Annotated in this window: 58 protein-coding genes (2 of these 58 only partly in view); 40 read left to right on the top strand and 18 right to left on the bottom strand. The window is 70.8% G+C overall.

What is annotated here, in order from left to right:
* On the bottom strand, positions 1–1823 hold the 5' portion of the coding sequence (locus G569_RS49185) for an alpha/beta hydrolase (RefSeq protein WP_053226496.1). The gene continues 559 nt to the left of window position 1, outside the view; the window shows 1823 of its 2382 coding nt (coding positions 1–1823); it begins with the start codon at positions 1821–1823; its stop codon lies off the left edge, out of view.
* A gap of 281 nt (positions 1824–2104) precedes the next feature.
* Here G569_RS49185 and G569_RS49190 point away from each other — a divergent pair, with 281 nt between their 5' ends.
* The 3 genes from G569_RS49190 (at position 2105) to G569_RS0116965 (ending at position 6096) form a co-directional block, all read left to right on the top strand.
* The gene (locus tag G569_RS49190; RefSeq protein WP_028064282.1) at positions 2105–3865 is read left to right on the top strand and encodes an Ig-like domain-containing protein; all 1761 of its coding nucleotides are present in this window, start codon (positions 2105–2107) and stop codon (positions 3863–3865) included.
* 407 nt (positions 3866–4272) lie between these two features.
* Entirely contained in the window at positions 4273–4632 is a 360-nt protein-coding gene (locus tag G569_RS0116960; protein ID WP_157592104.1) for a hypothetical protein, read from the top strand.
* A 528-nt stretch (positions 4633–5160) separates the two neighbouring features.
* Positions 5161–6096, top strand: coding sequence for a DUF389 domain-containing protein (locus G569_RS0116965; protein WP_028064284.1), 936 nt, complete (start codon positions 5161–5163; stop codon positions 6094–6096).
* Here G569_RS0116965 and G569_RS0116970 read toward each other — a convergent pair.
* The gene (locus G569_RS0116970; protein WP_037497340.1) at positions 6093–6458 is read right to left on the bottom strand and encodes a VOC family protein; all 366 of its coding nucleotides are present in this window, start codon (positions 6456–6458) and stop codon (positions 6093–6095) included. The genes G569_RS0116965 and G569_RS0116970 overlap by 4 nt on opposite strands.
* 76 nt (positions 6459–6534) lie before the next feature.
* Between G569_RS0116970 and G569_RS49195 the strand changes: the two genes are divergently transcribed.
* Positions 6535–7614: a sigma-70 family RNA polymerase sigma factor gene (locus tag G569_RS49195; RefSeq protein WP_084285118.1), complete on the top strand. Its 1080-nt coding sequence runs from the start codon at positions 6535–6537 to the stop codon at positions 7612–7614.
* On the opposite strand, the gene G569_RS0116980 is transcribed toward G569_RS49195, so the two are convergent.
* Genes G569_RS0116980 through G569_RS0116990 form a run of 3 tightly spaced genes read right to left on the bottom strand, consistent with a single transcriptional unit; the run spans position 7611 to position 9795 of the window.
* Positions 7611–8066 (bottom strand): T3SS (YopN, CesT) and YbjN peptide-binding chaperone 1, encoded by a 456-nt coding sequence (locus G569_RS0116980; RefSeq protein WP_037497233.1) that lies wholly within the window; start codon positions 8064–8066, stop codon positions 7611–7613. The genes G569_RS49195 and G569_RS0116980 overlap by 4 nt on opposite strands.
* A 26-nt stretch (positions 8067–8092) precedes the next feature.
* Positions 8093–9193, bottom strand: a complete 1101-nt coding sequence (locus G569_RS0116985; RefSeq protein WP_028064287.1) for an isocitrate/isopropylmalate family dehydrogenase — start codon at positions 9191–9193, stop codon at positions 8093–8095.
* 20 nt (positions 9194–9213) lie between these two features.
* Positions 9214–9795 (bottom strand): HDIG domain-containing metalloprotein, encoded by a 582-nt coding sequence (locus G569_RS0116990; RefSeq protein WP_028064288.1) that lies wholly within the window; start codon positions 9793–9795, stop codon positions 9214–9216.
* 27 nt (positions 9796–9822) lie between these two features.
* Here G569_RS0116990 and murA point away from each other — a divergent pair, with 27 nt between their 5' ends.
* From murA to hisF, 8 genes are read left to right on the top strand one after another with little or no spacing between them, the layout of a single operon-like run.
* Complete coding sequence (murA, locus tag G569_RS0116995; RefSeq protein ID WP_028064289.1) at positions 9823–11112, top strand: UDP-N-acetylglucosamine 1-carboxyvinyltransferase; 1290 nt, start codon at positions 9823–9825, stop codon at positions 11110–11112.
* Complete coding sequence (locus G569_RS49200) at positions 11109–12038, top strand: ATP phosphoribosyltransferase regulatory subunit (protein ID WP_053226497.1); 930 nt, start codon at positions 11109–11111, stop codon at positions 12036–12038. The genes murA and G569_RS49200 overlap by 4 nt, the downstream gene beginning before the upstream one ends.
* Positions 12035–12652: an ATP phosphoribosyltransferase gene (gene hisG, locus G569_RS0117005; protein WP_028064290.1), complete on the top strand. Its 618-nt coding sequence runs from the start codon at positions 12035–12037 to the stop codon at positions 12650–12652. The genes G569_RS49200 and hisG overlap by 4 nt, the downstream gene beginning before the upstream one ends.
* Positions 12642–13829: a histidinol dehydrogenase gene (locus G569_RS0117010; protein WP_028064291.1), complete on the top strand. Its 1188-nt coding sequence runs from the start codon at positions 12642–12644 to the stop codon at positions 13827–13829. The genes hisG and G569_RS0117010 overlap by 11 nt, the downstream gene beginning before the upstream one ends.
* A complete protein-coding gene (gene hisB, locus G569_RS0117015; protein ID WP_028064292.1) occupies positions 13826–14428 on the top strand; it encodes an imidazoleglycerol-phosphate dehydratase HisB in 603 nt (200 codons plus the stop codon). Before G569_RS0117010 ends, hisB begins: the two co-directional genes overlap by 4 nt.
* Positions 14425–15030 (top strand): imidazole glycerol phosphate synthase subunit HisH, encoded by a 606-nt coding sequence (gene hisH / locus G569_RS0117020; protein WP_028064293.1) that lies wholly within the window; start codon positions 14425–14427, stop codon positions 15028–15030. The genes hisB and hisH overlap by 4 nt, the downstream gene beginning before the upstream one ends.
* Complete coding sequence (gene hisA, locus G569_RS0117025) at positions 15027–15755, top strand: 1-(5-phosphoribosyl)-5-[(5-phosphoribosylamino)methylideneamino]imidazole-4-carboxamide isomerase (RefSeq protein WP_028064294.1); 729 nt, start codon at positions 15027–15029, stop codon at positions 15753–15755. The genes hisH and hisA overlap by 4 nt, the downstream gene beginning before the upstream one ends.
* Before the next feature lie 10 nt (positions 15756–15765).
* Positions 15766–16521, top strand: coding sequence for an imidazole glycerol phosphate synthase subunit HisF (hisF, locus tag G569_RS0117030; protein WP_028064295.1), 756 nt, complete (start codon positions 15766–15768; stop codon positions 16519–16521).
* Here hisF and G569_RS0117035 read toward each other — a convergent pair.
* Entirely contained in the window at positions 16490–17803 is a 1314-nt protein-coding gene (locus G569_RS0117035) for an outer membrane protein assembly factor BamB family protein (RefSeq protein WP_028064296.1), read from the bottom strand. The genes hisF and G569_RS0117035 overlap by 32 nt on opposite strands.
* Positions 17804–17848: 45 nt before the next feature.
* On the opposite strand from G569_RS0117035, the gene G569_RS0117040 reads away from it, so the two are divergent.
* The 14 genes from G569_RS0117040 (at position 17849) to G569_RS49215 (ending at position 27733) form a co-directional block, all read left to right on the top strand.
* On the top strand, positions 17849–18976 hold the full coding sequence (locus G569_RS0117040) for a CCA tRNA nucleotidyltransferase (protein ID WP_028064297.1): 1128 nt from the start codon (positions 17849–17851) through the stop codon (positions 18974–18976).
* A 3-nt stretch (positions 18977–18979) separates the two neighbouring features.
* Positions 18980–19699 (top strand): purine nucleoside phosphorylase YfiH/LACC1 family protein, encoded by a 720-nt coding sequence (locus tag G569_RS0117045; RefSeq protein WP_053226498.1) that lies wholly within the window; start codon positions 18980–18982, stop codon positions 19697–19699.
* The gene (locus tag G569_RS0117050) at positions 19687–20334 is read left to right on the top strand and encodes a YggS family pyridoxal phosphate enzyme (RefSeq protein WP_028064299.1); all 648 of its coding nucleotides are present in this window, start codon (positions 19687–19689) and stop codon (positions 20332–20334) included. The genes G569_RS0117045 and G569_RS0117050 overlap by 13 nt, the downstream gene beginning before the upstream one ends.
* Positions 20335–20414: 80 nt before the next feature.
* On the top strand, positions 20415–20924 hold the full coding sequence (locus G569_RS0117055) for a cell division protein SepF (protein WP_245602502.1): 510 nt from the start codon (positions 20415–20417) through the stop codon (positions 20922–20924).
* A gap of 14 nt (positions 20925–20938) precedes the next feature.
* Entirely contained in the window at positions 20939–21229 is a 291-nt protein-coding gene (locus G569_RS0117060; RefSeq protein ID WP_028064301.1) for a YggT family protein, read from the top strand.
* A complete protein-coding gene (gene lspA, locus G569_RS0117065; RefSeq protein ID WP_028064302.1) occupies positions 21226–21672 on the top strand; it encodes a signal peptidase II in 447 nt (148 codons plus the stop codon). The genes G569_RS0117060 and lspA overlap by 4 nt, the downstream gene beginning before the upstream one ends.
* A complete protein-coding gene (locus G569_RS0117070) occupies positions 21669–22565 on the top strand; it encodes an RluA family pseudouridine synthase (RefSeq protein ID WP_028064303.1) in 897 nt (298 codons plus the stop codon). The genes lspA and G569_RS0117070 overlap by 4 nt, the downstream gene beginning before the upstream one ends.
* Positions 22566–22761: 196 nt before the next feature.
* Complete coding sequence (rpsB, locus tag G569_RS66390; protein ID WP_037497241.1) at positions 22762–23898, top strand: 30S ribosomal protein S2; 1137 nt, start codon at positions 22762–22764, stop codon at positions 23896–23898.
* A gap of 6 nt (positions 23899–23904) precedes the next feature.
* A complete protein-coding gene (gene tsf, locus G569_RS0117080; RefSeq protein WP_028064304.1) occupies positions 23905–24513 on the top strand; it encodes an elongation factor Ts in 609 nt (202 codons plus the stop codon).
* Positions 24514–24542: 29 nt separating this feature from the next.
* Complete coding sequence (gene pyrH, locus G569_RS0117085; protein WP_245602503.1) at positions 24543–25235, top strand: UMP kinase; 693 nt, start codon at positions 24543–24545, stop codon at positions 25233–25235.
* Positions 25232–25789, top strand: coding sequence for a ribosome recycling factor (gene frr / locus G569_RS0117090; protein WP_028064306.1), 558 nt, complete (start codon positions 25232–25234; stop codon positions 25787–25789). The genes pyrH and frr overlap by 4 nt, the downstream gene beginning before the upstream one ends.
* Complete coding sequence (uppS, locus tag G569_RS0117095) at positions 25786–26448, top strand: polyprenyl diphosphate synthase (RefSeq protein WP_028064307.1); 663 nt, start codon at positions 25786–25788, stop codon at positions 26446–26448. Before frr ends, uppS begins: the two co-directional genes overlap by 4 nt.
* A gap of 62 nt (positions 26449–26510) precedes the next feature.
* Positions 26511–27287: a phosphatidate cytidylyltransferase gene (locus tag G569_RS49210; protein WP_169542163.1), complete on the top strand. Its 777-nt coding sequence runs from the start codon at positions 26511–26513 to the stop codon at positions 27285–27287.
* Complete coding sequence (locus G569_RS49215) at positions 27284–27733, top strand: DUF6328 family protein (RefSeq protein WP_037497246.1); 450 nt, start codon at positions 27284–27286, stop codon at positions 27731–27733. The genes G569_RS49210 and G569_RS49215 overlap by 4 nt, the downstream gene beginning before the upstream one ends.
* Here the strand turns inward: G569_RS49215 and G569_RS49220 are convergent.
* Positions 27719–28318: a TetR family transcriptional regulator C-terminal domain-containing protein gene (locus tag G569_RS49220; protein ID WP_053226500.1), complete on the bottom strand. Its 600-nt coding sequence runs from the start codon at positions 28316–28318 to the stop codon at positions 27719–27721. The genes G569_RS49215 and G569_RS49220 overlap by 15 nt on opposite strands.
* A 66-nt stretch (positions 28319–28384) precedes the next feature.
* On the bottom strand, positions 28385–29317 hold the full coding sequence (locus G569_RS0117115; protein WP_037497249.1) for a GlxA family transcriptional regulator: 933 nt from the start codon (positions 29315–29317) through the stop codon (positions 28385–28387).
* Positions 29318–29389: 72 nt separating this feature from the next.
* Here G569_RS0117115 and G569_RS0117120 point away from each other — a divergent pair, with 72 nt between their 5' ends.
* Together G569_RS0117120 and G569_RS58205 are read left to right on the top strand one after the other, a co-directional pair.
* Positions 29390–29959 carry a DJ-1/PfpI family protein gene (locus G569_RS0117120; RefSeq protein WP_028064309.1) on the top strand — a complete coding sequence of 190 codons (570 nt, stop codon included), beginning with the start codon at positions 29390–29392 and terminating at the stop codon, positions 29957–29959.
* A gap of 31 nt (positions 29960–29990) precedes the next feature.
* Complete coding sequence (locus tag G569_RS58205; protein WP_053226501.1) at positions 29991–30401, top strand: ester cyclase; 411 nt, start codon at positions 29991–29993, stop codon at positions 30399–30401.
* Here G569_RS58205 and G569_RS0117130 read toward each other — a convergent pair.
* Entirely contained in the window at positions 30398–31174 is a 777-nt protein-coding gene (locus tag G569_RS0117130; protein WP_037497250.1) for an alpha/beta fold hydrolase, read from the bottom strand. The two genes, G569_RS58205 and G569_RS0117130, sit on opposite strands and share 4 nt — an antisense overlap.
* Positions 31175–31223: 49 nt before the next feature.
* Here G569_RS0117130 and dxr point away from each other — a divergent pair, with 49 nt between their 5' ends.
* From dxr to G569_RS58210, 4 genes are read left to right on the top strand one after another with little or no spacing between them, the layout of a single operon-like run.
* Entirely contained in the window at positions 31224–32375 is a 1152-nt protein-coding gene (gene dxr / locus G569_RS0117135; protein WP_028064311.1) for a 1-deoxy-D-xylulose-5-phosphate reductoisomerase, read from the top strand.
* Positions 32372–33436 (top strand): M50 family metallopeptidase, encoded by a 1065-nt coding sequence (locus G569_RS0117140; protein ID WP_028064312.1) that lies wholly within the window; start codon positions 32372–32374, stop codon positions 33434–33436. Before dxr ends, G569_RS0117140 begins: the two co-directional genes overlap by 4 nt.
* 9 nt (positions 33437–33445) lie before the next feature.
* Positions 33446–35179: an AMP-dependent synthetase/ligase gene (locus tag G569_RS0117145; RefSeq protein WP_028064313.1), complete on the top strand. Its 1734-nt coding sequence runs from the start codon at positions 33446–33448 to the stop codon at positions 35177–35179.
* 60 nt (positions 35180–35239) lie between these two features.
* On the top strand, positions 35240–37429 hold the full coding sequence (locus G569_RS58210; protein ID WP_084285080.1) for a methyl-accepting chemotaxis protein: 2190 nt from the start codon (positions 35240–35242) through the stop codon (positions 37427–37429).
* An 87-nt stretch (positions 37430–37516) separates the two neighbouring features.
* On the opposite strand, the gene G569_RS58215 is transcribed toward G569_RS58210, so the two are convergent.
* Both G569_RS58215 and G569_RS49240 read right to left on the bottom strand, forming a co-directional pair.
* Positions 37517–37969 (bottom strand): MarR family winged helix-turn-helix transcriptional regulator, encoded by a 453-nt coding sequence (locus tag G569_RS58215; RefSeq protein WP_053226502.1) that lies wholly within the window; start codon positions 37967–37969, stop codon positions 37517–37519.
* Positions 37966–39402: a DHA2 family efflux MFS transporter permease subunit gene (locus G569_RS49240; RefSeq protein WP_053226503.1), complete on the bottom strand. Its 1437-nt coding sequence runs from the start codon at positions 39400–39402 to the stop codon at positions 37966–37968. Before G569_RS49240 ends, G569_RS58215 begins: the two co-directional genes overlap by 4 nt.
* A 105-nt stretch (positions 39403–39507) precedes the next feature.
* Here G569_RS49240 and ispG point away from each other — a divergent pair, with 105 nt between their 5' ends.
* Positions 39508–40749 carry a flavodoxin-dependent (E)-4-hydroxy-3-methylbut-2-enyl-diphosphate synthase gene (ispG, locus tag G569_RS49245; protein WP_037497253.1) on the top strand — a complete coding sequence of 414 codons (1242 nt, stop codon included), beginning with the start codon at positions 39508–39510 and terminating at the stop codon, positions 40747–40749.
* Here the strand turns inward: ispG and G569_RS0117170 are convergent.
* From G569_RS0117170 to G569_RS0117195, 6 genes are all read right to left on the bottom strand, one after another.
* Complete coding sequence (locus tag G569_RS0117170; RefSeq protein ID WP_028064315.1) at positions 40736–41488, bottom strand: class I SAM-dependent methyltransferase; 753 nt, start codon at positions 41486–41488, stop codon at positions 40736–40738. The genes ispG and G569_RS0117170 overlap by 14 nt on opposite strands.
* Positions 41488–42999, bottom strand: a complete 1512-nt coding sequence (locus G569_RS0117175) for a cellulase family glycosylhydrolase (protein ID WP_157592105.1) — start codon at positions 42997–42999, stop codon at positions 41488–41490. The genes G569_RS0117170 and G569_RS0117175 overlap by 1 nt, the downstream gene beginning before the upstream one ends.
* On the bottom strand, positions 42996–44507 hold the full coding sequence (locus G569_RS0117180; protein ID WP_157592106.1) for a hypothetical protein: 1512 nt from the start codon (positions 44505–44507) through the stop codon (positions 42996–42998). Before G569_RS0117180 ends, G569_RS0117175 begins: the two co-directional genes overlap by 4 nt.
* A 48-nt stretch (positions 44508–44555) precedes the next feature.
* A complete protein-coding gene (locus G569_RS0117185) occupies positions 44556–45161 on the bottom strand; it encodes a superoxide dismutase (RefSeq protein ID WP_028064318.1) in 606 nt (201 codons plus the stop codon).
* 99 nt (positions 45162–45260) lie between these two features.
* Complete coding sequence (locus tag G569_RS0117190; protein ID WP_037497257.1) at positions 45261–45671, bottom strand: chemotaxis protein CheW; 411 nt, start codon at positions 45669–45671, stop codon at positions 45261–45263.
* Positions 45671–47524 (bottom strand): methyl-accepting chemotaxis protein, encoded by a 1854-nt coding sequence (locus tag G569_RS0117195; protein WP_028064320.1) that lies wholly within the window; start codon positions 47522–47524, stop codon positions 45671–45673. The genes G569_RS0117190 and G569_RS0117195 overlap by 1 nt, the downstream gene beginning before the upstream one ends.
* A 133-nt stretch (positions 47525–47657) precedes the next feature.
* Between G569_RS0117195 and G569_RS0117200 the strand changes: the two genes are divergently transcribed.
* From G569_RS0117200 to G569_RS0117230, 7 genes are all read left to right on the top strand, one after another.
* Complete coding sequence (locus tag G569_RS0117200; RefSeq protein WP_028064321.1) at positions 47658–49337, top strand: proline--tRNA ligase; 1680 nt, start codon at positions 47658–47660, stop codon at positions 49335–49337.
* Positions 49319–49954 (top strand): CDP-alcohol phosphatidyltransferase family protein, encoded by a 636-nt coding sequence (locus tag G569_RS58220; protein ID WP_053226504.1) that lies wholly within the window; start codon positions 49319–49321, stop codon positions 49952–49954. The genes G569_RS0117200 and G569_RS58220 overlap by 19 nt, the downstream gene beginning before the upstream one ends.
* 63 nt (positions 49955–50017) lie before the next feature.
* A complete protein-coding gene (locus G569_RS0117210; RefSeq protein ID WP_028064322.1) occupies positions 50018–50275 on the top strand; it encodes an RsiG family protein in 258 nt (85 codons plus the stop codon).
* Between the two features lie 20 nt (positions 50276–50295).
* On the top strand, positions 50296–50769 hold the full coding sequence (locus G569_RS0117215; protein WP_028064323.1) for a double zinc ribbon and FHA domain-containing protein: 474 nt from the start codon (positions 50296–50298) through the stop codon (positions 50767–50769).
* Positions 50770–50776: 7 nt separating this feature from the next.
* Positions 50777–51589: a transcriptional regulator FtsR gene (ftsR, locus tag G569_RS49255; RefSeq protein WP_053226533.1), complete on the top strand. Its 813-nt coding sequence runs from the start codon at positions 50777–50779 to the stop codon at positions 51587–51589.
* On the top strand, positions 51586–52107 hold the full coding sequence (locus G569_RS0117225; RefSeq protein WP_028064324.1) for an adenine phosphoribosyltransferase: 522 nt from the start codon (positions 51586–51588) through the stop codon (positions 52105–52107). The genes ftsR and G569_RS0117225 overlap by 4 nt, the downstream gene beginning before the upstream one ends.
* Positions 52104–53627: an FAD-binding oxidoreductase gene (locus G569_RS0117230; protein WP_028064325.1), complete on the top strand. Its 1524-nt coding sequence runs from the start codon at positions 52104–52106 to the stop codon at positions 53625–53627. The genes G569_RS0117225 and G569_RS0117230 overlap by 4 nt, the downstream gene beginning before the upstream one ends.
* Here the strand turns inward: G569_RS0117230 and G569_RS0117235 are convergent.
* Positions 53602–54763: the 3' portion of an FGGY family carbohydrate kinase gene (locus G569_RS0117235; protein ID WP_028064326.1), read on the bottom strand. It continues 53 nt past the right edge of the window; only the last 1162 of its 1215 coding nucleotides appear in the window; its start codon lies beyond the right edge, outside the window; the stop codon is at positions 53602–53604. The genes G569_RS0117230 and G569_RS0117235 overlap by 26 nt on opposite strands.

Consider the following 54763-nt stretch of genomic DNA (forward strand, 5'->3'; position numbering starts at 1 on the left):
AGGACCTCGTGCACGCGGGTCGTGGTGGACCCGGTGGTCTGGTGCAGCGCGGTGCCGTAGCGCGGTGACGCGGCGGCGACGGATCCGATCTTGCCGTTCTTGTCGGTCAGCTCGATCGAGAAGTTCTGGGTCGTCAGGCCCGGGTTCCAGATCGCGTCGGTGCCGCGGGACGGGTTGCGCGGGTCGAAGAAGTTCACCGCGGCCCCCAATGAGAGGGCCTTGAAGCCGGTCACGTTGCCCGAGGCAGCCGGGATGCGGGTGCCGATCGACGCCGGCTGGTCCCACGCGAGCGCGAGCTGGAGGCCGTAGGAATGGTTGACTGGCGCGTTCTCACGCGTCCCGCTCTGGCCGCCCAGCGCCGAGGCGGCGGGGAGCGGGCAGCCCTTCGTCGCGGTCGGCAGCCCGGCGAGACCGATCTGCGACGGCGCGAAGTGGGTCGGCTCCGGGTTGCACCAGTCGAAGCCGCCGGCCGTCGTCGCCGGGACCGGGGTGATGCCGCCCGTCGCCAGGTAGGGGTTCGAGAAGCCCGAGCCCGTGATGGCGGTCCCGACGGCGCTCACTTCGAGCGGGTTGTCGGTCTCGGGGCGCAGGATGTCGCGGCGCTCGGCCGGGGCCGGGAAGTAGGACGTCAGCACGCGATCGAAGCATGGGATGCGGGTGCCGCTGACGGAGGTCGGGCAGGCCGAGGCGGGCACCTGCGGCGTCGTGCCGTCGGCGCTGATCTCGCCGGTCATGTACGGGTCGAAGGCGACGTCACCACCCACGTAGCGGCGGAAGAACGCGGACATCATCGCGAGGCCGATCTTCTCCTGGTCGCCCATCAGCGCCGGGTCGCCGGAGCCGCGGGTGGTGAGGTCATAGGCCCCACCGGAGAGACGGATGTTGTTCGGCTGGCTGGTGCCGCACGCGACGTCGGTGCCGGTCGCGTCATCGCCGTCGGCGAACCAGACCGTGTTGAACCAGTTGTGATTCGCGCCGAGCACCGACATCTGGATGCGCGGGAACGGGTCGCTGGGCTGGATGTACTGGCTGCGCTCGAACAGGCGGGCGCCCTGGAGGTTCGTGACGTCGCCCTCGCAGTAGCCGAACATCGTCATGTAGGGCACGCCATACGGGGCGCGACGCTCGTAGTCGACCGGAGCGAGCGCGATCACGCCGCGCAGGTTGTACTTGCGCCCGGGTGCGGGCCGCGTGCGGTTGTAGTCGATGAAGCTCGAGACCGCGTCACCGCCGCGCGAGTGGCCCATCAGGCCGACACGCGAGAAGTCCAGCTTGCCGACGAGCGCGGCGCCGAGGTTGTTGTCGGCGTTGGCCGGCATCGGCGCCTGGTTGGCGGCGTAGAGCGCGTCGAGCGCCGCCGCCATCAGGATGCGCCGCTGGTGCATGCCCTTGCCCTGCGCGTTGTCCTGGTAGTAGATGAGCTGGTCCTGGTCGAGCGACATGACCGTGTAGCCCCAGGTCGCGAGGTTCTCGCCCAGATAGGCGTAGCCGCGGTCGTTGCGCTTGAACGCGGTGCAGTTCGGTGCCGAGCCGGAGTCGCAGCTGCCGTGGTTGCCATGCACGAGCAGGATCACCGGGGAACCGGTGGCCCGGTTGGCGGGGTAGTAGATCGACCCGCGCACCTGGACCGTGGCGGCAGCCGCCGGCCCGGTGGTCGCGCCGCCCGCGGCGTTGGGCTCCTGCAGGCCGGTCGTGCCCATCAGGACCGGATCGACGGTCGTGGCCGTGTACGGCCCGCGGGCGAGCGGGTCCGGTGGGGCGGCGAGCGCCGTGGCGGGCGCGATCACGACGAGCGCGAGCGCCAGGGCGAAGACCTTCTTCAAGCAGGCAGGGGTCACCAGTTCTCCGTGCGATCGGTTCAGATGTGCGTCCGTGCTCGCACGGCGACGACCGTGCGCGGCGAGGCGGCGAGATCGTATGTCCCGCCGGTCCTCCATTTGTTGGACCGGCGGTAGAAAGGTGATGGGTCAACGACCGACCGATTTCACATAACGGACCGCCCCTTCCGCCACATAGATTGCGGCCCGCTCCGCCACGCGGGGGCGGCCACTGACGGCCAACGCTGCGCGGCTCTTCCTCACGTCACAAAGGTCGACTCGTTCACATGAACCCACTCCGCGCCGTGGTGGCCGCCGCAGTGCTCGCGGCGATCGCCCCGTCCACCGCCTTCGCGTCGACCTGGACGGTCGATGACGACAAGGCGGACTGCCCGAACGCCCGCTTCACCTCGATCCAGGCGGCGGTCGACCAGGCGGCGCCGTGGGACACGGTCGTCATCTGCGCGGGCACCTACATCGAGTCCTCGACGCCGACCAGCGGCAACAACTCGCCCAGCCAGGCGGGCTCGAAGAACGGCCTCACCATCACCAAGCCGCTCACGCTGAAGGGCGCGGGCGCGAACAAGGTGACGATCAAGCCGGCGAGCGCGCTTGCGGGAACCGCTCCCTACCTGCGCGACGGCGGCGGCAACGTCGTCACGATCTCGCGCCAGTCGCTCGGCTCGACCGACGACAACGAGAACTTCGTCGACATCTCCGGCGTGACGATCGACTCCGGCGGCGTGCCCGCCGAGGCGCTGGTGGCCTTCTTCAACACGTCCGGCCGGATCGCCAACAGCGTCCTCGGCACGGTCACGCCCGCCGGCCCGTACGGCTACGGCCTGATCATGACCAACTCGCTGCAGGGGGCGTCGGAGGCCGGGGTCCGCCGTCAGGTCACGCTCGAGAAGAGCGTCCTCAGCGCCGGCGGGATCTTCTTCGACGACGCCCGCGGCGCCGACGGCACGGCCACCACGACGGCCCGTTCCGGCATCACCGCCTACGGGAACATCGTCGGCTCGCGCGTCGCCGGCCCGGTCACGTACACGTACGGGCAGCGGGGCCTCATCTCGGGCTCCGAGCTCGCGGGCGCGCTCACGCTGACCGACGCCGAACTCGGCCCTGACCCGTCGAACCCCGCCGTGCGGGCGTTCTCCGTCACCGGCTCGTCGCTGGCCTCGCTCGCCAACTCCGGCACCGGCACCGCGCTGGCGACCGGCAACTGGTGGGGCGCAGCCGGCCCCACGACGACCGGGCTCGTGGACGCCGGCTCGCCGCTGGCCGCCGCGCCCGCGTCGTTGAGCGTGCCGGCGCCGACGCTCGACGCCCTCCCGACCGGCACGATCGTCGACCCCGTCGGCCCGACCGTCGTCCCCTACGGCGAGACGATCTACCCCGTGGTGGTCGCGGGAGACGACTTCGGCGTGAAGTCGGTCTCGCTGACCGCGAACGGCGCGCCGGTCGCGAGCATCGGCCACACGCCGTACGAGTTCACCTGGACGCCGGCCTACGGCGACATCGGCGACACGGTCGTGCTGGCGGCGAAGATCACCGACTCGAGCGGGCAGACCAGCGTCGTCTCGACCGAGGTCAAGGTCCCGGCGATCACGACCGACGCTCCCGGCACCGTGACCGGCGCCGTCCCGGCGACGCTCGCTCTGACGGTCGGCGCGCCCGCCTCCTTCGGCGCGTTCACGCCCGGCATCGCGAAGACGTACACGGCGACGACGACCGCGAACGTGGTCTCGACCGCCGGCGACGCCGTCCTGAGCGTCGTCGACCCGAGCGCGACCGCGCCCGGCCACCTGGTCAACGGCGCCTTCGTGCTCCCGTCCGCGCTGCAGGCCCGCGCCCGCAACGCCGCCAACACCGGCACCGCGTTCAACACCGTGAGCGGCTCGCCGCTGAACCTGCTCGCCTGGTCGGCGCCGATCTCCAACGACGCCGTGACCCTCGAGTTCGCCCAGCCGGTCGCCGCCAACGACGCCCTGCGCACGGGCACCTACGCCAAGACGCTCACGTTCACGTTGTCGACGACGACGCCATAGAGCTTGCTCGCACCGCCGCCGCTGCCGGCGGCGGCGGTGTGGGCGAGGCCCGCGCGGAATGAGGGCGCGCGGGCGCAACGCGGTGCCGCGGAGGGCGCCCGCGCCAGGGGTACGGCGCGGGCAGGGGAACCACGGCACCACCGGTCGCGCGATGAGCAACCGCGCCCCACCGCCACGGGTCCAGCGGCAGGGGCGAGAGCGCGCGACCACCGCGGCGAGGGGGCCGCGGGGGGAAGGACGCCGCGAGACGAGTGGATCACGCGGCGGGCTGGGGTCGCGCGGCACGAGAGGCCGCGCGGCACCGACCCCTCCGAGCCCGGCCGGCCTGAAGGGGCGCGGGGCGGCGCGGCGCGGTCGCGTGAATCCGCGCGTGGCGGCGGCGCGGCGCGGTCGCCTGGCGCGGCGGCGTGAGTCCGCGCGTGGCGGCGGCGCGGGGCGGCACGGCCGCGAGTGGCGAGGGGTCGCGTGTGCGCGGCGGGCCGGGCGGCGCGGCGGCGCGGGGCGGCACGGCCGCCAGTGGCGAGGGGTTGCGCGTGCGCGGCGGGCGCGCGGCGCGGCGGCGAGAACTCGTGCGCGGCGGCGCGGCGCGGCGGCGCGGCGCGGCGGCGCGGGGCGGCGGCGTGACCCGAACGCGGGCGGCGCGGGGCGGCACGGCCGCCAGTGGCGAGGAGTTGCGCGTGCGCGGCGGGCGGCGTGGCGCGGGCGGCGTGACCCGAACGCGGCGGCGGCGCGGCGCGGCGCGGCGCGGCGGCGCGGCGGCGGGTTAACGCACTCGAGCCGCGCTGTGCCGCCGCGGCTCGAGAGGATTTGGAGTTGTCCGCGGCCCGGCCGGATCGATCAGACCTCCCAGTGCTGATCGCCGGCGGGCGCGGGGGTCAGGTCTTGCGGGCCGGGCGATGAACCGGCGTGGTGCAGACCTGGGGCCGGGGCGCGACCATCCCTGTGCGACGCCGCCGGTGACGACGATGATCCAGTTGCCGGCGATGCGGGTGTCCGGAAGTGGGGGCGGGCGGGGGCGTGCGAAGTGCCCTCGCGGGAGTTGCCTCACCCAGCGTTACGAACTCCAGGGCCGTGTCCATGGCCCCGCGCATCAACGCTCGAAGCGAGCGCTTGTTCTGGTGGCGGTCGGTCATCGAAGGGAACATGTGTTCGCAAGGCTACGGGGGTCGTCGGACGGAAAACAACGCAACGTCCGGGAACTCGAAGCCGCAATTTCCGGATCCCACGGCGCAGGGCCAAATCGGGTCTCCGGGCTTGCAATCGTTCTTGCATCGGTCTCGAAATAGGCTCCCGGCATGCTCCATGTACGCGTCGTGAGCCCGCCCGACCGGGCCGACCGGGTCCATGCGCTCCTGTGCGCGACGCCGTCGGCGATCGACGTGATCCGGGTCGAGAACGCTTCCACGCGGCCGAACGGCGACCTGATCATGTGCGACGTCGCGCCCGAGGACGCGAGCGTGATCATCTCCCAGCTGCGCGAGCTCGGACTCGACAGGGACGGGTCGATCTCGATGAGCCCGGTCGACACGATCTCCGACTACGCCGAGGCCGCGCTGGCACACGCGCCCGGCTCGCCCGCCGATGCCGTGGTCTGGGAGCAGCTCGACCAGCGCACGAGCGAGAGCGTCGAGCTCTCCGGCGTCTTCCTGATCTACATGATCCTGGCCGCGATCATCGCCGCGATCGGGATCTTCCTCGACAGCGAGATCCTGGTCGTCGGGGCGATGGTCGTCGGTCCCGAGTTCGGTCCCGTCGCGGGCCTGTGCGTCGCGCTGGTCCAGGTGCGCCCCACCCTCGCCAAGCGCTCGGCCGCGGCGCTCGGCATCGGCTTCCCGCTGGCGATCTCGGCCACGGTCGTCGCCACGCTGCTGTTCGACGCGATGGACCTGGTGCCCGACGACTTCGACGTCCAGTCCCACCAGCTCGCCAGCAGCATCTCCAAACCCGACGCCTTCGCTTTCATCGTCGCGGTCTGCGCGGGCGCCGCCGGCATGCTCAGCCTGAGCACCGCCAAGTCCGGCGCCCTGATCGGCGTGCTGATCAGCGTCACGACGATCCCGGCGGCAGCCAACATCGGCATCGCCGCGGCGTTCGGCAACTGGCACACGGCCGCCGGCTCGACCGGCCAGCTCGCGGTCAACCTCGCGGGCATCCTCGTCGCCGGGACGCTCACGCTCTATATCCAGCGCATGCTCTATCAGCGGCGCAAGCGCCGTCACGCCCCCGGCTAGCGCTTCTGCTGCCAGAACGCGAGCTCTCCGCCCACCGGCGTCGACACCACCGCCCGCCATCCCGCGGGCCCCTCGCGCGGCTCCAGCAGCAGCCGGGCGCCAAGGGCGACAGCGTGCGACGTCGCCGCGCCCACGTCGTCCACCTGGACGTAGGGCAACCAGAGCGCCCGGTGCGGCGTGACGCTCTCGACGATCCCGCCGCCGAGCTGCCGGCCCATGTCGAGGGCGAGGTATGAGCCGTGGCGGGTGTCGACCCGGTCCGGCTTCCACCCGCACAGCTCGCCGTAGAGATCGCGAGCGGACGGGAGGTCGTTGGTGTGCAGCTCGAGGTGCACGACGGGGGCCTGCGGTGGCGCGGACATGATCACCGCTAGAGACCACCGGGACCGGGAGAACTCATCGGTCGCCCCTGGTAACAATGTCGAGGTGGCCATCTCGATGAGTGAAGACCGTCTGCTGGAGGCCGCGCGTGGGGGAGACGAGTCCGCGTTCGCCGGGCTGCTGAAGCCCTATGAGCGCGAGCTCCACGCCCACTGCTACCGGATGCTCGGCTCGATGTTCGACGCCGACGACGCCCTCCAAGAGGCGGAGCTGCGCGCCTGGAAGGCGCTCAGGCGCTTCGAGAAGCGGAGCAGCCTGCGCAGCTGGCTGTACACGATCGCCACGAACACCTGCCTGACGCAGATCCAACGACGCCCGAAGCGCGTGCTGCCGATCGACTACGGCCCCGCGACCGAGCCGCTCACCGGTCCGAGCCAGCCGATCACCGAGACCGTCTGGATCGAGCCGTACCCGGACGCCGAGCTCGAGGACGGCCTGCTCGGCCCCGAGGCCCGCTACGAGCAGCGCGAATCGGTCGAGCTCGCCTTCATCGCCGCCCTCCAGCACCTTCCCGCCACGCAGCGCGCGGTGCTGATCCTCAGGGAGGTCCTGGGCTTCTCGGCCAAGGAGGTCGCGGAAGCCCTCGAGAGCACTGTCGCATCCGTCAACTCCGCACTTCAGCGCGCCCGCGCCTCGATCGAGGAGCGCGTCGGCGACCAGTCACAGCAGAAGACGCTCAGGGCACTCGGCGACGAGGAGATCGAGACCATCGTCAAGACCTTCGTCGACGCGTGGGAACGCAACGACGTCGAGGCGGTGGTCTCGATGCTCACCGAGGACGCCGCGATCAGCATGCCGCCGCTGGCGAGCTGGTTCGGCCCGAAGCCGGAGTTCGAGGACTTCCTGCGCCGCTACCCGATGTCGGGCCAGATCCGCTGGAAGATGGTCATCACGACCGCCAACGGGCAGCCGGCGTTCGGCGCCTACGCCTGGGACGACGACCAACAGGCATACCTCGCGTTCGCCCTCAACGTGCTCACCTTCGAGGGGAACAAGATCCGCGACGAGATCGCCTTCGCGGTCAAGGCCATCGACGCCGAGGCGGACGAGACCTACCACCGGTGGGACACCGAGGGCACCGACGCCACCCGGCTCAAGAACACGTTCCAGCGTTTCGGTTTGCCTGAACGAATCTAAGTCTCATCGCCTGACCACTCCTCGGCCTTCACCACGTAGGGCTTGCCGCCGAGCACCTCGGCGAGCTCGTCGTCGAGCCGGTCGGCCGCGCCGGCGATCTCGTACAGCGCGTTGACGAGCTCACCCGCCTGCAGCGTCTCGCCGAGCAGGTCGTAACGGGCGATCAGGATGCCGTCGCGGTAGGTGAACTTCACGAAGAAGAACGACCGGTTGAGGTCGTTGAGCATGTTCAGCGCCTGCGCGGCGCCCGCGCTGGCGGGATCGATGTCCTGCAGCACGGGCGAGTGCACGGTGAGGACGACGCTGTCGTCCTGCCACTCGTTGAAGTCGATGAAGACGGCGGCGGACCCGAACAGCAGGCGGTGGGTCCGGCCGTCCGCGGACATCTGGTAGCGCAGTCCCTCGCGCACCAGGATGCCGGTCACCTGCTCGATGCTCGCGTCGACGTCCATCGGCACCAATGATGCCGAAATACCCGCTACCGGGTCCCGAGCGTGGACCAGACCTCGATCTTGGTCCGGATCCGCTCCACGACGGCGTCGGTGAACTCCGACGTCGTCGCGTGGCCGCCGAGATCGAACGTCTTGATGCCGTTGGCGGTCGCCTCGAGCACCGACTCGTAGACCGCGCGGGACGCCCGCTCGGCGCCCGCGTAGCCCTTGGTCCCGGCGTAGGACAGCACCGAGCCGCAGGCCAGCAGCATCGCCATCGGGTTCGCGAGGTTCTTGCCCATCAGCGACGGCGCCGTGCCGTGCGGGGCCTCGGCCATCGCGACGTGGACGCTGTACTCCTCGTCGAAGCTCAGCAGGACCGACTCGGCGCCCGCGATCGAGCCGAACATCGGCATCACGAGATCGGAGAGACAGTCCCCGTCTCGATTCAGTGCGGGAATGACCAATGGTGAGTCGGCGGCGCCGGAGATCAGGCCGGCGTACAGCGCGTCGATCAGCACCGGCTGGTACTCGACGGACGGATGCCGCGCGGCGGCGGCGTCCATCTCCTCCTTGAGCATGCCCTCGTACACCGGCGAGACGGTCCACTTCGGACCGCCGTAGACCTTCGCACCGATCCGTCCGGCGGTGCGGAAGGAGTACTCAGAGACCGCGCGGCAGGTGGCGCGCGTGATCTTCTGGGTCAGGTAGGCGATCTCGTCGTCGCCCGAGCCCTCGCGCCACTGCTTGGCGCCGTAGGCGTCGTCGACGGCCATGCGCACGACGGAGATCGGGTGATAGATGCCGGAGACGGGGCCGACGACGCCCGGGATCCGCCGCCCGGTGCGCACGATCACCTTGCCGTCGACCTCCTCGCGCAGGATGCGGTTGGGAGAGCCGACGTCGTCCTTGCCCTCGGGCGTGATCGTCGCGGCCTTCAGGCCGAAGCCCGCCGCCTTCATCGCGCGCGCGGCCTCGTGGACGATCTCGTTGCCCGTCTCGCGCCGCTTCTCCAACGAGAGGTCGAAGTACTCGAGCTCGAGCGGGATTCCCAGCAGGTCGGCGTCGAGCACCCGCACGGACTGCTCGAGCAGTTCCTGGCCGGTCTCGTCGCCTTCGAGGACGATGATCTTGAGGGTGTCCGCCATGGCGGCAGCCAGAGTAGCCGTCAGGCGGCTTCGGAGCCCGACAGGCCGAGCTCGGCGGCGTGCGGCTCCAGAGCCGCGACGACGAACGCGACGTGCTCGTCGAAATCCACGCCCAACCCCTCGGCGCCCTCGCGCAGGGCGTCACGGTCGACGGCCGCCGCGAACGCCGGCGACTTCATCTTCTTCTTGACCGACTTGGGCGTGAGGCCCTCGATCCCCTGCGGGCGGACGTACGCGCACGCCATCACGAACCCGCTCAGCTCGTCGACGGCGAAGAGCGTCTTCTCCATCGGGGTGTCGCGCGAGACCTCGAGGTAGTCGGCGTGCGAGGCGACCGCGCGGACCATGTCCTCGGGGAAGCCGAGCCGTTCCATCTCGGCCAGCGCGTGACGCGGGTGGCCGGTGTGCAGATCGGGGTAGCGCTCGTAGTCGAGGTCGTGGAGCATCCCGACCATCCCCCAGCGCTCCGGATCGGAGCCGAACTTCTCCGCATAGGCGCGCATGCAGGCCTCCACGGCCAGCACGTGCCGCCGCAGGCTCTCAGACGCCGTCCACTCGCAGAACAGCGTCCATGCCTCGTCACGCGTCATGGGCAGGGACATCGAGTCGGTAGCCTAGCCGCCGCCCTTATGGAGAAGTTCGTGATCGAAGGCGGCGTGCCCCTCTCGGGCACCGTCGTGCCCGCCGGGAACAAGAACGCCGCGCTGCCGCTGCTCGCGTGCGCGCTGCTCACCGAGGAGCGGGTGACCCTGCACAACGTGCCGCGGATTCGCGACACGGAGGCGCTGCTCGACCTGCTCGCCGACCTCGGCGTGGAGATCGACCGGCCCCAGCCCAACACCGTCGTCCTGTGCGCCGCCAACGTGCACAAGACGGAAGTCGACGCCGCACTGGCGGAGCGCATCCGCGCCTCGTTCCTCGCCGCCGGCCCGCTTCTGGCGCGCTTCGGCGCGGCCACGATGCCGCCGCCCGGCGGCGACGTGATCGGCCGCCGAAGGCTCGACCCGCACCTCGACGCCTTCCGCGCGCTCGGCGCGACGGTCGAACACGGGACCGACATCGTCATCAAGGCCCCCGACGGCGGCCTGCGCCCGTGCGACTTCCTGATGGACGAGCCGTCCGTGATGGGTACGGAGAACGCGCTGATGGCGGCCGCCGCCACCGCCGGCTCGACGATCATCCGCAACGCCGCGTGCGAGCCGCACGTCCAGGACGTCGCCCGGATGCTCAACAAGATGGGCGCGGCGATCGAGGGCATCGGCTCGAACGTGATGTCCGTCCACGGCGTCGCCCAGCTGGGCGGCTGCGAGCACACGGTCTCCCCGGACCACATCGAGATCGCGTCGTTCATGGCCCTCGCGGGCGTGACCGGCGGCGAGCTGCGGATCAGCGGCTGCGTGGCCGAGGACCTGCGGATGATCCGGATGGTCTTCCGCCGCCTCGGGCTGGACTCGTGGATGGAGGAGGACGGCACGTGCTTCGTCCGCGGCGGCCAGGAGCTGAAGGTCGCCCGCGACGCCGGCGACTACCAGTCCAAGGTCGAGGACGGCCCGTGGCCCGCGTTCCCGGCCGACCTGACGTCGATCGCCGTCGCGCTCGCCACCCAGTCCGAGGGCAGCGTGCTGATCTTCGAGAAGATGTTCGAGAACCGCCTGTTCTTCGTGGACAAGCTGATCTCGATGGGGGCGGAGATCACGATCTGCGACCCGCACCGCGCGATCATCATCGGCCCGCGCCAGCTGCGCGGCGCCCGGGTCTCGTCGCCTGACATCCGTGCCGGCATGGCGATGCTGATCGCCGCCGTCTGCGCGCAGGGCACGAGCGAGATCCACAACGTGCGCGACATCGACCGCGGCTACGAGCGCATCGACGAGCGCCTGAAGGCGCTGGGCGCGCGGATCGAGCGCGTCCCGGCATGATTCATCCGATCCCGTCGGGGACGCGCGACGTCCTGCCGGACGAGCTCGCCGAGCTCCGCGTGATCAGCGACGGGATGCGGTCGGTCTTCGATGCGCGCGGGTACGGCGAGGTCGCGACGCCCGCGCTCGAGTACGAGGAGGTGCTGACGCGCGGCGACCAGGCCGCCGCCGACCCCGCGTACCGCCTCTTCGACGAGCACGGCAACGTGCTCGTCCTGCGGTCGGACATGACGATCCCGATCGCCCGGGTCGTCGCCACCCGCTACCCCACCGCGCCGACGCCGCTGCGCTTCTACTACCTCCAGCACGCCTACCGGGCCGTGCGCCAGCACCGGGGGCAGCCGCGCGAGATCCTCCAGGCGGGGATCGAGCTGGTGGGCGCGCCCGGGCCGGAAGGGACGGCCGAGGCGGTCTCGGTGCTCTGCGCCGCGCTCGATGCCGCGGGCCTGAACTCCTACAAGGTCGGCCTGGGGGACGCGTCGCTGTTCGGCCGTGCGCTCGACCGCGACGGGGTGCCGAAAGAGGCGCAGCCGCTGATCCTCAACGAGCTCGCGACCCGCGACCTCGTCGGCCTCGGGCGAGAGCTCGGGCGGGTGGGCGCGAGCGACCTCCTCGACCTCGCGCGGACCCGCGGCGACGTGACGGTCCTAGAGGGCGTGCCGGAGGCCGAGACGCTCGAGGCCTTGTATGCGGGCCTCTCCGACGACGTCAAGGAGCGGGTGATCTTCGACCTGGGCCTCGTGCGGACGCTCGGCTACTACACGGGCCCGGTCTTCGAGGTCTACGACGCCGCCTTCGGCTCGCCGCTCGGCGGCGGCGGGCGCTACGACGACCTGCTCGGCCGCTTCGGCCGCGAGCTGCCCGCCTGTGGCTGGGCGCTCGACGTCGAGCGCGTCCATGCCGCCCGCCTTCAGGAGCGGCGATGAGGATCGCCGTGCCCCGCGGGGCGATGTTCAAGGAGACGCTGGACCTGCTCGACACGCTCGGGATCGACACGAGCGAGGTGCGCGCCAACGACCGCAAGCTGCTCTTCGAGGACGCCGGGATCATCACGATGCGGCCGTCGGACGTCCCGACCTACGTCGAAGCGGGCGCCGCCGACCTCGGCATCACGGGCAAGGACGTGCTGGCCGAGCAGGGCGGACGCGGCGTGTATGAGCTGCACGACCTCGGCTTCGGGCCGTGCACGATGGTCTTCGCGACGGTCGAGGGGGAGGACCCCGCCGCTGAGGCGCTGCGCCGCCTCGGCGTGATGCGGATCGCGACCAAGTACGCCCGGATCGCCCACAACTACTTCGAGCGCACCGGCCGCCAGGTCGAGATCGTCGAGGTCAAGGGCTCGGTCGAGCTCGCGCCGCTGACCGGCATGGTCGACGGGATCGTCGATCTCACCGCGACCGGCACGACCCTGCGCGAGAACGGCCTCGTCGTGCGCGAGGAGATCATGGGCTCGACCGCCCGCCTGATCGCCAACCCGGTCTCCTACCGCGTCAAGGCGGCGGAGATCGACGCCGTGCTGGAGAAGCTCGGTGCGCGCTGAGCACGCGCCGCACGTGGCCGCGCAGATCCGCGCGGCGGTGCCCGCGGGCGCGTCGGTGGCCGAGGACGTCGCGGCGATCATCGCGGCCGTGCGCGAGCGGGGCGACGACGCGGTGCGCGAGTACGAAACGCGGTTCGGCACGAACTTAAACGGGTCTGACCCCTTTAAGTTGGGGGAGGTCGAGCTCGACGCGGCGCTCGACGCGCTCGACCCCGCGGTGCGCAAGGGCCTGGAGGTCGCCATCCACAACGTCCGCGCGGTCGCGCAGGCGGGCCTCGACGAGGACCGGCGGGTGGATCTGCCCGAGGGGCAGACCGTCACACTGCGGGAGATCCCGGTGAGAAGGGCCGCGGTCTACGCGCCGTCCGGGCGTCACCCCTATCCGAGCACCGTCGTCATGGGCGCGATCACGGCCAAGGCGGCGGGCGTCGACGAGGTCGTCCTCGCCACCGCGCCACACCCCGTGATCCTCGCGGCGGCCAGGCTCTGCGAGGTCGACGCCGTCTACGCGATCACCGGCGCTCAGGCCGTCGCCGCGCTCGCGTACGGGACCGAGTCGATCGAGCGCGTGGACGTGATCGTCGGCCCCGGCTCCCTTTGGGTCCAGGAGGCCAAGCGCCAGGTCGCGCACACCGTCGGCATCGACGGCTTCGCCGGACCCTCCGACCTGACCGTGATCGCCACCGAGGGCGCGGACGTGGAGGCGCTCAAGCTCGACCTGCAGGCCCAGGCCGAGCACGGCGAGGGCTCGCTGACCGTGGCGATCGCCACCGACGCCGAGATCCTCGAGCAGCTCGAGGCGTCCAGCAAGGTCCTCGCGTACGACCTGGAGGCCGCGCTCGCGCTGGCCGAGGCGCTCGCCCCCGAGCACCTGCAGCTCGCCGGCGACGAGGCCGAGCGACTCGCCCCACGCGTCCGCAGCGCCGGCTGCGTGTTCGTCGGCAACGCCGCCGGGACCGCGTTCGGCGACTACGTCGCGGGTTCGAACCACACGCTTCCGACCGAAGGCGCCGCCCGCTTCGCCTCCGGCCTCAACGTGCGCCACTTCCGGCGCCGGATGGCCGAGGTCCGCCTCCACGACGCCGCGCCCGCACTCGCGGCGGCCGGCGTGCCGATCGCCGAGGCCGAAGGCTTCGAGGCGCACGCCGCCAGCATGAGGCTGCGTCAGAATCGATGACCGTGACCCGCACCGCCACGCTCAGCCGCAAGACCGGCGAGACCGACGTCGCCCTGACGCTCGGCCTGTCCGGAAGCGGCGCCGGCACCCGTGAGACGGGGGTCGGCTTCTTCGATCACATGCTCGACCTGCTCGCCCGCCACGGGAAGCTGGACCTCGACGTCAAGGTCACCGGCGACCTCCAGACCGGCTCGCACCACACGGTCGAGGACACGGGGATCGTGCTCGGGCAGGCGCTCGACCAGGCGCTCGGCGACCGCAAGGGGATCGTCCGCTACGGTCACGCCGTGGTCCCGATGGACGAGGCGCGCGCCGCGGTCGCGCTCGACATCTCCGGCCGCCCGTACGCGCTGATCGAGGGCTTCGACCGCCTGCCCGCGGGGCACATCAACGGCTTCGAGTACGAGGCGGCGGAAGAGTTCTTCCGCGCGCTGGCGTCCTCCGCCCGCCTGACCCTGCACGTCCACCTCCAGGCGGGAACGAACGCGCACCACATGATCGAGGCGTGCTTCAAGGCCCTGGCCCGCGCGCTGCGCATCGCGGTCAGCATCGATCCCGAGGAGACCGGCGTGCCGTCGACCAAGGGGACGCTGACGTGATCGCGATCGCCGACTACGGGATGGGCAACCGCCGCAGCGTCGAGAAGGCGCTGGCGCACGTGGGGGCCGAGAGCACGATCACCACCGACGTCAGCGACGCGTCCGCGATCATCCTGCCCGGCGTGGGTGCCTTCCCGGAGGCGATGCGCCACCTCGAGCGCAGCGGCCTGGGCGAGCAGCTCAAGGAACGGGCGCAGGCGGGGGTCCCGCTGCTCGGCATCTGCCTCGGCATGCAGCTGCTGTTCGAGTCCTCGACCGAGCACGAGGGCGCCGAGGGCCTCGGCATCCTGCCCGGCACGGTGACGCGCCTCGAGAGCCCGCGGCTCCCGCACATCGGCTGGAACCTCGTCACCTTCGAGCGCGACAGCGCGCTGACCGAGGGCCTGGGCGACGCCGCCGCCTTCTACCACGTGCACTCCTTCGCCTGCCGCCCCGCCGACGCCACGGACGTCGTCGGCACGAGCGAGTACGGCGAGCGCTTCGTCTCCGTCGTCGAGCGCGACAACGTCATGGCCAGCCAGTTCCACCCTGAGAAGTCGTCCCGCGACGGGCTGCGCATGCTGCGCAACTTCGCCCAGCTCGCGGCGGTCGCGGTCGCATGATCCTCTATCCCGCGATCGACATCATGAACGGCCAGGCGGTGCGCCTGGTCGAGGGCGTCTTCGAGGACGCCACCACGTATCACGCCGACCCGCTCGACGCTGCCCAGTCCTGGGTGGACGCGGGCGCGCGCTTCCTGCACGTCGTCGACCTCGACGGCGCCCGCTCCGGCGAGCCGAAGTCGCTCGACCACCTCAAGCGGATCGTCGCCGCGACCGGCATCCCGATCCAGTACGGGGGCGGCCTGCGGACCGTCGACGCCGTCCGTGACGCCCTGCGCGCCGGCGCCGAGCGCGCGATCGTCGGTACCGCCGCCTTCAAGGACATCGACTTCCTCGACGACATCATCGCCCAGTTCGGGCCGCGGATCGTCGTCGCCGTCGACACCAAGAACGGCATGATCGCCACCGAGGGCTGGACGCAGACGACCGAGCTGCCGGTGGTCGAGGCGATCAAGCGACTGACCGGCCGCGGCGTGCGCTCCTTCGTCTTCACCGACGTGTCGCGCGACGGCAAGCTCACCGGCCCTGACCTCGAGGCGGTCAAGCAGGTCGCACAGGCCGTCCGCGGGCGCTTCATCTACAGCGGCGGGATCGGCTCGCTCGAGCACCTGCGCGCGCTCGCCAGGCTGCGCCAGGTGAACATGGCGGGCGTGATCGCCGGCAAGTCGCTGTATGAGAAGAAGTTCACCGTGGCCGAGGGTCAGGCCGCGCTCGACGGGGCCTGAGCGTGCACTGATGCACTACAAGCGCGTCATCCCCTGCATGGATGTCGACAACGGGCGCGTCGTCAAGGGCACGCGTTTCATCGACATCCGCGACGCGGGGGACCCGGTCGAGCTCGCCGCCCACTACGACGCCCAGGGCGCGGATGAGCTGGTCTTCCTCGACATCACGGCGACCAGCGACAAGCGCGCCACGGTCGTCGAGCTGGCGCGCAGAGCCGCGGACGACGTGTTCGTGCCGTTCACGATCGGCGGCGGCGTCCGCGCCGTCGAGGACGCCCACGCGGTCCTGGATGCGGGCGCCGACAAGGTGTCGATCAACTCCGCGGCACTCGCTCGTCCCGAGCTGATCGACGAGCTCGCCAAGGTCTTCGGCGCCCAGTGCGTGGTGCTCGCGATCGACGCCAAGCGCCGCCCCGACGGCAGCTACGAGGCCTACGTGGCCGGCGGGCGCACACCCACGGGCCGGGACGCGATCCAATGGGCGCGGGAGGGCGTCGAGCGCGGCGCGGGCGAGATCCTGCTCACCAGCATGGACCGCGACGGCACCCAGGACGGCTACGAGCTGACGCTCACGCGGGCGATCTCCGAGGCCGTCGAGGTCCCGGTCATCGCCTCAGGCGGCGTCGGCAACCCGCAGCACCTGATCGAAGGGCTCCAGGCGGGCGCGGACGCGGTGCTCGCGGCCTCGATCTTCCACTACGGGACGCACACGATCCCCGAGGTGAAGGCCGCGATCAGTGCTTCCGGCTTTGCGATGAGGGCCTGAGCGCGTAGAGGCTCGAGAAGCCGGTCAGGAAGATCGTCCGCCCGTCGGAGATGACGGGATTGAACGCCCCGCGGCCCATCTTGAAGACGGTCTTGCCGGTGCGCCCGCCGAGGCCCGTCGTGTCCTTCTTGGCGTAGTTGGAGAAGTAGACGATGTCGCCGATGACGGTCGCGCCGCCTGAGATCTTGCCGCCGAAGTTGCGCGACCAGCGGACCTTCCCGGACCGCGCGTCGACGGCGTAGAACTTGCCGTCGTAGGAGCCGAAGTAGACCGTCGGCTTCATCCCCGGCAGTTGCGCGACGGCGGGGGAGGAGTACACGTAGGACCCGGTCCCCTTCGTCCACGCGAGCTTGCCGTTGTCGGACGCGAACGAGTACATCCGGCCGTCGGTGTTGCCGATGTACACGCGGCCGTAGGCGACCGCGGGGGTCGAGTAGAACTGGCCGCTGCGCAGGCCGAACTTCCCGCCCTTGGTGCCGGTCGTCCACACTTCGCCGCCGTCGGTCTGGCGCAGCGCGTACACGCGGCCCGAGTAGTCGCCGAAGAACAGCTTGCCGTTGGCGAGCGCGAGCCCGGACTTGACCGCGCCGCTGGCCTTGTACTTCCAGCGCACCGCGCCGTCGCCGGCGCGGATCGAGTACACGGTGCCGTTCTCGGAGCCGAGGTAGATGCGGTCGCCGTCGAACACCGGCGAGGACTCCGAGCGCGACGGCAGCAGGCGCTTCCAGAGCACCTTGCCGGTCTTGGCGTCGAGCGCGTAGACGGCCCCTGGCAGGTTCTTCCCGCGTGAGAGCAGCGGGACGAAGATGCGCCCGTTGCCGTAGGCGGGCGAGGCCGCGGCCAGCACGCCCAGCTTCTTCTTCCACACGGCCTTGCCCGTGCGCTTGTCGATCGCGTGCAGCGACCCGTTGTTCTTGAGCAGGAACAGCTTGCCCTCGGCCATCACCGGCGGGAACTCGAGCAGCACCGACCCCGGGTACGTCCAGACGCGCCAGAACGGCGGCCGCAGGAGCCTGGAGGCCGGCAGGAACTTGCGCCGGTCCTTGGAGTAGCCGTAGTTCGCCCAGACGAAGTTGCGCAGCGGATCGACCTGCTTGGAGCCCTCCTTGGGCTCCTCCGGGATCGCGTCGGGCACCTCGGTCGCGGTCGGTTCGGGATCGAACTCGACGTTGGGGTTCGAGGTGTCCTCCGGTGGGCGCGTGAGCGCGAACACGGCACCGCCGGCAACGAACAGCAGCAGCACCACAACGGCGCCCAGGAGCAATTTCTTCCTGGTCGTCATGAAGTCGAAGCAGGGTAGCCGGGGGGCTTAACGGAACATGTGGGTATGGACCCTCTCCGCGCGGCCCCAGGAGCCGACATCGTGCTCGCAGCGGTCGCGGGGGAGCCGGGCGTGCACGTGGTCGGCGGCGCCGTCCGCGACGCGCTGCGCGGCCAGGTGCCGCGCGAGCTCGACCTCGTCGTCGAGGGCGATGCCGTCAGCGTCGCGCGACACGCCGCCGAGCGCGTCGGCGGCACGTTGACCGTCCACGAGCGCTTCGGAACCGCGACGATCCGCACCGGCGACTTCGCGTTCGACATCGCGGGCGCCCGGCGGGAGACCTACGAGCGCCCGGGAGCGCTGCCCACCGTGGCGCTGGGCGCGACCATCGAGGAGGACCTCGCGCGCCGCGACTTCACCGTCAACGCGATGGCGGTCAGCCTGAGCACGGGCGACATCACGCAGTGGCCCGGCGCCCGCGACGACCTCGACGCCGGCGTCCTGCGCGTCCTCCACGACCGCTCGTTCATCGACGATCCGACGCGGATGCTGCGCCTCGTCCGCTACGCCGCGCGGCTCGAGTTCGCCGTCGCGGCGTCCACGGACGCCTTGATCGACCCCGCGCTCCTGGACACCGTGACCGGCGACCGCGCCGGCAACGAGTTGCGCCTGGCGCTCAAGGAGCCGTTCGCCGCCCTCGAGCTCCTCGATCGTTACGGGTTGGGCCGGGCGCTGCTCGGCGAGCACTTCGCAGTCAACTGGCTCGCCGAGCGCGCCGGGCCGGGGGTACTTGCCCTCGCGGCGTGCGCCACCGCGATACCCCGTGAGGAGCTCGCCGCCCGCCTCAACCACCTCGGTTTCGAGAGGCAGGACCGAGATGTAGTCGTGGCCGCGGCGGGCGGCTTCGAGCGCCTTCACGGTCACTTGGACGGTTCCGACGCCGAGGTGTGGCGCCTTTTGCGCCGCGAGCGCCCGGAGACCGTGCAGCTGCTGGCCGCGGGCGGCGACGAAGGCGCCCAGCGCTACCTGAACCGGATCCGCCACCGCAAGCTCTCGATCTCGGGCGACGACCTCGTCGCGCAGGGCCTGAAGGGTCCGCAGGTGGGGGAGGGCCTAGCGCGGGCGATGGAGGCCATGCTCGACGGCCGCGCGCCGGACAAGCAGAGCCAGCTGGCCGCGGCAATACCCTCTTGACCCGTGGAGTTCCGTTGGGAGAACGAGCAGCTGGTGGTGGACCTGCCGCATGCGCGGGCGGTGTTCTCGAGCCGCCACGGGGGTGTGTCGAGCGGGCCGTTCGACTCGCTCAACCTCGGTCTGCTGACCGATGACGCGCCCGAGAACGTCGCCGAGAACCGCCGCCGGCTGGGGGAGACGGTCGGCCATCCGTGGCCGCGCTTCTGTTACGGACGCCAGGTCCACGGCGCGACCGTCCGGCGCGCGACGGAGCCGCCGTCCGAGCAGCGGCCCTACACCCACGAGGACGGCCAGGCGACGGCGCTGAGCGACGCCGCCGCGATCGTCTTCGTCGCCGACTGCCTGCCGGTCCTGCTCGCCGCCGACGGGGCCGTGGCCGCGCTGCACTGCGGCTGGAAGCCGCTCGCGGCGAACATCGTCGACGAGGGCATCGCCGCGCTGCGCGAGGTGGGCGGGACCGGCCCGATCGTCGCCGCGCTCGGCCCGAGCGCGCGCGGCTGCTGTTACGAGGTGGGCGAGGAGGTCCACGAGCACTTCACCGCCTACGACGCGCGGCGCGGCCAGAACCTCGACATCGCGGCGGTCGCCAGACAGCAACTCGAGGCCCACGGCATCGAGGTGCTCGACGTGGAGTTGTGCACGATCTGCGACGAGCGCTTCTTCAGCCATCGCCGCGACAAGGGCGTCACCGGCCGCCAGGCGGGGGTCATATGCCGCGCCTGATCACCGGGCTCGACGCCGCGACGATCGCCCGCAACCTCGAGCGGGTGCGCGAGACCATCGCCGACGCCGGCCGCGACCCCGCGACCGTGGACATCCTCGCCGCGGTCAAGTACGTCCCGATCGACGAGATCGGCACGCTGCGCGAGGCCGGCCTCACCCTGCTGGGCGAGAACCGCGCCCAGGAGCTCGAGGACAAGGCGACGCTTCACCCCGACTTCCGCTGGCACTTCATCGGCCAGCTGCAGTCGCGCAAGGTCAAGCAGATCCTCCCGTACGTCGAGCTGATCCACTCGGTGGCGTCCGAGTCCGCGCTGCGTCAGCTCGAGGTCCACGGCACGCCCGAGACCGAGATCCTTCTCGAGGTCAATGTCGCGGGGGAGGAGGGCAAGGCCGGCATCGCGCCCGCCGCCCTCGAGCACTACCTGGAGCTCTCTCCCGCCAAGGTCGTCGGCCTGATGACGATGCCCCCGTTTGCGGAGGATCCGGAGGCGAGCCGCCCGCACTTCGCCCGCCTGGCCGAGCTCGCCGCCGCTCACGGGCTCCGGCACCTGAGCATGGGAACCTCGCAGGACTACGCCGTCGCTGCAGCCGAAGGTGCAACGATTGTGCGGATCGGCACGTCCCTCTATACGTAGAGTGTGAGCAGGGAAAGTTCTCCCTGTCCCGAACGATTCACCCGACTATGGCCTTGGGCAATTCCCTTAGAAGAGTCGCTGTGTACTTCGGTCTGGCTGAAGACCGCGAGTACTACGACGACGATGAACCGGAGGTTCGCGAGCAGCGCGCGCCCCAGCCTCGCTACGAGGAGGAGGAGCGCCCGAACGTGCGCCGCCTGCAGTCCTCGCGGCGCCGGCGCGACGAGATCGACGACATCTTCGGCGACGACTCGACGTCCGAGCGCCGCACGACGCAGTTGCGACCGGTGCCGACCCGGAACGGTCGTGGGGAGGTTCGCGTGCACCTCGTGGTTCCGAAGTCGTTCAACGACGCCCAGGACGTCGCGGACAAGTTCAAGGACTCGATCCCGGTCATCATCAACCTGCAGAGCTCGGACCCCGATCTCTCCAAGCGCCTGATCGACTTCGCCTCGGGCTTGACGTACGCGCTCGACGGCGGAATGCAGCGCATCGCCGACAAGGTCTTCCTGCTCACGCCGCGCAACGTCGAGGTCTCCGCGGAGGAGCGCGCGGCGTTGATTGAGAAAGGCTTTTTCAACCAGTCGTAGACTGGCGGGCGCTTATGGAGGCCCGCCAACAGATCGCCGACTTTCTCAGCGCCCTCTTCGGCGTCTACACGCTGATCATCTTCGCCGCGATCATCGTGTCGTGGGTGTTCTCGTTCGGCGTGCGCGTCCCGTACTCGCGCCCGCTCAACGCCGTGCTCGATTTCCTGCGCGACGTCACGAACCCGTACCTGCGCCTGTTCCGCCGCCTGGGGCTGCAATTCGGCCCGATCGACCTCAGCCCGATCGTCGCGATCCTGGTGCTGCAGATCGGCGGGCGGATCATCGTGAACCTGATCGCGCCGTGACCGCATCGAAAACGGTGGCGCTGACCGCGCTGGTCGCGGCGGGGGTCGTCGTCGCCGATCAGATCTCCAAGGCGGTCGTGCGCGCCGAGATCTCGCGGTTCGAGGAGCACGAGCTGTTCCTCGGCATCAAGTTGATCAACACCCGCAACACCGGGGTCGCGTTCAGCATGTTCTCCGGCGGCGGCCCGCTCGTGGTGATCATCGCCCTGATCGCGCTCGGCGCGCTGCTGGCGTTCTTCTTCACCCACATGCACCGCCGCCTGGTCTGGCTCCCGACGGGCCTGCTGCTCGGCGGCGCCGCGGGCAACCTGATCGACCGCATCCGGGTCGGCGCGGTCACCGACTTCATCAAGTTCCCGCACTGGCCCGCGTTCAACGTCGCCGACATCTGCGTCACCTTTGGAGTCTTGTCGCTGATCTACGTGCTCGAGAAGACGAAATGAGGGTCCCCGCGGAGGCCGCGGGCGAGCGACTCGACGTCTTCCTCGCCGGCGTCGTGGGCACGCGCAGCCGTGCGCAGAAGCTGATCGACGCCGGCCTGGTGCGCGTCGACGGCACCCCCAAGGCCAAGCGCCACCTGCTCGAGGGGGGCGAGGATGTCACGTACACCGAGCCGGAGGCCGCCCCGCGCCCCGAGGTCCCGCCCGCGACCTTCCGGATCGCCTACGAGGACCCGCACCTGTTCGTCGTCGACAAGCCGGCGGGCGTCGTCGTCCATCCGGCCCGCGGCCACGAGCAGGGGACGCTGGTCCAGGCCCTGGCCGGCCGCGTCGCCGGCGGGCCTGACCCGGAGCGCCCCGGCGTCGTGCACAGGCTCGACCGCGACACCTCCGGCCTGCTGCTGCTCGCCCGCGACGAGGCGACCCACGCCGCGCTGCAGGCCGCGCTGCGCGAGCGGGAGATCACCCGCGAGTACCTCGCGCTGGTCGAAGGGCGCCCGCCCGCGCGCCGCGGGACGATCGACGCGCCGCTCGGCCGCGACCGCCGCGTCCGGACTCGAATCTCGACCGACACCGACGACCCGCATCACGCGGTCACCCACTTCGAGACCGAGCAGGCGCTGCCGGAGGACACGCTCCTGCGGGTGCGCCTGGAGACCGGCCGCACGCACCAGATCCGCGCCCACCTGCTCGCGATCGGCCACCCCGTGGCCGGCGACCCCGAGTACGGCGGCGCGGGCCGCCACGGCCTGGCCCGCCAGTTCCTGCACGCCACGCGGCTCGCGTTCACCCACCCGGCCACCGGCGAGCCGCTGGAGCTGGAGGCGCCACTGCCGGAGGACCTGGTCAGGGCCCTCCGGCAGGCATCAGGGGAACGAGTCGGCCGAACGGTGTAGGGGAACCTCGACCGACCCGTCGAGGACGCCAACGCTGGCCCGCGCAAAACCTTGCTCTAAACTTTTCCAAGTCCAGTAATCGACCCCGGGGAACCCAACCTCCGAGGCGCGCGGTTCCTGCCTGGCGTACAGACGCGCCGGGTCCGCAGCGGCTCATGCCCGGGATGCAATCTCATACGACAAGGAGTACTCCCCGATGGCCGAGATCGGTCTCAAGGAGCTGCTGGAAGCCGGCGTTCATTTCGGCCACCAGACGCGACGTTGGAACCCCAAGATGCGCCGTTTCATCCACGGCGAGAGCAATGGGATCTACATCATCGACCTGCTGAAGACGCAGGCCCTGCTCGAGCAGGCCCAGCGCTTCGCGACCGAGATCGCCCACCGCGGCGGCACGGTGCTGTTCGTCGGCACCAAGAAGCAGGCGCGCGATGGCGTGAAGGAGATCGCCACCGCCGCCGGCCAGCCCTACGTCAACCACCGTTGGCTCGGCGGCCTGCTGACGAACTACCAGACGATGTCCGCGCGCATCAAGCGCCTGCACGACCTCGAGCGCTACGCCTCCGAGGGCCAGCTGTCGCTGCTGCCGACGCGTGAGCGCCTGGCGGCCGAGGCCGACCTCGAGAAGCTGCAGGCCAACCTGGGCGGCGTCAAGAACATGACCCGCGTCCCCGACGCGATGTTCGTCATCGACCTCAAGACCGAGGCGATCGCCGTGCGCGAGGCCCAGCGCCTGCGCATCCCGATCATCGGCCTGGTCGACACGAACGCCGACCCGGACGGCATCGACTACGTGATCCCGGGCAACGACGACGCGATCCGCGCCTGCAACATCATCGCCCAGGCGATCGGTGACGTGGTCCAGCAGGGCCGCTCGCGCTTCCGCCAGGAAGAGGAGCAGGCCCGCGCCGAGGCCGCCGCGCAGCAGCAGCGCGAGCAGGAGGAGCGCGCCCGCCGCGAGGCCGAGGAGCAGGCCGCCGCCGAGGCCGCCAAGCGCGCCGAGGCCGAGGCCGCCCTGACCCAGGCCGGCGAGGCCGCGCCGGCCGAGGCGCCCGCCGCTCCGGCCGAGGCGGCCGCAGCTCCGGCCGAGGCGCCCGCCGCTCCGGCCGAGGCGGCCGCAGCCCCGGCCGAGGCGCCCGCCGCCCCGGCTGAGGCGCCCGCCGCTCCGGCTGAGGCGCCCGCCGCCGCCGCTGAGGCGCCCGCCGCTCCGGCTGAGGCGCCCGCGCCCGCCGCCGAGCCCGAGGCGCCGGCGCCCGCCGCCGAAGCGCCCGCGGCCGAGGCCACCCCTGAGCCTGCCGCCGCCACCGAAGAGACCACGACCGAGAACAAGGACTGAGACGAAGTGACCGCTCCCACCATTTCCGCCAAGCAGGTCGGTGAGCTCCGCAAGCTGACCGGCGCCGCGATGATGGACTGCAAGAAGGCGCTGACCGAGACCGACGGCGACATCGACAAGGCGGTCGAGCTGCTGCGCGTCCGCCTGGGCGACAAGGCGCTGAAGGTCGGCGGCCGTGAGGCCACCGAGGGCACCGTCGCCTCGTACATCCACTCCAACGGCAAGGTCGGCGTGCTCGTCGAGGTCGACTGCAACACCGACTTCGTCGCGCGCAACGAGGACTTCCAGGCCTTCGCCCGCGAGATCGCGCTGCACATCGCCGCCTCGCCGGCGACGCTCTACGTCTCCGAGGACGAGATCCCGCAGGAGGCCAAGGACGCCGAGCTGCGCGTCTTCGAGCAGCAGGCCGCGGACAAGCCCGAGAACATCCGCCCGAAGATCGCCGAGGGCAAGCTGAAGGCGTGGATGAAGGACGTCGTCCTGCTCAACCAGGTCCACGTCAACACGGACAAGTACGAGGGCAAGACGATCGAGGAGCTGCGCACGACCCTCTCCGGCACCACCGGCGAGAACGTCGTGATCCGCCGCTTCTCCCGCTTCGCGGTGGGCTCTTGACCGACGCAGAACCCGTTTTCAAACGGGTTTTGATCAAGCTCTCCGGCGAGGCCCTGATGGGCCCGCTGGAGTACGGCACGGACCCGGCCACGGTCGGGTCCATCGCCGATCAGCTCAAGGCTGTGCACGATCGCGGTGTCGAGATCGCGGTCGTGCTCGGCGCGGGCAACATCTACCGCGGCCTCGCGGCCGCGGCCGAGGGCATGGACCGCGCGACCGCCGACTACATGGGCATGCTCGCGATCGTGCTCAACGCGCTGACGCTGCAGGACGCGCTGGAGAAGCGCGGCGTGCACACCCGCGTGCAGTCGGCGATCACGATCTCCGAGGTCGCGGAGCCCTACATCCGCCGGCGCGCGATGCGCCACCTCGAGAAGAAGCGCATCGTGATCTTCGCCGCCGGGACGGGGAACCCGTTCTTCACCTCCGACACCGCGGCGGCGCTGCGGGCGATGGAGATGAACGCCGAGGTCCTGCTGATGGCCAAGAACGGCGTCGAGGGCATCTACTCGGCCGACCCGCGCACGGATCCGAACGCCGAGTTCATCCCGGAGATCACCGCGCGCGAGGCGCTGCAGCGCGACCTGAAGGTGATGGACTCCAACGCGCTGGCCCTGTGCATGGACAACCATCTGCCCATCCACGTCTTCAACATGGCTGACGACTCCAACATCAACCGGATAATCTCCGGCGACCGTGTGGGAACGTTGGTGACGACATGATCGATGACCTGCTCCAGGACGCGCGCGAGCACATGGACAAGTCCGTGGAGGCGACGCGCACCAAGTTCGGCTCCGTCCGCGCCGGCCGCGCCAGCCCGTCGCTGCTGGACCGCATCTCGGTCGAGTACTACGGCACGATGACGCCGCTGCGGCAGATGGCGACGATCAACGCGCCCGAGCCGCGGCTGCTGACGGTGCAACCGTATGACAAGAGCTCGATCAAGGCGATCGAGCGGTCGATCATGGAGTCCGATCTCGGTCTGACGCCGAACAACGACGGCCTGATCATCCGCCTGCAGATCCCCGAGCTGACCGAGGAGCGCCGCAAGCAGCTCGTGAAGGTCGTGCGTGGGCTCTCCGAGGAGGGCAAGGTCGCGCTGCGCAGCATCCGCCGCGACGTCATGCACGACCTCAAAGAGCTCAAGGACGCAGGCGAGGCCGGCGCCGACGACGAGCACCGCGCCGAAGAGGCCCTCCAGAAGCTCACCGATGAAAAGGTGAAGGAGCTCGACGCCCTTCTGAAGGGCAAGGAAGCCGAGATCCTCGAGGTGTGAGCGCTACCTACGTCGCCATCATCATGGATGGCAACGGGCGGTGGGCCCTTCAGCACGGCGTGCCGGTCGCGGAGGGCCATAAGGCGGGCGCCGACACGGTCAAGGCGCGCTTGCGCGATGCCGTCGACCTCGGCGTCCGCGAGCTGACGATCTACTCGTTCTCGACGGAGAACTGGTCGCGGCCGCAGGACGAGGTCGACGCGCTGATGGCGCTCTTCAGCGCGCGGATCATCGACGAGACGCCCGAGCTGCACGAGGAGGGCGTCAAGATGCGCTTCCTCGGCCGCCGCGAGGGCGTGCTCCCCGAGCTGATCTCGCAGATGGAGTGGGCGGAGGCCAAGACCGCGGACAACACGCGGATCACGCTCTACGTCGCGTTCAACTACGGCGGGCGCTCGGAGATCCTCGACGCGGCCGCGAAGTACTCGGGCGGCGGCGAGGAGGAGTTCCGCAAGTTGCTCTACGCGCCCGAGATGCACGACCCCGACCTCTTGATCCGCACGAGCGGCGAGCAGCGGATCTCCAACTACCTGCTGTGGCAGGCCGCCTACAGCGAGCTGCACTTCACCGACGTGCTCTGGCCGGACTTCTCGCGCACGGACTTCGAAGAGGCGCTGGCGAGCTACGAGGCGCGCGTGCGTCGCTTCGGGGGTCGATAGTGGGCGCGGCACGACGGTCACGCGAGCCGAGGGCCCGTGGCACGTCGGACCTCCTCGCGCGCGTGGTCGTGGCCGTCCCGGCCGCGGTCTTCGCGGCGCTGATCATCTGGCAGGGCGGCTGGATCTTCGCCGCCGGCATCGCGATCCTGGCCGTGATCTGCGTGCACGAGCTGTCGGTGATGTTCGAGCGCGCGCGCCCCGTCCGCCTGGCGGCGATGATCTCGGTGCTCGGGCTGACCGCCGCGGGCACGATCGGCGACGAGGCGACCGTGTTGATGGTCTTCATGGCCGCGCTGCCGTTGACGTTCTTCCTGGCGGTCGCGATGCCCCAGCGCGAGCGGATCTCGGCGTCGATCTCGGTGACGATCCTGATGGTCATGTGGATCGGGCTGGGCGTCGCGCACGCCGCGCTGCTGCGCGGGCTCGACCACGGCGGCTCGCTCGTCCTGATGGTCCTGCTCGGCACGTTCTTCGGCGACACGTTCGCGTACTTCGGCGGGCGCCTGCTCGGCCGCCACAAGATGTCGCCCACGATCTCCCCGAACAAGACGTGGGAGGGCCTCGCGTGCGGGATCGTCCTCGGCACGCTGGTCGTCTGGTACACGGCGCAGACCTACTCGGACGAGCACTGGATCTCCGGCGTCGACGGCCTGCTGCTGGGGCTCGCGGTCGTGATCGCCGCGCCCATCGGCGACCTCTTCGAGTCGCTGATCAAGCGCGACATGGGCGTGAAGGACACGGGCACGCTGTTCGGTGCACATGGAGGCGCCCTTGACCGCGTGGACGCCGCGTTGTTCGCTTTGGTGGCCGGCTACTACGTGTGGCTCGCCGTGGGATGAACGAGGAGGACAAGCACAACCGGCAGATGACGGAGCTGCTGAACGAGCTCCGCATCGCGCTGCCGGGCGTGCAGATCCTGTTCGGCTTCCTGCTGACCGTCCCGTTCGCCTCGGGCTTCAAGACCGTCACGTCCACCCAGCGCGGGCTGCTCTACGCGACGCTCGTGGCGACCACCGCCTCGACGATCTGCCTGATCGCCCCGAGCGCGACGCACCGCCTGCGGTTCGGCAAGGGCGACCGCCGCTACATCATCATCTCCGCGAATCGCTACCTGATCGCCGGCCTGGTCTGGCTCGGCGTGGCGATGGTCCTCGGCATCACGCTGATCACCGACGTGCTCTACAACGGCCCGGCGGTCTTCGTCCTCCCGACGCTGATCGCGCTGGCGATCGCGTTCTTCTGGTTCATCCGGCCGCTCAAGCGCGACGAGTCATCCGGTCCGTAGAGCGCGGTTGAGCAGGCCCAGTCGCAACCGGCCGAGGAGCGCGAACGCCGTCGCCTCGGGGTGGAGGTCCCCGCGGATCGTGCCGTCCACGATGCCCTGGCGCACATAGTCCGCAAGCGTCGCCTTCAACCGCGCGTCGCGGGCAGCGAACGCTTCCTGTAGGTCGGGCTCGCCGGCCTGCGCCGCCGCCCACAGCGTCGCGAACGCCCGCGTCCGCTCGCTGCGTTCTGCCGCCTCGCGCAGGTAGGCGTCGGCGAAGTCCCGCAGTTGCTCGCGCCCGGATTTGTCCGAGATCGGCACCTGGAACCCGTCCTGGAGGTCAAGGGTCAGCGCGTCCAGCAACGCCGCGCGGTTGGCGAACCGCGTGGTGACGACCCCGCGCTGGTAGCCGGCGGCGGCGCTGACCGTCGCCGGCGTGACCGCCCGCACGCCACGCTGGGCGACGAGCGCCGCCGCGGCGTCGAGCACCGTCCGCATCGTGGCGGCGGGCCGTCGACCGGTGATGATGCTGCCGCGGCCGAGCGCGGCCGCGGTGGTCGGGCTGCGCAGGGCGGCGTGCCGCGAGATCTCGAGAGAGCCGGTCATACCGGCAGTGTAGACACTTGCTTGTCAACCAACAAGTATCTACGAACCTAAAGGGGTCAGGCCCCTTTAGGTTGCGAAGGTGCGCCGGTAGGCCGTCGGTGTGGTGCGGACGGTGCGGTGGAAGTGCTTGCGCAGGTTCGCGGCAGTCCCGAACCCGCAGCGGTGGGCGATCTCGTCGATCGACGCGTCGGAGGACTCGAGCGCGGAGCGGGCGGCGTCGACGCGCTGGGCGAGCAGCCAACGCAGGACGGGCGTGCCGGTCTCGGCGCTGAAGCGGCGGGCGAAGGTGCGCTCGGAGACGTGGGCGTGGGCGGCGAGGGTGCGGACCGTGAGCGGCTCGTGCAGGCGCTCGAGCGCCCAGGCGCGGGTGGCGGCGAGCGAGCCGCCTGCGCTCTCCGGCACCGGCCGGTCGACGTACTGGGCCTGGCCGCCCTCGCGGTGCGGCGGGACGACGATCCGGCGCGCGATCGTGTTGGCCAGCGCCGCGCCGTGGTCGCGGCGCAGGATGTGCAGGCAGAGGTCCAGGCCGGCGGCGACGCCCGCGCTGGTCAGCACCTGGCCCTCGTCGATGTAGAGGACGCCGGGCTCCACGTCCACCCGCGGGTGGCGGGCGGCGAGATCGGCCGCGTCGCGCCAGTGGGTGGTCGCGCGGCGGCCGTCGAGCACGCCCGCGGCGGCCAGCGCGAACGCGCCGGTGCAGATCGAGACGAGGCGGGCGCCGCGTGCGTGGGCGGCGCGCAGCGCGCCGAGGACCGGTTCGGGCGGCACGCGCAGGTGCGGCTCGAAGCCGGGGACCAGGATGGTGTCGGCGGTCGCCAGCGCCTCCGGTCCGGCCTGGGCGACGACCTCGAAGCCGGCGCTCGTCCGGACGGGCCCGGCCGCCTCGCCGCACACGACGAACGCGTACGGCGTCGCCTCGTAGGTGCCGAACACCTGCGCCGGGATCGCGATGTCGAGTGGGACCACCTTGTCCAGCGCGAGGACGACCATGCGATGCATTGGCTGGATCGTAACGAACAATGGCATTCCTGCCACTCGTGGGATCGGCCGCGCGGCGGGACGATGCTCGGCATGACCATCGAGATCCTGCTGTTCGACGGGTTCGACGACCTGGACGCGTTCGGGCCGTTCGAGGTGCTGAGCGAGGCGGGCCTGGACACCCGCTTCGTCACGATCGAGCCGAAGTCGTCGGTCCGGTCCGCCCACGGCGCGACCGTCGTCCCCGACGGCGTCCTCGGCGATCCCGACCTGGTGCTCGTCCCGGGCGGGGGCTGGCACGACCGCACCGGTCCCGGCGCGTGGGCCGAGGCGCGGCGCGGCGTGATCACCAAGGCGCTCGCCGACCGCCATGCCGCCGGCCGCCGGATCGGCAGCGTCTGCACCGGCGCGATGCTGCTCGCCGAGGCCGGGATCCTGCGCGGGCGCCCGGCGATCACCCACCACACCGCGATCGAGCACCTCCGCGAGTTCAGCGTCGACGTCCGCGAGGGCGAGCGGGTGGTCGACGACGGCGACGTCATCACCGCCGCGGGCGTCACGTCGGGGATCGACCTCGCCCTGTACCTGATCGAGGCCGAGCTCGGCGCCGCGGCCGCCGCGGCGGGCGCCCGCGAGATCGAGTGGGATCGCACCCCGGTGTGATCCATGACCGCGGCGGCTGCGCAGCGTGCCCATGACCTCACCCCAGGACGTGCTCGCGGCCGCGCATGCCAGCTGGAACGCCGGCGATCTCGACGGCTACCTGACGATGTACGACGACCGGAGCCAGCTCTACGGCTACACCCCGGAGCCGATGGGCAAGGACGAGGTGCGCGCCTTCTACGAGATGATCGTCGCCGCGTTCGGCCTCCCGCCGCTGCGCTTCGACGAGGTGCTGTGGTCGGGCGACACGGCCACCATCCGCTTCACGATGGGCGGCCGGCACGTCGGCGAGTTCATGGGCGTGCCGCCGACCGGGACGGAGATCGTGCTCCCCGGGATCACGATCCTGCGCTTCGAGGGCGAGAAGGTCGTCGAACGCTGGTCGCAGGCCGACATGCTCGGCCTGCTCGTCCAGCTCGGCGCCGTCCCGGCCCCCGCCTAGATCAGCGCCGCGAGCGCGTCGGGGCGGTCGATCGAGACGAACGAGTAGGAGTCCTCGATCTCCACGAAGCGGGCATCGGCGAACTGGGCCGCGAGTCGGCGGCCCAATTCGACCGGGAAGCAGCGGTCGTCCGACGGCCAGCAGAAGATCGCCTCGCCTTCGAAGGCGCGCAGCTTGGGCGCGGCGTCGAGCAGCAGCCCGGGGGTGCACCCGCGCAGGAACTGCGAGCCGTCGCGGACGATCTCGAAGTCGCTCAGGGCGGGCGCCGTCCAGCCCGCGACGGTCTCGTTGCTCGCTCGCTTGGTCAGCCAGCCGAAGCCGATCGGCAGCCGCCAGGCGTTCGGGACCCGCAGCGGCGAGAGGAACGCGGCGAGCAGATGCGGTGAGCGGCCGAGCGTGAAGAGCGGCTTGAACAGGGCGGGCGGGAAGACCTCGAGCGCGTCGCAGGGCGTGAACACCACGCGCGCGATCCCCTCAGGACGACGCGTGAGCAGCAGTTGCAGGATCGCGCCGCCGGTGTCGTTGGCCACCACGGTCAGGTCGGTCAAGCCCTCGGCGGCGATCAGGTCCGCGACCATGTCGGCGACGCTTGAGGGGGAGAGCGCGGCGCGGTTCTCCACCGGCTCCAGATGCGAGCCGAGCGGCAGCGTCGGCGCGAGGCAGCGGCGCCCCGGCAGCAGGTCGATGACCGGATCCCACAGCGTGCGGTCGACGAGCGCACCGTGCAGGAACAGCACCGGCGGGCCGTTGCCGCCCGAGTCGAACAGCTCCATCCGCGAACCTTATCCAGCCCAAATCCACCCGCTGCCACAATGGGCCTCCGTGAAGCGGGTACTCATCCTGGGCTCGACGGGGTCCATCGGCACCCAGGCGCTCGACGTCATCTCCCGCGCCAAGGGCGCCTTCGAGGTCGTCGGCCTGTCCGCCGGGCGCGACCATCAGCAGCTGATCAAGCAGGCGCTCGAGCACGGCGTGGCCAAGATCGCCGTCTCGGATCCCGACGCCGCGGCGCTGGCCGCCGAGCAGTGGACGCGCGGCGACGTCCTGCGCGGCCCCGAAGGGCTGATCGCGCTCGTCGCCGAGTCCGGCGCCGATCTGGTGCTCAACTCGATCGTCGGCTCGGCCGGGCTCGGCCCGACGATCGTCGCGCTGACCGAGGGCATCGACGTCGCGCTGGCCAACAAGGAGTCGCTCGTCGTCGGCGGTGAGCTCGTGACCGCGCTGGCCGAGGCCACCGGCGCCCGGCTGATCCCGATCGACTCCGAGCACACCGCGATCCACCACCTCCTCTCGGGCGAGCCGCCCGGTGTGGTCGAGAAGCTGATCATCACCGCCTCCGGCGGCCCGTTCCGCGGCCGCAAGGACCTCGAGGACGTGACCGTCGAGCAGGCGCTCAACCACCCCACGTGGCGGATGGGCGGCAAGATCACGATCGACTCGGCGACGCTGATGAACAAGGGCCTGGAGCTGATGGAGGCGCACCACCTCTTCGGCACGCCCTACGACCGCATCGACGTCGTCGTGCACCCGCAGTCGATCATCCACGCGCTCGTCCAGCTCTGCGACGGCTCGACCAAGGCCCACATGGGCTACCCGGACATGCGGGTCGCGATCGGCTACGCGCTGCACCACCCGGACCGCGCCGACCTGCCGATCGAGAACCTCGACCTGGTCAAGCTCGGCCGGCTGGACTTCGAGGCGCCCGACCTGGAGGCGTTCCCGTGCCTGCGCCTGGCCCGCGAGGCCGCCGTCGCCGGCGGCACCGCGCCGTGCGCGCTCAACGCCGCCAACGAGATCGCCGTCCACGCCTTCCTCAACGGCCGCCTCGGGTTCACCGGCATCCCGCGCGTCATCGAGAGCGTGTTGGACCAGTTGGGCAGCCACCGCGTGCATGACTTCGAGGCGCTGTACGTGACCGACTCCGAGGCCCGCGAGCTGGCCAACGAGCTGATCGAGAGCGGCGTGCCGGCGTGAGCTGGGTCCTGGCGTTCCTCGGCTTCGCGATGCTCGTGATCCTGCACGAGGCCGGCCACTTCTTCGCCGCCAAGGCCGTCGGGATGCGGGTGGAGCGCTTCGCGTTGTTCTTCCCGCCGCTGATGTACAAGATCCGCCGCGGTGAGACCGAGTACGGCATCGGGGCGATCCCGCTCGGCGGCTACGTGAAGATCACGGGCATGAACCCGGCGGAGGAGATCCCGCCGGAGCACGCCCACCGCGCCTACTACCGCCAGCCGGTGTGGAAGCGGATCGTCGTGATCGCCGCCGGCCCCGCGGTCAACATCGTGCTGGCCTTCGTGATCCTCGCGGGTGTCTTCATCTCCCAGGGGACGGTCAGCCCGCCGCCGGTCGTCGGCAAGATCGAGGCCAACACGCCCGCCGCGACCGCGCTCAAGCAGGGCGACGTGCTGCTCGCGGTCGACGGCAAGCCGCTGTCGGGCAACTACACCGAGCAGCTCGACCAGATCCAGAAGGCGGTCGGCGCCCACAAAGGGACAGCGGTCGCCATCAAGGTCCGCCGCGACGGCACCGAGCAGGTCGTGACCGGCAAGACGTTCTTCGACAAGGCCAACGACCGCTACCGCTTCGGGTTCGCCTACGACCAGGACGCGAGCGTCCAGCCGGCCGGCCCGCTGCGGGCGAGCGGCCTGGCGCTGGAGGAGATGTGGACGGTGACGAGCGCGACCGTCAGCCACATCGCGCAGATCTTCGTGCCCGAGAAGCGCAAGGAGCTCGGCAGCGTCGTCGGCGGCTATGAGCAGACCCGCCAGGCGTTCACCATCAGCACCAGCACCGCGCTCGTGATCCTCGCGTTCATCAGCCTGTCGCTCGGCATCATCAACCTGTTCCCGTTCCTGCCGCTCGACGGCGGGCACATCTTCTGGGCGCTGGCGGAGAAGGTCCGCGGCCGCGCGATCCCGTTCAGCATCATGGAGCGCGCCGGGTTCATCGGGTTCGCACTCGTCATCGCGCTGTTCCTGGTCGGGCTCACCAACGACCTCGACCGGCTGGCCAACGGGGGCTTCAGACTCCGGTAGCTTCCCCCTATGGGGGAGACACGACGCGCGGTCGGCGCCGCGACGATCGCCGAGGCGTTCCGCCTCACCGCCGAAGACCACCCGGACAAGATCGCCGTCCGGACGCTGCACGACGAGGTTTCCTACACCTGGGCGCAGCTGCGTGAGAAGGTCGACGCGCTGGCCGGCGGCCTCCACCGCCTGGGGGTACGCCGCGGGGACACCGTCGCGCTGATGATCTCCAACCGCCCCGAGTTCATGGTCGCCGACCTGGCGGCGATGACGCTCGGCGCGACCCCGTTCTCGATCTACCTGACCTCGGCGCCGGACCAGGTCGCGTACGTGCTGCGAGACGCCGCGGCCAAGGTCGCGATCGTCGAGGAGCCGTTCAAGCCGCTGGTCGCCGGTCTCGCCGAGCACGTCCTCACGATCGACGACCTGCCCGAGGACCCGGACTTCGACGCCGAGCCGCACTGGCGCGCCGTCGAGCCCGACGACATCCTGACGCTGATCTACACCAGTGGCACCACGGGGCCGCCGAAGGGCGTGCAGATCGCCCATCGCAACCAGATGGCCGCGGTCGACGCCGTCGAGCGGCGGGTCGGGTTCCCCGACGACTCGCGCGTGATCAGCTGGCTCCCGAGCGCCCACGTCGCCGAGCGCACCGCCCACCACTACCTCCCGATCGTCTACGCGATGACGATCACGACCTGCCCGGACCCGCGCCAGATCGGCACCTACCTGCCGGCGGTCAAACCGACGTGGTTCTTCGCGGTCCCGCGCGTATGGGAGAAGCTCAAGGCCGGGGTGGAGGCCAAGCTGGGCGGCGACGAGCAGGCGATGCAGCTGATCGCGGCCGGCGCGCAGGCGGTCGAGCTCCTCCAAACGGGGGAGTCCGTCCCTCCCGAGTTGCAGGCCGTTCTCGACGTCGCCGAGCCGAAGCTGTTCGCCCCGTTGCGCGCGGCGATCGGGCTCGACGAGGCGAAGCTGGTCAACGTCGGCGCGGCACCCACGCCGCGCGAGGTGCTCGTGTTCTTCCACGCGATCGGGATCCCGCTCGCCGAGATCTGGGGGATGAGCGAGACCTGCGGCGCCGGGGCGTCCAATCCGGGCGAGCGGATCAAGATCGGCACGGTCGGTCTGCCGTCGCCCGGGGTCGAGCTCAAGCTCGCCTCCGACGGGGAGCTGCTGGCCCGTTCGAAGGTCGTCATGGTCGGCTACCGGAACCTGCCGGAGCGCACCGCCGAGGCGCTCGACGACGATGGCTGGCTGCACACCGGCGACGTCGCGACGATCGACGAAGACGGTTACGTGACGCTGATCGACCGGAAAAAGGAGCTGATCATCAACGCGGCCGGCAAGAACATGTCGCCGGCCAACATCGAGGCGACGCTCAAGGGTGCCTCGCCACTGATCGGCCAGGCGTGCGTGATCGGTGACGGCCGCCGCTACAACACCGCGCTGCTGGTGCTCGACCCCGACGTCGCGCCCGCCTGGGCGGCGCGTCACGGCATCGACTCAGACCTCGCGTCACTCGCGCGTGACGAGCGGGTGATCGCCGCCGTGCAGGAGGGCGTCGACGCGGCCAACCGGACGCTCTCGAGGCCTGAGGCGATCAAGCGCTTCACGCTGATCGAGGGCGACTGGCTGCCGGGCGGGGACGAGTTGACGCCCACGATGAAGCTCAAACGACGACCCGTCGAAGCCAAGTACGCGGACGCCATCGAGAGGATGTACGAGGTACCGGTTCGGTCGATCGGCTGACAGAAGTATCTAAAGACTTGGCGAAGAGACCCGATCCATGGAGCAATCGTCCTCCCGTCCATGGAAGAGAGTTACATGCCCCACTTCGGGTCTTTGCGCGGCAAGATGCTTGCGCTGATCCTCACGCCGGTTGCCGTTGCCATCATCCTGCTGACGCTGTTCGCGATCTCCCGCGCGTCCAATGATCAGAAGAAGTCGGCCTTCGCCGAGCTCCAGCAACGCACCCAGGTCGAGTCGCTGAAGGTCGACCAGACGGTCGGCGGCGCGCTCGCCACCGCCAACGCCGCGGCCGCCGTGATCGCCGGTTCTGACACGCGCACCTCCGCGCTCGGCGGCATGACCAACCTGCTGACGGCCAACAGCAAGAACATCATGGCCGTCTACTCCGGCATCGCCCCCGGTGGCTTCGACAAGCCCGCGAAGGGCACGCCGGGCGCCGACAAGGCCGGCAACTTCGAGCCGAGCATCACGCTCTCCGAGAAGGGCGTCGTGGCCTCGGGCTCCGAGGATGGCGCCAAGGGCGCCGCCGCGTACGTCGCCAAGCCCGTCCCGGGCGTCCAGGAGCCCGCCGCCTACCAGGGCACGATGTACGTCACCTACCAGGCGAACATCACCAAGAACGGCAAGGTCATCGGCTATGCCGGTACGGCCAACACGCTCGCGGGCGTCGACAAGACGATCTCCGCCACCAAGCTGCTCAAGAGCGGCTACGCGTTCGCCGTGTCGGGCAAGGGCGTCTTCGTGGCCAGCCCCGACAAGAAGAACAACGGCAAGCTCAGCCTCGCCACGCTGGCCGAGCAGAAGAACAACCCTGAGCTCAAGCAGGTCGCCGACTCGATCGCCGCCGGCAAGGACGGCCAGATCGAGACCAAGGACCCGTTCACGGGCAAGGACGTCGTCCTCACCTGGTCGCAGATCGACAGCGCGGGCTGGAGCTTCCTGACCGCCGTCCCGGTCTCCGAGGTGCTCGCCCCGGTCGCCAGCCTCAAGAAGGCCCTGTTCGGCATCGGGCTGGTCATGTTGCTGCTCGTCGCCGGCGTGATCTTCTTCGTCGCCAACCTGCTGACCAAGCCGATCCGTCAGGTCACGGACGCCGCCGAGCGCCTCGCCGACGGTGACGTCGACGTCAAGGTCGACATCCAGTCCAAGGACGAGGTCGGCCGTCTGGCCGCGTCGTTCGGCCGCACCGTCGAGTACCTGCGCGAGAAGGCCACGGCCGCCGAGGCCGTCGCCGACGGCGACCTGACCGTCTCGGTCGCGCCGCGCTCGGACAAGGACCTGCTGGGCAACGCGTTCCAGCGCCTCGTCGGCGACCTGCGCGAGATCGTCGGCCGCGTGTCGAGCACCGCTTCGGGCGTCACCGACGCTTCGCGTCAGATGGCCGGCACCTCCGACGAGGCCGGCCGCGCGATCCAGGAGATCGCCACCGCGATCGGCGAGGTCGCCGAGGGCACCAACGTCCAGGTCCAGAAGGTCGAGATCGTCCGCGAGGCCGCGGTCCGCGCCGCCGAGACCGCCCGTGACAGCGCCGAGCGCGCCCACGAGGCGGCTCAGACGGCCGAGCAGGCCAAGGGCATCGCCACCGAGGGTCTCGTCGCCGCCGACGAGGCGTCCGCCGCCATGCGCGGCCTGGCCGAGTCGGCCGCGGGCGTGACCGGCGCGATCGAGTCGCTGGCCGGCAAGTCCGAGCGCATCGGCGGCATCGTCGACACGATCACGGGCATCGCCGAGCAGACGAACCTGCTGGCGCTGAACGCCGCGATCGAGGCCGCCCGTGCCGGTGAGCAGGGCAAGGGCTTCGCCGTCGTGGCCGAGGAGGTCCGCAAGCTGGCCGAGGAGTCGCAGACCGCGGCGGGCCAGATCGCCGGCCTCATCTCCGAGATCCAGCGCGAGACCGGCGAGGTCGTCGACATGGTCGCCGACACCGCCGCGCGCACCGAGGGCGGCACCGTCACCGTCGAGAAGGCCCGCGCGGCCTTCGAGGCGATCGGCAGCGCCGTCGAGGACGTCTCCGGCCGCGCGGCCGACATCGCCGGCGCGATCGGGCAGCTGTCCGACGACGCCGACCAGATGGCCAACGACGTCGTCGGCGTCGCCACGGTCGCCGAGTCCGCCAGCGCCTCCAGCGAGCAGGTCTCGGCCTCGACGCAGCAGACCAGCGCGTCGACGCAGGAGATCGCCGCGTCCGCCCAGGACCTCGCGGCCAGCGCCGCCGAGCTCGAGCGGGTGGTGGCCACCTTCCGCCTCTAGCGGCGGGTCAACGAGTCAACGGCCGGCCGCGCAATTGAGCCGCGGCCGGCCGGAGAACTTCATGGTCGGGCACTTGGGGTGCTCTCTCTACGGGGAGAGCACCCCATTTTCGTTTCGGGCTACCCCTACCTGATCCAGGACGCCGGCGATCGTGCGCATGACGGCGGCCGCCGTGCGCAGCTCCGCTTCGGAGTGCTCGGCCAGGCCGTCCTCCCACATGCGCTCCCACAGCGCGCGCTTGGACTTGAGCTTCTCCTGCCCGGCGTCGGTCATGCGGACGATCACCTGGCGGCGGTCGGTCTCCGAGCGCCGCCGCGAGACCATCTCCTTGGCCTCGAGCTGGTCGAGCATCGCGGTCATCGCCCCGGGGCTCAGCTCGGCGCGCTTGGCCAGCTCGCCCGCCGTGACCTCTTCGTCCTTGGCCAGCTGGACGAGGACGCGGATCTGGGCGTGACGCGGGTCGCGGCCCCGCAGCCGGCGCTCGGCGCCCATCAACTCGCCGAACGCGGCGCGGAGCGTGTCCATCTCGGTGGGGGTCATGCGACCGCCTCCAGGGCGAGGTCGGCGGGGAGGACCCCGGCGGTCGCCTTCGCGCGGCGCTCGACGAGGGTCAGGACGATCGTCGGCAGGAGCGCGACGAGGCTGATCCCGAGGACCCAGTAGTAGGTGTCGCCGAACGCGGCGGCGATGCCCTCGGGGGAGGGGGCGGCGAGGCCGCCGATGCCGCTCGAGAGGACGACGGTGAGGATCGCGGTGCCGATCGAGCCGCCGACGCGCTGCAGGACGTTGAGCTGCGGCGTCGCGTCGTTGATCTGGTCCGGGCGCAGGACGGCGTAGGCGGCGGTCATCGACGGCATCATCGACATGCCGATGCCGAAGCCGCGGACGATCATCGCCGCGGCGATCAACACGAAGCTCGTGTCGGCCTCGATCAGGACGAACGGGACCGTGGCCGCGATCGTGATCGCGCCGCCGATCAGCGACGTCAGCCCGCCGCCGAGGCGCTCGGTCACGCGGCCGGAGAGCGCCATCGCCAGCGCCGCGCCGATGCCCTGCGGGGCGAGCAGGAGGCCGGTGTGGACGGCGTCCTCGTGGCGGACGAGCTGGAAGTACAGCGGCATCAGGACCATCGCGCCGAACAGCGCGGCGCCCAGCGCGGTCATCGTCACCGACGCGGCGGCAAAGGCCTTGTTTGCGTAAAGGCGGACGTCGAGGAGCGGATTGTCGATGCGCAGCGCGCGGACCACGAACGCGGCGACCAGCGCGATGCCGAGCAGGAACGGGACCATCACGGAGTCGGCGAGCAGGCTGCCGGCCGTGCCGGACTCGGCCAGGCCGTAGGTGATGCCGACCAGGCCGGTGGCGACCAGCGCGAGGCCGGTCACGTCGAGGCGGCCCGCCTTCAGCGGTGAGGCCTCGTCATGCGGCAGCAGGCGCAGCGCGGCGAACACGGCGGCGATGCCGACCGGGAGGTTGACGAAGAAGATCCACTGCCAGCCGGCGTGCTCGACGAGCAGGCCGCCGAGGGTGGGGCCGAAGACCGGGGCGAGGATGATCGGGACGCCGATCGCGCTCATGACGCGCGCCATGTTCTGCGGGCCGGCGGCGCGGACGAGGATCATCTGGCCGATCGGCATCAGCATGCCGCCGCCGAGACCCTGGAGCACGCGGGCGGCGATCAGCGACTCAGCCGACCAGGCGAATCCACAGAGCGCCGAGCCCGCCGTGAAGAGCACGAGCGAGATCAGATACAGGCGACGAGCGCCGAAGCGGGCGGCGGCCCAGCCGGTGACCGGGATCACGGCGGCGAGCGCGAGCATGTAGCCGGTGACGACCCACTGGATGCCGTCGAGCGGGGTGTTCAGGTCCTTGGAGAGGGTGCCGAGCGCGACGTTGACGATCGTCGTGTCGAGCACCGACATGATCGCGCCGAGGATCACGACGATGGCGATGCGCCAGAGGTGTTTGTTCATTTCGTTTTGACTCCGAATCTTTCGATACCAAAAGTTTAGCATCGAATGTTTCGGCGTCAAGACGTTTACACTTGAGCCGCCTGGGCGCCTCTAGACTCAGTGGCAATGGCTTCGGAGCGCTCAGTGAACGTCGGAGGCGTCCAGATCGGCGGCGGCGCCCCGGTCGTGGTGCAGACCATGACCAAGACCGAGACCGCCAATCTGCAGGCGACGATGGATCAGATCCGTCGCGTCGCCGATGCCGGAGCCGACATCGTGCGCGTGGCCGTCCCGCGCGAGAAGGACATCGAGGCGCTCAAGACGATCGTCGTGGAGTCGCCGATCCCCGTGATCGCCGACATCCACTTCAACCACACGCTCGCGCTGAAGGCGATCGACGCCGGCGCGCACTGCATCCGCCTGAACCCGGGCAACATCGGCGGGCCGGACAAGGTCGCCGAGGTCGCCGCGCGCGCGACCGCCGCGGGCACGCCGATGCGGATCGGCGTCAACTCCGGCTCGCTCCCCAAGCACCTGCACGAGCTCGAGTTCGAGAACCCGGTCGAGGCGCTCGTCCAGGCCGCCGTCGAGTTCGTCGACCTGATGGAGCGGCTGGACTTCACCAACTTCAAGGTCTCGCTGAAGTCGACGAGCGTCCCGAACACGATCGCCGCGAATCGCCTGCTCAGTGAGCGGATCCCGTACCCGCTGCACCTCGGCATCACCGAGGCGGGGACGAAGTGGTCCGGCTCGCTGAAGTCCGCCGTCGGGCTCGGCACGCTCCTGGCCGACGGCATCGGCGACACGATCCGTATCTCGCTGAGCACCTTCCACGCCGAGGAAGAGGTCAAGGTCGCCTGGGAGATCCTCAAGGCGCTCAAGCTGCGCGAGCGCGGTCCCGTGCTGATCGCCTGCCCGACCTGCGGGCGCCTGCAGTTCGACATGGACTCGGTCGTGGCCGAGGTCGAGCGCCGCCTGGAGGCCTACGACGACCCGATCGAGGTCTCGGTCCTCGGCTGCGCGGTCAACGGCATCGGCGAGGCCCGCCACGCCGACTTCGGCATCACCGGCGCCAAGGACATGGGGATGATCTACTCCAAGGGCGAGCCGATCAAGAAGGTCGCCACCGAGCAGCTCGTGGACGAGCTGTTCGTGGAGATCGACAAGTACTACGCCTCCGGCAAGCAGGTCACGCGCGACGCGGCGGCGGCCGCGGAGGCCGCCGCCTGGCTCGCCGAGGAAGAGGACGCGACGGCGATGACGCCGGAGCGCCTGGCGATGCTCGAGGCCGAGAAGGCCAAGGAGAACGCCGACGCGATCGACGAGGCGCTCTCGCCCGTCGCCGGCCGGCGCTTCACCCGCGCGTAGCCAGCACGGCGTAGTGCACGGTGAAGAGTCGCTCTCCGCGCAGCGGAGCGGCTCGCCATGCCGCCGCGCGCACGCCCCACTTGGCCGCCGCCTTCGCGCGCGCCGCGGCGCTCTCGGCGAAGAACGCGTGGTGGGCGTAGGGGAGGGGGTCGCTGAGCTCGCCGGTGACCTTCAGCCCCGCGCCGTCGATCCACTCCCGCACGTGCCCGCGGTTGAGCGCGTGCAGGTGCCCGATCCGCGCCGCCTCGGCGCGCTTGGCCGGCCGCGCCGCCGAGCGGTTGTCCTCCAGCGGCACCTCGACCAGGACCCGGTCCGCGACCCGCGCGGCCTCGCGCAACAGCGGCGCCGGGTCCGGGACGTGCTCGAGCACGTGCGAGAGCACCGCCAGGTCGTATGCGCGGTCATCGGCCGGGACGCGTTCGCCGTCGTAGGCCTCGAGCCGCCCGGCGCGCGGGATTCCGCGCCCACGGGCGATCTCGATCGCCGGCGGCGAGAGCTCGAAGCCGTCGAACGTCGCCTCCGGCCACACTTCGGCCAACGCCAGCAGCAGCGACCCGTCGCCGCAGCCGATCTCGACCACCCGCCGCGGCGAGACCCCCGCGCGGGCGGTCAGCGTACGGGCGTGGGCCGCCTTCGTGCGCGCGCCCAGCGCCCGCCAGCGGCCCATCTTCATGCCCTCGTCGTGCTCGAGCGAGTAGCCCGCGGTGTAGAACGCCGTGGGGTTCTCGCTCGCGTCCATCACAGCGCGGAGCCCGTCCGCATCTCGGTCTTCTCGCTCTTGGACGGATCGACGGAGCCTGAGAAGCTCGGCGCCGGCACCGCTCCGGGAACGAACGTCGCGGGCGTCCAGCGATAGCGGTAGAGGGCACCGGTCTGGATCGTGAGCCGGTGGGTCCACGTCCCGTCGGCCGCGGTCTTCACCGTCGCGACATCCGTGTAGTCGGCGGCGCCCTTCGGCTTGATCTGGACGACGACCTCGCCGGACGACGACGGGCGCACCTGGCCCCAGAGCCGCACCGACGTCGCCTTGCCCTTGCGCTCGATCACGAACGGCGCGGGGAACGTCGAGAGCACCGGCTTGGGCTTGCCGTTGTTGAAGCGCAGGCCCGTCTGCCAGCCGGAGTAGCGCTTCGTGCCGCCCCCGCGGTTGACCACCGGCTCGTCGTCCCACTGGTAGTAGGACAGCCCGCGCACCCGCTTGGACTTCCACGCCACGAATGCCGCCTGTTGCAGGTACTTCGTCTGGTTGGCGAGGCTGATGCCGACCGCCTTGTCAGGCGGGTTGGTCTGGTACCCGAACTCGGTCAGGTGGATGTTCCCGCTGACCCGCAGGCGCTTCTTCGCGCGCAGCTTGTCGAGCGTGTGGAAGAGCCGCGGCAGGTCGGCGAACTGCGCCTCGTCGGGATCCGGGTTGACCTTGTCGGGCGCGTTGAGCAGCGGGTGCGGGTGGTAGCCGAACGAGTCCGCCTGCGGCGCCTTGAAGCCCTTGCAGCGGCCCGTGCGGATGGTCCGGTAGGCGTTGTCGACGCACCCCATCTCACGCATGAAGATCAGCGGCTTGATCGGCGTGTTGGCGCTGATCGGCGGGTCCCCGACCGGCGCGAGCTCACCCATCACGACCTCCGAGCCGGGGTCGGCGGCGTGGACCTGAGGCGCCGCCGCGCGCACCAGCGAGCGGTAGACGTGCGGCGCGACCGGCGTGCAGTTGCGGCGCCGCTTGTCGCACTCCCACTGCGGTTGCAGCCAGCCTTGCTGGTTGGGCTCGTTCCAGATCAGGTAGCGGTCGACCAGGTCGCGGTACCGGGTCGCGACCGCGCGGGCGAACTCCGCGTAGGCGGCGGCGCTCGGGATCCAGCGCGGGTTGTGCTTGCTCGGATCGGTCGAGGCCCACAGCGGCCCCGGGCCGGTGATCGTGAGCATCACCCGCATCCCGTTGTTCTCGACCATGCTGACCGCCGCGTCGAGCGCGCCCCAGTTGTAGCCCTTGGAGTTCGGGTCCTTGGCGTTGAAGCCCGCCGGCTTGCGGACCGCACCGGTCTGCGGGGCGATCTCCCACCAGCGCGCGTGGATGCGGACGACGTCGACGCCGAGGTCGCGCCAGTCGGCGACGGCGAAGCCCGCGAGGAGCTGGTTGTTGAGCAGCAGCCCCTCGTCCTCCATGCCGAGCTCGAAGTCCGCCGCCCGCGCGGGCGTGGTCGCGACGCCGAGCATCGCCGCGATGACCATCAGAACTCCGAGCGCCCGCTTCACTTGGGCGACACCTCCGCTTGGCGCGACGTGTTCCCGTTCCAGGCCAGCCGCCACAGGCTGCCCGAGTTCGGCACCGAGGCGGTGAACGTGCCGTTCGCCGACGTCACCGGCACCGACTGCACCGTCTTGAACGCCGAACCGGCGCCGGACGCGACCTGGATGTCGACGGTCTGCGGCGTGCCGTTCGGGGCCGGGCGGACCTGCCCGTAGACGGTCACGTTCGCGCCCTTGCCGGACACCCAGATCGGCAGCTTGTAGGCCGCGTACGCGGGCTTGGGCGCCCCGGTCAGCAGCCGCAGGCCCATCTGGAATCCGGCGCCGATGTTGCGGTCGTCGACGATCTTGTACTGCGCGACTGTGTGCACCCGCGGGTTCTTGTACGCGATCCAGTCGGACTGGTTGATGTACTCCGCCTGCTGCTGGTCGGTGACGCCGAAGATCAGGTCGGGCTTGGTCTGCCAGCCGTGCTCGGTGTATTCGATCGGCAGCTTGGCCGGGATCCGCTTCAGCTTGGCGGCGTTGTCGAGCAGCTTCGTCAGGCGTGACGCGACGTTGATGGTGATCTCACCCGGGTTGACGCCCGATGTGGGCGGGCGCGAGCCGCCGCGCGTGTAGGGGTGATGCGCGTAGCCGGTGACGTTGAGCTTCTTGTAGCCGCCGCAGTGCTGGTCGGTGGCCTCCCCGCCGGTCAGGCGCTTGCCCTTGGTGTTCAGGCAGAAGACGCCGCGCAGGAACGTCTCGGGCGAGGTCTTGAGGATCTTCGAGGCGCACTTGGCGGGCACGCGCAGCGAGCGCTGGGCGCTGCAGCCCGACGGGTCGTCGCCCAGCGGCGCGGTCTCACCCAGCCAGATCTGGTCGGCGCGATGGCCGGTCCCGCGCAGACCGGCGATCGCCGACGTCGCGAGCCGGCGGTACAGGTAGGCCGAGGTCTGGACGGCCTGGCCGCCCTTCTTCTCGTACTGCGGGCTCAACCAGGAGCGCAGGTTCGGCTCGTTCCAGATCGACCACTTCTTCACGGTCGGATAGCGCGTGCCGAGTGCGCGGACGAACGCGCCGAACTCCTTCGGATCGGGCTTGCAGGTGCGCAGCGTCGCGACCGAGCCCTTGCACTTGGACGCCCACGCCGGGATTGGGCCCGTGGCGGTCAGCAGGACGTCCAGCCCGCGCGCCTGCGCGCCGGAGACGAACGAGTCGAGCATCCCGAAGGCGCCCGCCGGATACGCCGCCGGGTTCTTGCCGTCGAACCCCTTCGGCTTCTTCTTGGAGTTCGCCGACGGCGCGAAGCGCGACCAGATCACGTTGGCGCGGATCAGGTCCGCGCCGAGGTCTCTGGCCTCGTCGAGCGCGCGCGCCTGCTCCACCGGGCCGGAATCGAGCATCAGGGTCTCGTCTTCGATCAGCGACTGCTGATCCGGGGCGGCGAGGGCGGGTGTGGTGGGGGCGACGGCGGCACAGGCCACCGCCGCCACGAGAAACCGCCGGACGCGGCGTCGGGACGTCTCAGTCATCAAGGACATTCCAACGCCACGACCGGACAGGAGTTGCGGAGTGTCTGGTTACGCGACGGCCGCGTACAGCTCGGCGACCTTGCCCCAGTTGACCACGTTCCAGAACGCGTCCAGGTAGTCCGGGCGCTTGTTCTGGTACTTGAGGTAGTAGGCGTGCTCCCAGACGTCGGCGCCCAGCAGCGGGGTCTCGCCGGCCGACAGCGGGGAGTCCTGGTTGGCCGTCGAGGTGACCTTCAGGCCCGAGCCGTCGTGCACGAGCCACGCCCAGCCGGAGCCGAACTGGTTCACGCCGGCGTCCTTGAACTTGGCCTTGAACTCGTCGAAGGAGCCGAAGGCGCCGTTGATCGCCTCGGCCAGCGCGCCGTCGGGCGCGCCGCCGCCGTCGGGCGACAGGAACTCCCAGAACAGGGAGTGGTTGTAGTGGCCGCCGCCGTTGTTGCGGACCGCCTTCTGCTTGTCCGCGGGCAACGCGTCGAGGTTCTTGAGGATCTCCTCGATCGACGAGTCGGCGAACTCGGTGCCCTCGAGGGCCGCGTTGGCCTTGTCGACGTACGCCTGGTGATGCTTGTCGTGGTGCACGCGCATCGTCGCCTCGTCGATGTGCGGCTCGAGCGCGGCGTAGTCGTAGGGCAGCGGCGGGACTTCAAAAGCCATTCGGGCCTCCAATGTGCGGTGTTCGAACCCCTCGCCCGAGCGTTCTATCACCCCGGAGGCGTGAGCCCCGCCGACGTCGCCGCCGGCGGGGCCCTCCGATCAGGCCGAGACGACGCCGCTGAGCAGCAGCTGCGCGTCCAGCAGGACGATCAGCCGGTCCTCGCCGATCTTGACGATCGACTGGATCAGGCCGTCGTCGGAGACGGGGTTCGGCTCGATCTGATCCTCGGTGACGGTGCGCACCTGGTCGACCTGGTCGACCATCACGCCGGCCGCGCCGGCGCCGGTCTCGACGATGACGATGCTGTGGCCCTCGGACTCGGCGGCGAGGCCCATCCGCGCGCCGAGGTCGCAGACCGGGATGATCTTCCCGCGCAGGCTGATCACGCCCTCGATCCCGTACCCGCTGTCCGAGACCGGACGCGGGCGGACGTAGCGGATGATCTCCTGCACGTCCGTGATCGGCAGCGCGTATTCCTCGGCGGCGTAGGAGAAGACGACGATCTGCATCACGCCACCCCCGCCAGCTTGAAGCGCGAGACGAGCTGCGCGAGCTCCTCGCTGGTGCCCGCGAGCTCCTGCGCCGACGCGGCGATCTGCTGCGTGGAGGCGCTGGTCTGCTCCGTCGACGCCGAGACCTGCTCGGCCGAGGCGGAGGACTCCTCGGCGACCGCGGCCACCTCGGCGAAGTCGTCCTGCACGCGCTGGGACGCGTCGGCGACCTGGCCGATCGTGACGGCGATCTGGTCGACGCGGGTGCTCATGTCGGCGACGGACTCGCGGATGCGCACGAACGACTCGCGCGCCTGCTCGACCGTCTGCGAGCCCTCGGTGGTGCGCTGGGCGCCGGTCTCGACGACCTCGACGGCCCGCTGGGTCTCGCCCTGGATCTGGCCGATCAGGTCCGAGATCGAGGCCGCCGCGGACTGCGACTCCTCGGCCAGCTTGCGGACCTCCTCGGCGACGACGGCGAAGCCCTTGCCCTGCTCTCCGGCGCGGGCGGCCTCGATGGCCGCGTTGAGAGCGAGCAGGTTCGTCTGCTCGGCCAGGCCGGTGATCGTGGCGACGATGCCCGAGATCTGCTCGGACTTCGCGCCGAGCTCGCGGATCGCCTGCGTGGCCTCCGCGGAGGAGTTGCGGACGGACTCCATCGCGCCCGTCGCCTCGGCGACGGCCTGCGCGCCCTCGTCGGCCAGGCGGCTGGTCTCCTTCGCGACCTCGGCGGCCTCGCGGGCGTTGGTGGCGGACTCGTCGGTGGCGATCGCCATCTCGTTGGTCTGCGCGCGGGCCGACTCGATCGAGCGGACCTGGCGCTCGGAGCCCCTGGCGACCTCGCCGATGCCGCCGGCGATCTCGCCGATCGCGCGTCCGACCTCGTCGGACGTGGACGCCATCTCGCCGGAGCTGGAGGCGACGGACTTGGTGGACGAGGTGAGGACGCTGATCATCTCCGAAAGGCCGGCGCGCGTCGCGTTATAGGCGGCGACCGAGGCGACGGTGGCGTCGCGGATCTGGCCGACGGCCTCGGCGACGTCGCCGATCTCGTCGTTGGACGTGCGCTCGAGCGCCGGCGTCGTGGCCTCGACGGCGACCGTCAGGTCACCCTCGGACATCGAGCGCAGCGCGTGGTTGAGCTGCGCGGCGCAGTGGTCGCGCAGGCTGGAGAGGCGCTCGAGGATGACTTTCACGCCGCGCTCGATCCCGCGCGAGACCCAGAACATCAGGCCGAAGCCAACGATCAGCGAGAAGCCGAGCAGGAGGAAGGCGCGGGTGCGGTTGCGCGAGCCGGCGGCCGCGATGTCGGCCTGCTGGTGCTTGGCGAGCTCGTGCTTGGCCGTGTAGAGCGTGTTGAAGTCCGCGAGCGCGACGGTGATCGCGGGGGAGACGATGTTGCGGCTGTAGTCCGCGATCGCCTGGTCGTTGGCCGGGTCGGCGGCCGAGTCGACCATCTTGAAGAGCTTGTCGCGCATGCCGTAGTACGTGGCGAGGTCCTGCTCGACCTTGTCCATCGCGGCGCGCTCGTTCGGGGTGGTCACGGACTTGGTGACGGCCGCGAGGCGCTTGGTCACGTCGGCGTCGTTGGCCTTGACCTTGGCCAGGACCTCGGCGCGGGCGGCCGCGTCCTTGGCGTTGCGGTAGGTCGTCTGCTGCTGGCGGGTGTCGTTGAGCGATGAAGTCGCGAAGCCGAGGTCGACCAGCGGCGTGACGGCCTGGCCGAGGATCGTGTCGGACTTGTTGGTGATCGAGGACACGCTGGAGATCCCGAGCGCGCCGATCAGCAGCATGAGGGCGAGGAGGACCCCGGCGCTGCCGAGCAGTTTGGCCTTGATCGTGATCCGGCGTGCTGCGGGAACGTCAGACATGAGGCGTTCGTCCTGTCTCAGGAGGGCGTGGTAGGTGCGACATCACCGCTTATCGGTCCCCGCGGCCCGTCCTGGAATCGAACCTCCCCTGTTTGTCAGAACCCCCGGTCGACCCTCTAGGCTTCGCGCCCCGATGACCCGTCTGAGCCAGTACTTCCTTCCGACCGAGAAGCAGCCGCCCGCCGACGCCGAGGCCCTCTCGCACAAGCTGCTGGTGCGGGCCGGGATGATCCGGCAGGTCGGTGCCGGCCTCTGGAGCTGGCTGCCCGCCGGGTGGCGCGTGCAGCTCAAGACGATGCAGATCATCCGCGAGGAGCTCGACGCGATCGGCGCGCACGAGATGCTGATGCCGGTCCTCAATCCGGCGGAGATCTGGCGGCGGACCGGGCGCTACGACATCGACGAGCTGTTCAAGCTCAAGGACCGCAAGGGCGCCGACATGGTGCTGGCGCTCACCCACGAGGAGATCGTCACCACCCACGTCGCCCAGGTCGTGCGCTCCTACCGCGACCTGCCGCAGATCCTCTACCACTTCCAGACCAAGGGCCGCGACGAGGCCCGCCCGCGCGCCGGGGTCCTGCGCACGCGCGAGTTCATCATGAAGGACTCGTACACGTTCGATCGTGACGCGGCCGGGCTGGACGTCGGCTACGAGAAGCACCGCGTGGCCTACGACAGGATCTTCGACCGGTGCGGCCTCGAGTGGTACCGCGTCGACTCCGACGTCGGCATGATGGGCGGCACGGGCGCGCACGAGTACATGGCCCCTTGTCCGGCGGGTGAGAACGACGTCGCGCTGGCGCCTGACTACGCGGCCAACATCGAGGTCGCCACCGCGACGCCGCAGCCGGTCGAGCTGCCTGCCGAGCAGGCGGTCGAAGAGGTCACGACGCCGGGCGCGACCACGGTCGCCCAGGTGTGCGAGCAGCTCGGCGTGCCCGCGGGCGCGCTGATCAAGGCCTACCCGGTCATCGTCGGAGAGGACGAACTGCGGCTCGTGCTCGTCCGCGGCGACCATCGCGTCAACGACATCAAGCTCACCAACGCGCTCGGCGCCCCGTTCCGTCCCGCGCAGGAGGTCGAGTTCGCGGACCGGATCGGTCCCGCGGGCTACATCGGCCCGGTCGGCATGGAGGTGCCGATCCTGCTGGACTCCGCGCTGGACGGCGCGTCGTACATCTCCGGCGCCAACAAGGCCGACACGCACCTGCGCGGCGTCAAGCCGGGCCGCGACTTCCAGTTCACGGAGGTCGACGTGCGCACCGTCGAGGCCGGCGACACGGTCGACGGCCACCCGGTGCGGATCGAGCCCGCGATCGAGATCGGCAACATCTTCAAGCTCGGCACGCGCTACTCGGTGCCGCTCGGCGCGACGTTCCTCGACGAGGACGGCACGTCCAAGCCGATCTGGATGGGCTCCTACGGCATCGGCCCGGCGCGCATCGCCGCGGCGGCGGTCGAGCAGTTCGCCGACGAGGCCGGGATCTCCTGGCCGCGTGCGCTGGCGCCGTTCGACATCCACCTGGTGGCCGCGGGCAAGCCCGGCACCGACGAGTTCGTGGCCGCGGAGAAGCTCTATGAGGAGCTGCGCGCGACGGGCCTGGACATCGTCTTCGACGACCGGGCGACCGGGGCGGGCGCGAAGTTCGCCGACGCCGAGCTGCTCGGCGTGCCGCTGCGGCTGACGGTCGGCCGGCGGTCGCTGGAGTCGGGCGAGGTCGAAGCGCAGATCCGGCGCGGACGCGAGTCCCGCGCACTTCCCCTGGAGGGCGCGGCTCAGGCGGCCGCTGACCTGTGGGCGACGCTCCCGTAAAACGCAAGCTCACCTTCAAGCGGCTCTCCGGCCTGGACCGCACGGGGCCGCCGCCGCCCGAGACGGTGGCGGGCGCTCCGCTGCGCCCGTGGACGATCCCGAACGCCATCGGCTACATCCGGATGGCGCTGATCCCGGTCTTCCTCGTGCTCGCGCTGAACTCCGAGAGCGGCACCGACGCGCTGCCGGCGGTGCTGTTCGCGCTCATCGGCTGGGGCGACTACGCGGACGGGATCGCCGCGCGGGTGACCGGCCAGTACTCGCGGATGGGCGCGCTGCTGGACCCGCTGATCGACCGGATGCTGGTTCTGGCGGGCGTGATCGTGTGCTGGAAGTTCGAGCTGCTGCCGCGTTGGGCGCTCGCTCTGCTGGCCGCGCGGGAGCTGTTCATGCTGCTCCTGGCCCGGTATGCCATGCACCGGAAGGTCGAGCTGAAGATCAACTGGTTGGGCCGCTGGGGGGTGTGGCCGGTGTTCAGCGCACTCTTCTTCGCCCTGTGCGGGGTGCACTGGCTGGCCCTGGCATGCTTGTATGTGGGGCTCGTCCTCACGTTGGGGTCGACGGTCCAATACGTGCGCGATGGTCTCGCGCAGGCACGACTGCAAGGCTCGACCTGAGCTTGATGAACGCTATGCTTCGCCTTCCGTCTCGTCGCCTTTGAGGAGAGGACTCGCTTACAGATGGACACCTTCCCCGATCTCGGTTCGCTCTCCGATCAGGAGCTCAAGGACCTCATCCAACAGCTCACTGACGAGGAGCAGGAGGTGTCCTATCGACGGCGCATCCTGCACGGCAAGATCGACATCCTGCGCGCCGAGCTGGTCAACCGCCTGCGCAAGAAGCACGAAGGCGGCGAGGAAGTGATCTCGGGCGCGGACGTCCAGCGTCTGACCGACATCCTTGCCGGTCGTGCGACCGGCACCGGCGACGACATCTAGCCGCCTCGGAGGTACGGCCCTTGGCCCGTCACTGCCCAGAGTGCGGGTTCGTCGTCACGGAGGGGGCGAACTACTGCCAGCGCTGCGGCGCGTACGTCGGCACGCTTGAAGAGAAGCGCGACGACGCGACCACGGCTACCTACATGATCGACGAGCAGACCGGCGAGCTGCGGCCCGTCGACGTCGGCGACATCGCCGAGTCGACCGGCGCGCTCGTGATCCGCTCCGGCGGCGGCAAGGTCGGTCAGTCGTACCCGCTCGAGGGCGAGCGGCTGACGATCGGACGCTCGCCCGACGCCGAGATCTTCCTCGACGACGTCACCGTCTCCCGCGACCACGCCGTGCTCGTCCGTCGCTCGGGCGCCTGGTTCCTGGACGATTCCGGCTCCCTGAACGGGACCTACGTGAATCGGCGCAGGATCGAGTCGCACAAGCTCGAAGACGGCGACGAACTGCAAGTTGGCAAGTACAAGCTCACCTACCTGGCGCGTTGAGGTGGCCGTGTCCGACGACGCCGCCACCGGAGCGAGCGAATCTTCCAATGGCGGTAACGGTGAACCTCAGCTCGAGGAAGTACCGCGCCAGGCGAAGTCGCTGACGATCGGCGCTGTCTGCAAGGGGCTCCAGCAGGAGTTCCCGGACATCTCGATCTCCAAGATCCGCTACCTCGAGGACCAGAAGCTGCTGACGCCGCGGCGGACGCCGGGCGGCTACCGGCTCTACTCGGCGGCGGACGTGTCGCGGCTGCGGACGATCCTGCGCCTGCAGCGCGACGAGTTCTTGCCGCTGGCCGTGATCCGTCAGGAGCTGGCCGCCGGGCGCACGTTCGACGAGACGCCGGCGAAGCCCGCCGCGGGCTCCGGGGACGGCGAGCGTCGCGAGGTCGGGCGCCCGGGCGCGGCGCTGCGGCGGCTGACGCTGTCGGTCCGCGACCGTGGCGCGCAGTACTCCCTCGAGGACGTGGTCGAGCAGACCGGCGCCGAGCCGCGGCTCGTGCAGGAGCTCGAGGACTTCGGGATCATCAAGGGCGAGGTGCGCGAGGGCCGGCGCTTCTATGACGAGACCGAGCGCGAGATCGTCCGCTCGGTGTCCGAGCTGGCCCGCTACGGCGTCGCCGGCCGCAACCTCCGCGTCTTCAAGACCTCCGCCGAGCGCGAGGCGGCGCTGCTGCAGCAGATCCTCGCGCCCGCGCTGCGCTCCCGGAACCCGGAGCGGCGCAAGGAGGCCGTCGAGGCGCTCGAGAACCTCGCCGCGGTCGCTTCCCACCTGAAGCATCTGCTTCTGGTGCGCGATCTCCGCAAGATCGCCAAATGAATCTCCGGGAGTTCATCCGCGACATCCCGGACTTCCCCAAGACGGGGATCGTTTTCAAGGACATCACGCCGCTGCTGCTCGACGCTCGCGCCCTGGACTTCGCGGTGTCCTCGATCGCGGGCTACGCACGGCCGTTGAACGTGGATCTCGTCGTGGCCGCGGAGGCGCGCGGGTTCATCCTCGGCGCCGCGGTCGCCCGCGAGCTGGGCGTGGGGTTCGTACCGGCGCGCAAGCCGGGCAAGCTGCCGGCCGAGACGGTCTCGGCGGAGTACATCCTCGAGTACGGCGTCGACGCGCTGGAGATGCACGCCGACGCGCTGCGCGACGGCGTGCGGGTGCTCCTGCACGACGACCTGCTGGCGACGGGCGGGACGGCGCGGGCGCTCGGTGAGCTGGTCGAGGGCGCGGGCGGAGTCGTCGCGGGCTGCGCGTTCCTGGTCGAGCTCTCGTTCCTGGGTGGGCGGGAGCGCCTCGCGCCGTTCGACGTCCACACGCTGATCGCCTACGACGCCGAATGACCCCATCCCCCCGGAGGGAGCAGGTCTTCTGGGGCTGGGGCGAGCCCGGGGCGGGGCCGACGTTGCCCGAGCACGCGGTCGAGCTCCTGCGGGAGGAGATCGGCGTGTCGGGCGAGATCGTGTCGCGGCCGGTCCAAGCGTTCTCGCTGCCCGCGGCCCGCGGGGTGCCGGAGTTGCCGGGTGACGTGCGCACGGACGACGAGATCCGAGTGCTGCGGACCCGCGGGAAGTCGTATCTCGACCTGCTGGCGCAGCGCGCCGGCGAGTTCGCGTCGGCTCCCGCCGCCGTCGTCGCGCCGGCGGACGCGGCGGAGGTCGCCGCCGTGCTGCAGGCCTGCGCCGAGGAGGGCGTGGCGGTCGTCCCCTTCAGCGGCGGGACGAGTGTCGTCGGCGGGCTCGAGACCGATCGCCCGCACGTGTCGCTCGACCTGGGGCGGATGGATCGCTTGGTGTCGGTCGACGAGCGCTCGCGGCTGGCGGTCTTCGAGCCGGGGATCCGGCTGCCCGAGGCGGACGCGGCCTTGCGGCCGTACGGACTGGCGCTCGGGCACGTGCCGCAGTCGTACGAGTGGGCGACGGTCGGCGGGTGCGCGGCGACGCGCTCGGCCGGGCAGTCGTCGACCGGGCATGGGCGGATCGACGCGCAGGTCGCCGCGCTGGAGTGCATCACCCCGGTCGGCTCGCTGGCGACGCTGGACGCGCCCGGCACCGCCGCGGGGCCGTCGCTGCGGCAGCTCGTCCTGGGGTCCGAGGGGGCGTTCGGGGTGATCACGCGGGTGGCGTTGCGGGTCCGGCCGCTCCGGGACACCGCCTACGACGCGTGGACCGTCGGCTCGTTCATGGAGGGCGCGGACGCGCTGCGGCGGCTCGAGCAGGCGGGGATCGCCCCGGACATCGCGCGCCTGAGCGATGAGGAGGAGACGCGGCTCAGCGTCGCGTTGGCCGGCACGGGTTCCGTCGGGCGGCGGTTGCTGGAGGGGCGCTGCCTGCTCGTCTGCGGCTGGGAGGGCGCCGTCGGGCGCGCCTCTGCCGCGAAGGAGCTGCTGCGGAGCGGCGCGCGGCCGCTGGGCCCGGCGCCGGGGCGCGCGTGGGAGCGGTCACGCTTCGCCGGCCCGCACCTGCGCGACGACCTGATGGACCGCGGCGTGCTCGTCGAGACGCTCGAGACCGCGACGACCTGGGGGAACCTCTCGACCCTCTATGACGCCGTGCGGGGCGCTTTCGACGGCGTCCACGTCGGTTGCCACGTCTCGCACCTGTACCCGACGGGCGCGTCGCTGTACTTCACGCTCCTGGGCGCCCAGACCGAGGACCCGGCGGGCCAGTGGCGGGCGATCAAGGACGCGGCGACCCGCGCGATCGTCACGGCGGGCGGCACGATCACCCACCATCACGCGATCGGCCGCGACCACAAGCCCTACCTGGGCGACGAGCTCGGCGCGTTCGGCCTGGAGCTCCTGCGTGCCGTCAAGGAACGCTGCGACCCCGCCGGGATCATGAACCCTGGCGTGCTGCTCTAGCCGCACCCCTGCAGCCGGCGAACCCCTCGGCGACGTGCTCGAAGGCGCCGAGGTGCCTTCGCTTCATCTCGCGGACCTCGGCGCGATCCGACCAGCCGCCGGTGATCACGAGGCGGGTGTATGGGCCGGCGAGCCGCTCCATCCGGGCGAGGATGTCCGCCCCCGCCGCCCCGACCTCCTCGAGCGCGATCCGGTACTCGCTCGACTCCTCGCCATAACCGTCGATGACAGCTTGAAGCTTCTCGCCGGACCAGGTCGCGCCCTGCAGGACAGAGCGGCCGGGGACCGCATGGCGGCCGACCGTGAACCCGTCGGCGACCGCGCGGGCGACGGTCCCCGGGTCCAGCGGCGCGGTCGCCCGCAGGATCGCCTCGGCGGTGCCGCACGAGTCGAGCACGTCGCCCTCGCCCGCCGCGCCCGCGCCGACCGCCGCCGCCGCGTGGTCGTGCCCGCCGACCGCGAGCCGCGCCCCGTCGATGCCGGCGAGTCCGCTCCGGCTCCTCGCGCCGCCCCGCGAGTGTCGACTTTCTCGCGCTGTACTCGGCAAAGTCGACACTCGCGCGCGGCCCATCGGCGTTCCCGCCGGCGCGTGCGGCGGCGCCAGGCTCGCGGGCGCGTCCGCCCACGTCATCGCCGGCGCCCACGCCTCGCCCGTGTGCAGGTCGTAGAACCCGGTGCGCGAGGCGAGCGACGCCTCCGGGCGCGACTCGCCGCCGAGGCCGAGCACGATCCACTCCGCCACGTTGAACCAGCGCGTGCCCCGCTTCGCCTCGGGCCAGTTCCGGCGCATCCAGCCGTACTTGGCGAGCGTGCACATCGACGTCGGCGGCAGGCCGGTGCGGGCACTGAAGTCAGGCAGCGCCGCGAGCTCGGCCGCCTCCTCGGCTCCGCGCTCGTCCCACCACGCGATCGAGGGGACGACCGGGCGCAGCGCGTCGTCGGTGAGCACGCCGGTCTCGGCCATGCTCGCGATGCCGATCGCGGTCACCCGCCGGCCGTCGAGCGCCTGCTCGATCGCGTCCAGCGCCGCGCGCAGCAACGCGTCCGGGTCGAGCTCGTTCCCCTGCCAAGGCGTCGGCGCCCGGCCGTGGGCGATCTCGTTCCCGGAGGCGTCGACGACCGCCGCCTTGAGCGCC

The sequence above is a fragment of the Solirubrobacter soli DSM 22325 genome (assembly GCF_000423665.1).
Classification (GTDB): Bacteria; Actinomycetota; Thermoleophilia; order Solirubrobacterales; family Solirubrobacteraceae; genus Solirubrobacter; species Solirubrobacter soli.

What these genes read in the sequence shown, in the direction of transcription:
- G569_RS0116980 (WP_037497233.1), bottom strand. Translation starts at nt 8,066, where the DNA reads ATGGACGTCGACGCGAGCATCGAGCAGGTGACCGGCATCCTGGTGCGC.
- G569_RS0117040 (WP_028064297.1), top strand. Translation starts at nt 17,849, where the DNA reads ATGGACCCTCTCCGCGCGGCCCCAGGAGCCGACATCGTGCTCGCAGCG.
- G569_RS49240 (WP_053226503.1), bottom strand. Translation starts at nt 39,402, where the DNA reads ATGAACAAACACCTCTGGCGCATCGCCATCGTCGTGATCCTCGGCGCG.
- G569_RS0117120 (WP_028064309.1), top strand. Translation starts at nt 29,390, where the DNA reads ATGACCATCGAGATCCTGCTGTTCGACGGGTTCGACGACCTGGACGCG.
- G569_RS0116990 (WP_028064288.1), bottom strand. Translation starts at nt 9,795, where the DNA reads ATGTCCCTGCCCATGACGCGTGACGAGGCATGGACGCTGTTCTGCGAG.
- G569_RS0117180 (WP_157592106.1), bottom strand. Translation starts at nt 44,507, where the DNA reads ATGACTGAGACGTCCCGACGCCGCGTCCGGCGGTTTCTCGTGGCGGCG.
- G569_RS0117200 (WP_028064321.1), top strand. Translation starts at nt 47,658, where the DNA reads ATGACCCGTCTGAGCCAGTACTTCCTTCCGACCGAGAAGCAGCCGCCC.
- G569_RS58205 (WP_053226501.1), top strand. Translation starts at nt 29,991, where the DNA reads ATGACCTCACCCCAGGACGTGCTCGCGGCCGCGCATGCCAGCTGGAAC.
- G569_RS0117225 (WP_028064324.1), top strand. Translation starts at nt 51,586, where the DNA reads ATGAATCTCCGGGAGTTCATCCGCGACATCCCGGACTTCCCCAAGACG.
- G569_RS0116970 (WP_037497340.1), bottom strand. Translation starts at nt 6,458, where the DNA reads ATGTCCGCGCCACCGCAGGCCCCCGTCGTGCACCTCGAGCTGCACACC.
- G569_RS0117185 (WP_028064318.1), bottom strand. Translation starts at nt 45,161, where the DNA reads ATGGCTTTTGAAGTCCCGCCGCTGCCCTACGACTACGCCGCGCTCGAG.
- G569_RS0117145 (WP_028064313.1), top strand. Translation starts at nt 33,446, where the DNA reads ATGGGGGAGACACGACGCGCGGTCGGCGCCGCGACGATCGCCGAGGCG.
- hisF (WP_028064295.1), top strand. Translation starts at nt 15,766, where the DNA reads ATGCACTACAAGCGCGTCATCCCCTGCATGGATGTCGACAACGGGCGC.
- G569_RS0117230 (WP_028064325.1), top strand. Translation starts at nt 52,104, where the DNA reads ATGACCCCATCCCCCCGGAGGGAGCAGGTCTTCTGGGGCTGGGGCGAG.
- G569_RS49190 (WP_028064282.1), top strand. Translation starts at nt 2,105, where the DNA reads ATGAACCCACTCCGCGCCGTGGTGGCCGCCGCAGTGCTCGCGGCGATC.
- G569_RS0116985 (WP_028064287.1), bottom strand. Translation starts at nt 9,193, where the DNA reads ATGGCGGACACCCTCAAGATCATCGTCCTCGAAGGCGACGAGACCGGC.
- G569_RS0117190 (WP_037497257.1), bottom strand. Translation starts at nt 45,671, where the DNA reads ATGCAGATCGTCGTCTTCTCCTACGCCGCCGAGGAATACGCGCTGCCG.
- hisB (WP_028064292.1), top strand. Translation starts at nt 13,826, where the DNA reads ATGACCGTGACCCGCACCGCCACGCTCAGCCGCAAGACCGGCGAGACC.
- G569_RS0117060 (WP_028064301.1), top strand. Translation starts at nt 20,939, where the DNA reads ATGGAGGCCCGCCAACAGATCGCCGACTTTCTCAGCGCCCTCTTCGGC.
- G569_RS0117050 (WP_028064299.1), top strand. Translation starts at nt 19,687, where the DNA reads ATGCCGCGCCTGATCACCGGGCTCGACGCCGCGACGATCGCCCGCAAC.
- hisG (WP_028064290.1), top strand. Translation starts at nt 12,035, where the DNA reads ATGAGGATCGCCGTGCCCCGCGGGGCGATGTTCAAGGAGACGCTGGAC.
- G569_RS49220 (WP_053226500.1), bottom strand. Translation starts at nt 28,318, where the DNA reads ATGACCGGCTCTCTCGAGATCTCGCGGCACGCCGCCCTGCGCAGCCCG.
- G569_RS0117210 (WP_028064322.1), top strand. Translation starts at nt 50,018, where the DNA reads ATGGACACCTTCCCCGATCTCGGTTCGCTCTCCGATCAGGAGCTCAAG.
- G569_RS0117195 (WP_028064320.1), bottom strand. Translation starts at nt 47,524, where the DNA reads ATGTCTGACGTTCCCGCAGCACGCCGGATCACGATCAAGGCCAAACTG.
- G569_RS0117170 (WP_028064315.1), bottom strand. Translation starts at nt 41,488, where the DNA reads ATGGACGCGAGCGAGAACCCCACGGCGTTCTACACCGCGGGCTACTCG.
- G569_RS0117070 (WP_028064303.1), top strand. Translation starts at nt 21,669, where the DNA reads ATGAGGGTCCCCGCGGAGGCCGCGGGCGAGCGACTCGACGTCTTCCTC.
- ispG (WP_037497253.1), top strand. Translation starts at nt 39,508, where the DNA reads ATGGCTTCGGAGCGCTCAGTGAACGTCGGAGGCGTCCAGATCGGCGGC.
- G569_RS49200 (WP_053226497.1), top strand. Translation starts at nt 11,109, where the DNA reads ATGATTCATCCGATCCCGTCGGGGACGCGCGACGTCCTGCCGGACGAG.
- G569_RS0117035 (WP_028064296.1), bottom strand. Translation starts at nt 17,803, where the DNA reads ATGACGACCAGGAAGAAATTGCTCCTGGGCGCCGTTGTGGTGCTGCTG.
- G569_RS49215 (WP_037497246.1), top strand. Translation starts at nt 27,284, where the DNA reads ATGAACGAGGAGGACAAGCACAACCGGCAGATGACGGAGCTGCTGAAC.
- G569_RS58215 (WP_053226502.1), bottom strand. Translation starts at nt 37,969, where the DNA reads ATGACCCCCACCGAGATGGACACGCTCCGCGCCGCGTTCGGCGAGTTG.
- hisA (WP_028064294.1), top strand. Translation starts at nt 15,027, where the DNA reads ATGATCCTCTATCCCGCGATCGACATCATGAACGGCCAGGCGGTGCGC.
- rpsB (WP_037497241.1), top strand. Translation starts at nt 22,762, where the DNA reads ATGGCCGAGATCGGTCTCAAGGAGCTGCTGGAAGCCGGCGTTCATTTC.
- frr (WP_028064306.1), top strand. Translation starts at nt 25,232, where the DNA reads ATGATCGATGACCTGCTCCAGGACGCGCGCGAGCACATGGACAAGTCC.
- G569_RS58210 (WP_084285080.1), top strand. Translation starts at nt 35,240, where the DNA reads ATGGAAGAGAGTTACATGCCCCACTTCGGGTCTTTGCGCGGCAAGATG.
- G569_RS0117130 (WP_037497250.1), bottom strand. Translation starts at nt 31,174, where the DNA reads ATGGAGCTGTTCGACTCGGGCGGCAACGGCCCGCCGGTGCTGTTCCTG.
- G569_RS0117115 (WP_037497249.1), bottom strand. Translation starts at nt 29,317, where the DNA reads ATGCATCGCATGGTCGTCCTCGCGCTGGACAAGGTGGTCCCACTCGAC.
- G569_RS0116965 (WP_028064284.1), top strand. Translation starts at nt 5,161, where the DNA reads ATGCTCCATGTACGCGTCGTGAGCCCGCCCGACCGGGCCGACCGGGTC.
- murA (WP_028064289.1), top strand. Translation starts at nt 9,823, where the DNA reads ATGGAGAAGTTCGTGATCGAAGGCGGCGTGCCCCTCTCGGGCACCGTC.
- G569_RS49195 (WP_084285118.1), top strand. Translation starts at nt 6,535, where the DNA reads ATGAGTGAAGACCGTCTGCTGGAGGCCGCGCGTGGGGGAGACGAGTCC.